The sequence below is a fragment of the Salibacterium qingdaonense genome, from assembly GCF_900114715.1.
GTDB lineage: Bacteria > Bacillota > Bacilli > Bacillales > Marinococcaceae > Salibacterium > Salibacterium qingdaonense.
Genome location: NZ_FOTY01000013.1, coordinates 1 through 57,671 on the forward strand (window position 1 = coordinate 1; position 57,671 = coordinate 57,671).

Sequence of the window (57,671 nt, forward strand, 5' to 3'; positions counted from 1 at the left end):
TTTTGGTCAACTTCATCATAACGGAATAACGATGGCTTTAGCTATACCTTTAACTATGCCTTTAGCTGTTGCATTTAATTTTACAATCAAGCAAAATTTATGTAAGAGAGATAATCCTCCAAAAAGCTTGACAAATAGATAGTGTAACCGCATTCAAATACAATGTCTCTTTTTGAATCGTCTAATAATTTTAAAAAAGGGATTGACCGAAAGCTTTAACCGGCGTATTATAAATGTCAAACACGTAATTGACACGGATAATTTTCAGAATAACCATGCATTTACGTTACCGTTTAATATTGAAGAAACATCAGAGGTGATCGGGCATGGGGGAACAATGGATTTATCTGGACGGAGAATTTGTTGAAAAAGAAAATGCGAAAATTTCCGTTTTTGATCATGGTTTTCTCTATGGTGACGGTGTGTTTGAAGGTATCCGTGTCTATAACGGCAATGTCTACAAACTTGATGAACACCTTGTCCGCCTTTATAATTCCGCAAAGTCGATAATGCTTGACATTCCGTACACGAAACAGGACCTTACAGACATTATTGTGGAGACGCTGAAAAAGAACGATCTTCGCGATGCCTATATCCGTCTTGTCGTTTCACGCGGCGTCGGGAACCTTGGACTGGATCCGGCATCGTGTGCGCGCCCGCAGCTTGTCGTCATTGCGGAAAAACTCGCTATTTACCCGAAAGAGTTTTATGAAAAGGGTCTGGATATCGTCACCGTTGCAACAAGAAGAAACCGCCCGGATGTATTGAGCCCTAAAGTAAAATCGTTGAATTATCTAAATAATATTCTTGTGAAGATTGAAGCTGGTCTAGCCGGTGTGAACGAAGCGTTGATGCTGAATAATGAAGGATATGTAGCGGAAGGCTCCGCAGACAACATTTTTATTCTGCGTGAAGGAGTGCTGTATACCCCTCCCGGCTACGTGGGAGCTCTTGAAGGAATAACCCGCCAGGCCATTGTTGAACTTGCCGGTGAAATGGGTTATGATTTAAGAGAGGAACCTTTCACACGGCACGATGTATACACGGCCGATGAAGTATTTCTTACCGGAACAGCTGCTGAAGTCATTGCTGTCATTAAGGTGGACGGCCGCATTATCGGCGACGGGAAGCCGGGTCCTGAAACACAACGGATTCTGGAAGCATTCCGTGGGAAAGTGGAAAAGGACGGCGTGAAGATTGAAGCGTCCCGTTCAGAAATGGAAATAAGCTGAAACAGCCCGGGGACAATCCCTGCTGCATATACGATAACAACTAAATGATGGAATACGCTGAAGAGGACCATTAGTCTACAGTCCGGCCTTTACAGAGATCCGTGGAAGCTGAGAAACGGAACTGCCGCTGTAGATGAACTCCCCTCTGAGTGCCTGTGTGAAAGCTTTAATGCCGGTAATACAGGCCGGGTGCAGCAACGTACACTTCACCCGTTATCATAACAGGCAGAACATGGCAGTCGTTCTGCCGCCAAGGCGGTTTTAACCGCAAAAAAGGGTGGTACCGTGGAAAGAAGTCTTTTCGCCCCTTTAACTGGAGTCATTCCAGTTGAAGGGCGGAAAGACTTTTTTATTTCAAATGTTTTAAGGACTAAACAAAACCAGGTATAAGGAGGAAGCAGAGATGGGACCAGAGACAGAAGAAATGCAGGGCCGTGAGCTCAAAGATGAAAACCAGGAAATGACGGGAGCGAGCATGCTTATTCAGGCGCTTGCCCGTGAGAATGTCGATGTCATCTTCGGCTATCCGGGCGGTGCCAATTTAACCACGTACGATGAGATTTACAGAACAGGAATGCATCATGTGCTTGCCCGTCATGAGCAGGGGGCGGTACATGCAGCGGAAGGGTATGCCAGAGTTTCCGGAAACCCCGGAGTCTGTGTCGTCACCTCAGGTCCCGGGGCAACCAACGTTGTCACAGGCATAGCCGATGCCATGATTGACTCGCTTCCTCTCGTTGTTATTACCGGCCAGGTGGCAACCAATGCAATCGGCACGGACGCTTTTCAGGAGGCGGACGTTATCGGAGTGACGATGCCGATTACGAAACACAATTTTCAGGCACGGGAAGTAGAGGACCTTCCGCGTATGATTAAGGAAGCCTTTCACATTGCTTCTACCGGCCGGCCTGGTCCTGTGTTAATCGATCTGCCAAAAGATATTGCGGCAGCTTCCGGTTTTTTCAACTACAATCAACCGGTAGAACTTCCTGGATATCAACCGACTGTCATTCCCAACAAGCTTCAAATCAAGAAGCTTGCCGATGCGGTAAGTGAAGCAGATAGACCGGTTGTTCTGACCGGCGCCGGTGTGCTTCATGCACACGGGTCAGATGAACTCTATGACTATATAACGAAACAGCAGCTCCCTGTTGCCAGCACACTGCTTGGTCTCGGTGCTTTCCCGGGAACCCACGAACTGTCTCTTGGTATGGTCGGCATGCACGGTACCTACACCGCAAACATGGCTTTGCATGAATCCGATCTTTTAATCAGTATCGGTGCACGCTTTGATGACAGGGTGACGGGGGCACTTAAGCACTTCGCGCCGAATGCCAAGGTCGCCCATATTGATATCGATCCGGCCGAAATCGGCAAAAACATCGAAACACAGATTCCTGTAGTAGGGGATGCAAAAGAAGCACTGCGGATGCTCAATGAATATAACGGCACCCCCGGTGAATTTTCGGAATGGAAACAACAGCTCCAGGCATGGCAGGAAGAATACCCGCTCTGGTATCACGAAGAGAAAGATTTTCTTAAGCCACAGCATCTCATGGAAATGATTTATGAAGAAACAAAAGGAGAGGCTGTTGTCACGACAGACGTCGGACAGCATCAGATGTGGGCTGCCCAGTACTATAAATTTGACCGGCCCGACTGCTGGGTAACTTCCGGCGGGCTGGGTACCATGGGTTTTGGCTTTCCCGCAGCTATCGGTGCTCAGTTTGCCGCACCGGACCGGCAGGTTGTAGCCGTGCTTGGCGATGCCGGATTCCAGATGACGGCACAGGAAATGTCCATTCTGCAGGAATTGAACCTGCCGGTAAAAATCATTCTCGTGAACAATGCTTCCCTCGGCATGGTCCGCCAGTGGCAGGAATTATTCTATGAACAACGCTATTCGAACTCTGTTTTCCCGATTCAGCCGGACTTTGTAAAGATGGCGGAAGCCTATAACATCAAAGGCTGGAAAATAGAGAACCCGGGTGACATGCAGGAGGTGCTGCGTGAAGCGCTTGCCCATTCCGGCCCGGTGCTGATGGACTGCCGGGTGGAAAAAGAAGAAAATGTCTATCCGATGATCGCGCCCGGAAAAGGCCATCATGAAATGGAGGGGATTAAACCGTGAAACGAACCATCATTGCAACAGTAAATAACAATTCAGGCGTAATGAACCGGATCACAGGGCTGTTTGCCCGGAGGCAGTTCAATATTGAAAGCATCACCGTCGGCATGACGGAAAATCCTGAAATTTCGCGCATGACGTTTGTGGTAAACGTTGATAACGAGCGTGGACTTGACCAGGTGATCAAACAGCTCAACAAACAGGTGGATGTACTCAAAGTGCGGGATATTACCGATGATTCGATTATTGCAAGAGAGCTGGCGCTTATAAAAGTTGTCGCCGCTCCGCAGCATCGAGGAGAAATATCAGCACTTGCCGAGCCGTTTCGGGCAACTGTGGTGGATGTGGGCCGTGAGAGCATTACACTCCAGGTAACAGGAGATCAGCAGAAAGTGGAAGCCTTAATAGACCTTTTGAAACCATATGGAATTAAAGAACTGGCCCGTACCGGCATCACCGCTTTCAAACGCGGAGCGGTAAAAAGTGATTTTGAAACGCCGAAACATTCTATCTTAAATTAATCTACAATTTTACTACAGAAAAAGGAGAGATTTGATTATGGCTAAAGCACTTTATAACGGAGATATTAACGAGGGAATTCTGCAGGACAAAACGGTAGCGGTAGTCGGATACGGCTCCCAGGGTCATGCCCACGCAAAAAACATGAGGGAAAGCGGCGTTCACGTTATTATTGGACTTCGTAAAGGCAAGTCCTGGACAAAAGCAGAAGAAGACGGTTTTGAAGTATATACTGTTAATGAAGCAGCCCGCAAGGCTGATGTCATTATGATTCTGCTTCCGGATGAGCATCAGACGGCCACCTACGAAAATGAAATCAAACCTGAGCTCAACTCTGGGAAAGCCATCGCGTTTGCGCACGGTTTTAACATTCACTTCAGCCAGATTGTTCCTCCGGAAGATATTGACGTGTTCATGATCGCACCGAAAGGACCGGGACACATCGTCCGCCGTGTATTTGAAGATGGTGCAGGCGTTCCTTCCCTTATCGCGGTATATCAGGATGCCACCGGCCAGGCAAAAGACATCGCTCTCGCCTATGCCAAGCAGATTGGAGCAGGACGTGCCGGAATTATGGAAACAACGTTCCAGGAAGAAACAGAAACCGACTTGTTTGGAGAGCAGGCTGTTTTATGCGGAGGTACGTCCGCCCTTGTTAAAGCCGGATTTGAAACGTTAGTGGAAGCAGGTTATCAGCCGGAGGTCGCCTACTTTGAGTGTCTCCACGAAATGAAACTAATTGTGGATCTCATGTATGAAGGCGGCCTGGAAGGCATGCGCTACTCCATTTCAGACACAGCTCAGTGGGGAGATTTCCAGGCAGGGCCGCGCATCATTACGGATGAAACAAGACAAACCATGCGTAATATACTCTCCGACATCCAAACCGGCCGCTTTGCAAAAGGCTGGATTCTCGAAAATCAAGCCAATCGCCCGGAATTTAATGCAACCAATGCGCGGGAAAACAGACATCAAATTGAAGAAGTCGGCCGTGAACTGCGTGAAATGATGCCGTTTGTCGGCAAAAAATAGAAAGGAGTGGTGGCAAGTGCGGAAGGTCAATGTTTTTGATACAACGCTTCGTGACGGAGAACAGGCCCCGGGTGTGAATTTTAATTTTGATGAAAAGATGCAGATTGCCTCCCAGCTGGAACGCCTCGGTGTCGATATTATCGAGGCCGGGTTCCCGGCCTCATCCAACGGTTCGTTTGAATCGGTGAAAAATATCGCTGATACGGTAAAGGGAAGTTCTGTCACAGGTCTTTCCCGCACCGTGACAAAAGATATCGATACAGCCTGGGAAGCGTTGAAAGGCGGCGAAGAGCCGAGACTGCACATCTTTATCGGCACGTCACCGATTCATATGGAGCATAAACTTCGTATGACACCGGAACAGGTAATAGAAAATTCTGTGGAAGCGGTGAAACATGCAAAGAAGAAATTCCCGCATGTGCAGTGGTCTGCAGAAGATGCCTGCCGCTCCGATCTTGACTTTCTCGTAAAGATCATTGAAAAAGTTATTGATGCCGGTGCTGAAGTGATTAACCTGCCGGACACCGTCGGGTATGTCACCCAGGATGAAATCCGCCGCCTTTTCCGCTATATCAAGGAAAATGTTCCTAACTCGGATAAAGCGATATTGTCCACGCACTGCCACGATGACCTCGGTATGGCAACAGCTAATTCCCTGGCTGCACTGGAAGCCGGAGCCGGACAGGTGGAGGGAACCATCAACGGCATCGGGGAACGTGCCGGCAATGCTTCACTCGAGGAAATTGCTGTAGCACTGAAGATCCGCAATGACTACTACAAGGCCGAAACCGGTCTGACTCTGAATGAAATCAAACGGACCAGCACCATGATCAGTAAACTGTCTGGTATGATGGTTCCCAGTAATAAAGCGGTCGTCGGGGACAACGCATTTGCTCATGAATCCGGCATTCATCAAGATGGTGTGCTGAAAAACAGTTCCACCTATGAAATCATCACACCTGACCTTGTCGGAGTGAATGCCAACCGAATGGTGCTCGGCAAATTGTCCGGTCTGCATGCGTTCAAGAATAAAATCGAATCACTCGGTTATCAGGCATCGGAAGAAGAACTCAAAAAAGTGTTTAAAGAATTTAAATCACTGGCAGACAAGAAAAGTGAAATAACGGATGAAGATATTATGGCACTGATGTCAGAAGAAAAAGCCGGAGAATCCGTCAGCTACTACGAGGTGCAGACACTGCAGGTGAATTACGGCACCACCAACATTCCAACGGCGACTGTAACGCTGAAAAATCCGGATGGTGAAACGATTCAGGATGCAGCAACAGGATCCGGCAGTGTGGAAGCTGTATACCAAACCATTGAACGAATGATCGGAGGACATGCGGATTTGAAAGATTACCGCATTCAATCCATTACCGGTGGACGTGATGCTCTTGCTGAAGTTTATGTACTGATGGATTATGAAGGAGAGGAAGTTTCCGGGCGCGGCACTGCAAATGATGTTCTGGAAGCTTCCGCCCGGGCTTATATCAATGCAATCAACCGTGCCCTCAACTATCAGGACGGACGTGATCTTCAGGCCGAAAAAGTAAATGTGTGACACCGGCCGGCAACGAAAGCTGTAAGGGAGAGAAGACGATGAAGAAAACAATTACCGTTCTTCCGGGAGATGGAATCGGCCTGGAAGTTGTAAAAGCTACCACCACTGTACTGGATAAAGTCGCAGCGCTTTACGGTCATGAATTTGAATATAAGTATGCCGATATCGGTGGAACAGCTATCGACAAACATGAAAACCCACTTCCACAGGAAACAGTTGACACATGTAAAAGCAGTGACGGCGTCCTGCTTGGAGCGGTAGGTGGTCCGAAATGGGAGAACCACTCTTCCGGATTGCGTCCCGAACAGGGACTTCTCGGTATCCGCAAAGCACTTCAGCTTTTTGCAAATCTTCGCCCCGTGACCGGTCATGAAAGTCTGACGGACGCTTCCAGTCTGAAAAAAGAAGTGGTTGATAATGTAGACCTCATGATTTTAAGGGAACTGACCGGTGGTATATATTTCGGCAGCCCGCAGGAACGCAGACAGGTGGACGGAGAAGAAGCAGCGCTTGATACGATGATTTATAAAAAATCCGAGATTGCGAGAATTGTCCGCCAGGGTTTTGAAATGGCACAGCTCCGACGCAATAAACTAACGTCGGTCGATAAAGCAAATGTGCTGGAATCGAGCCGGCTCTGGCGTGAAACGGTCGAAGAAATAAAAGGAGACTATCCGGATGTGGAAGTCGAGCACATGCTGGTCGATAATGCCGCCATGCAGATTATCCGTGAGCCTAAACAGTTTGATGTGATGGTAACCGGTAATATGTTTGGTGATATTTTAAGCGATGCCGCTTCGATGCTTACCGGCTCGCTCGGCATGCTGCCCTCAGCAAGTATCGGGGAACAGCCGCCTGGGCTTTATGAACCGGTTCACGGTTCTGCTCCTGATATTGAAGGACAGAACAAAGCCAATCCGCTCGCCATGATTTCCTCGGCGGCCATGATGCTGAAGTATTCATTTAAAATGACCGAAGAAGCTGACGCTCTGGATCAGGCAGTCTCTGACGTGCTGAGTGCAGGCCATCGTACAGGCGATATTGCGAAAGAAGGCGAAACCGCGCTGTCTACAGATGAAATGACAAATAAAGTAATTGAAGTAATGAAAAAATAACCGGGAAAACCGGGGGAGGTAAAGTGAGGGAAGCGGAATGAAACCAAAAACAATAATTGAAAAAATCTGGGAGGAGCATAAAGTACACTCAGAAGAAGGAAAACCGGATTTGATGTATGTTGACCTGCAGATGGTACACGAAGTGACATCTCCACAGGCATTTGAAGGGCTGCGTCTTTCAGGACGGAAAGTCCGCCGCCCGGATTTGACGTTTGCGACAATGGACCACAACGTACCGACGGAAAACAGATCTTCCATCACCGATGCTGTATCCAAAAAGCAGATGGAAACCCTGACAAATAACTGTAATGAATTCGGAGTGGAAATTGCGGATTTAAACAGCCCGAATAATGGTATTGTGCATATTATCGGGCCTGAACTGGGCCTTACCCAGCCGGGTAAAATTATTGTCTGCGGCGACAGCCATACGTCTACTCACGGCGCGTTCGGTGCGCTTGCTTTTGGTATCGGAACAAGTGAAGTGGAACACACGCTTGCCACCCAGACGCTGTGGCAGTCACCACCTAAAACAATGGAAGTACGCGTCAACGGACGTTTGAATCCGGGAGCAACGGCGAAGGATATTATTCTTGCTGTCATCGCTAAACACGGGGTGGATTTTGGTACAGGGCACGTACTGGAATACACCGGGGAAGCCATCCGTGGTTTAACGATGGAAGAACGCATGACCATCTGTAACATGTCCATTGAAGCAGGTGCAAGAGCCGGCTTAATCAGTCCGGACCAGGTAACGTTTGATTATCTGGAAGGACGCAGACACGTTCCTGAAGGCGAAGCGTTCAACGAAAAAGTGGAAGAATGGCAGGCGCTTGCCACTGACGAAGGCGCGGAATACGACGCTGTTGTGGAAATTGACAGTGAAGAGATTCAACCGATGGTGACATGGGGAACAAACCCGTCTCAAGGTGTCGGGATTCATGGCACCGTTCCTTCGCCGGAAGACGCGCAGACGGGCGCAGAACGCAAAGCCATTGAGCAGTCCCTTGAGTATATGGATCTGGAACCGGGCACGAAGATGACAGACATCCACATCCAGCATGTATTTCTTGGTTCCTGTACGAATGCCCGTATCAGCGACCTCCGCGCTGCTGCCAAAATCGCAGAAGGCCGGACCGTGGCAGATGGTGTGCGCGCTATGGTTGTTCCTGGATCGCAGCAGGTAAAAATGCAGGCGGAAGAAGAAGGGCTGGATAAAATCTTTAAAGATGCCGGTTTTGACTGGAGACAGTCCGGCTGCAGCATGTGTCTGAGTATGAATCCTGACTTTGTTCCGGAAGGGGAGCGCTGCGCGTCTACCTCCAACCGTAACTTTGAAGGACGCCAGGGTAAAGGCGCAAGAACACATCTTGTCAGCCCGGCTATGGCAGCAGCTGCCGCTATTGCCGGACGGTTTGTTGATATCCGGTATCTGGATGAAGCAGTAACGAACTAATAATCTATGAAGAAATGGGGGAACGAAAATGGAACCACTCGTGATACACACTGGGAATACGGCGGTTTTACCACGTGTCAATGTGGATACGGACCAGATTATTCCAAAACAGTTTTTAAAACGTGTTGAGCGCACCGGCTTCGGACAGTTTTTGTTTTTTGACTGGAGGTTTCTGGAAGACGGCAGCGACAACCCGGAATTTGAGCTGAACCAGCCTCACGCTGAAGGAGCGACTGTTCTGATTGCCGATCATAACTTCGGAAGCGGATCTTCCCGGGAACACGCTCCATGGGCACTTCAGGATTATGGATTCCGGGTTATCATTGCACCCAGTTTTGCTGACATTTTCTACAGTAACTGCTTCAAAAACGGTATTCTGCCGATACGTCTGGAAGAAGAAAAAGTGTATCGATTGATGGAAAAAGGGAAGAATCAAAAATATGACGTGATGGTCGATCTTCCAAACCAAAAAATCACCGATGAACAAGGTTTTGAAGAAACGTTTGAAATCGATAATTACTATAAAGAAATGCTCGTTAACGGTTGGGATGAGATTAGCATTACACTGCAATATGAAGATAAGATCGATAAGTTTGAGAAAAGCATGAACGTATAAACAGAACTCTTTCATTAACGAAAATATTCGTATATGCTAAGTACCGGGATAAAACAGAAAGGCAGCCTGCGTAAAGGCTGCCTTATTTTTCCATGACCATCACGGACAGGAAAGGGGGAGTGCACCATGAAAGAAAAAAAGGAACCGGAGCACAATATTATTTCTTTTCCAGGCTCGGCGGACCGATTATCGACAAACGGACTGGAAGAACTGAAAAAAGGAAACAAAGAGAAAGCAGTCAGTTTCTTTTCCGAAGCCCTGCAGCATGACTCTTTTCACGAAGAGGCGTCGTATGGTCTTCTTCTCGGACTTGCAGAAACCGGGAGACTAACAGAAGGAATCAAACTGGCAGAGCAGTTGATGGAGGGGAACAATCACAACTATTTCGAGGTGCTCCAGGTGTATGTATCGCTGCTTGCGCAGGCAGGTGAATATCAAAAAGTGATAACAATCCTTGAAGGTGTTCAGGAAGAACATCGTTTTCCAGTAAAGATGGCAGAGCAGCTGTTTGAACTGCTTGAGTTGTCACGCACCATGGCAGAAACAACGGTGGAGTCTGACGTGGAAGAAGCACCCCCGGACCGCGACTGGAACCGCGAACTGAAGTCAGGTGGTTCGGAATATAAATTATCCATTCTTCAGGAAATGAAAGAATATCCCTTTACTTCCGTGGTACCGTCCGTGAAGGTACTCCTCACCGATCCGGAAATATCTCCTCTTTTAAAAAGCATGCTTTTGTTTTTACTGAAGGATTTTCATATGGACCGGGAAGTCGATATTACGAAACTTGAGCGCACGGGCACGTTTATTCCTGCTTCTCTCCCTTCCCTGGAAGAGAGCTCTGTGTACATAAAAGCAAGCAGCATTCTTCATGAAGTGCTGGGTCACGAGGAACCGGTCCTGCTTGAACATAGTATGGAACTGCTGAAGGAACTGCTGCTGTTTTATTATCCTTTTCCACCGCCGCTGCTGACAGCCGGACTGGCCGCGGTGGTTCATGCAGAAGCTGCAGGACGGATCGGATACTCCGTCAAAGCGGAGGATACAGCGTCCCGTTACAATATTTCCAGCGAAACTTTTTGTGAAGTGAAAGAAGAATATGATACATTAAAAACCGGAATATCACATATATAAAGGCAGCTTTATTCCGGTGAGAGCCGAGTAGTCCTTTATAAACAGAAATCCGTATTCGAACAGGCTTCCTTATGCCGTTTTTTCATTGAAATGAATATTTGATATGTTATAATAAGGAGGTTGTGAATACGGAGATAACCTATGAAACTTGGAGGGAAAGATAAATGAGCGCTGAGAATGCCAATTGGGAAAAACAAGAAGGGAACCAGGGCGTCCTGACAATCGAAGTCGATTCGGAAAAATTTGAAGAAGCACTCGATCAGGCGTTCCAAAAAGTAAGAAAACAGGTGGATATTCCTGGTTTCCGTAAAGGGAAAGTGCCGCGCAAGCTGTTTGAACAGCGTTTCGGTGTAGAATCTCTTTACCAGGATGCGGTGGACATTGTACTGCCGGATGCTTATTCCGAAGCCGTCCAGGAAACGCAGATTGAACCGGTCGATCAGCCGGATATTGATATTGAAGAAATTGAAAGAGGAAAAAATCTCGTCTTCAAAGCAACTGTTACCGTAAAACCGGAAGTAGAGCTGGGTCAGTATAAAGAGCTGGAAGTGGAAGAATTCGACACGTCCGTTTCGGAAGAAGACGTACAGGCAGAACTCGACAAACTCAAGGAACAGCAGGCAGAGCTTGTTGTTGTTGAGGACGGTGAAGTGCAGGACGGAGATACCGTTGTCATGGACTTCAAAGGGTATGTAGACGGTGAAGCGTTTGAAGGCGGCGAAGCGGAGAATTATTCGCTCGAAATCGGATCCGGTCAGTTTATTCCCGGGTTTGAAGAACAGATTACCGGCATGACTCCCGGTGAAGAAAGAGATATCACGATCACCTTCCCAGAAGAGTATCATTCAGAGGAACTCTCCGGAAAAGAAGCTGTGTTTTCCGTGAAGCTTCATGATATTAAACGCAAAGAACTTCCTGAGATGGATGACGAATTCGCTAAAGATGTGGATGAAGACGTCGAGACATTTGATGAGCTGAAGAAAAAGCAGGAAGACAAGCTGAAGCATGATAAAGAGCATGAAAAAGAACATCATGAACGTGATACGGTCGTTGAAAAAGCGGCGGAAAATGCTTCTGCTGATATTCCGGACGCGATGATTTCTTCAGAATCAGACCGCATGATGCAGGAATTCGACCAACGCCTGCAGTCACAGGGCATGTCTCTTGATATGTATTATCAAGTAGCAGGCACGGACGAAGAAGGCATGAAAGAACAGTTCAAAGGCGAAGCGGAAAAACGGGTGAAAATGAACCTCACTCTTGAAGCTGTGGCAGAAGCGGAAAACGTCGAAGCTGACGACGATGACGTGGAAAAAGAACTGGACAAAATGGCCGGCACGTATCAGCGGGATAAAGAAGAAATCCGGCAGCTTCTCGCTATGCAGGGCGGTACGGATGCGTTGAAAGACGATCTCAAGATTCAGAAGGCGATTGACTTTCTCGTAGAAAACAGCAAGACCGTACCGAAGTCCGAAGAAAATGAAAGCGAAGCAGAAGAGAACGAATAAAGGAAGTTAAACCCTAAAAGCGTGAATGAAGCTTTTAGGGTTTTTCATAACACAAAAATAAAAACCGGAGGCCGTCCAGTCAGAAAAAAGTCTGGTACATCATTATTTTTGTGAAAAAAGAAGGAATGCTGTACTTCATGGTTGAATATATATGAGGAAAGTGTCTATGATATAAGAGGCGTTTCTACATAAGATGCGGCAGAATATTCGTTTTTCCAGCCGTATTGTTTCAAGTCGGACCAGTGTGTATGATACAATGCAGATCATAATCATATACTATGGTCATTATGTACTCGAAGAAAATGTTCGGTATAACATGGAAATCATTTAAATGATTGTACTGAAACGGAAAAGTTCGTGTACAATATCCATGTAAGGGGTGAGAAAATGTTTAAGTTCAACGAAGAGAAAGGACAACTGAAATGTTCTTTCTGTGGAAAGACACAGGACCAGGTGAGAAAATTAGTCGCTGGACCCGGCGTTTATATATGCGATGAATGCATCGAGCTGTGTACGGAAATTGTAGAAGAAGAACTTGGCACAGAAGAGGAAGTGGAACTCGAAGAACTTCCGAAACCAAATGAGATCAATGTGACGCTTGACGATTATGTCATCGGTCAGGAAAAAGCGAAACGTTCTCTGGCTGTAGCGGTCTACAACCACTATAAAAGGGTGAACTCTGCATCGGCGAAACAGCAGGGTGATGTAGAACTTGCCAAAAGTAACATCTGTATGATCGGACCTACCGGCAGCGGAAAAACGTTGATGGCACAGACGCTTGCAAGAATACTGAACGTCCCGTTTGCAATGGCGGATGCTACATCGCTGACTGAAGCCGGATATGTTGGAGAAGACGTGGAAAATATTCTGCTGAAACTTCTTCAGGCAGCCGATTATGATGTGGAGAAAGCTGAAAAAGGGATTATTTATATTGATGAGATCGATAAAGTAGCTCGTAAATCGGAGAACCCATCCATTACAAGAGACGTTTCCGGTGAAGGGGTGCAGCAGGCCCTTCTGAAAATTCTTGAAGGGACAACGGCAAGCGTTCCTCCACAGGGCGGCCGTAAACATCCTCATCAGGAGTTCATACAGATTGACACATCGAACGTACTCTTTATCTGCGGCGGTGCATTCGACGGGATAGATCAGATTGTTCAGGAACGCCTTGGTAAACAGGTGATTGGTTTCGGTTCTGAATCGGAAAAAGCCGACATGGATAAAGATGAATATATGAGCCGTATTCTCCCGGAAGATCTTCTCCGCTATGGTTTGATTCCGGAATTTATTGGACGCCTTCCGGTTATCTCGAGTCTATCTGAACTTGACGAAGATGCGCTTGTGGATATCCTCACGCAGCCGAAAAATGCCCTTGTGAAGCAGTACCAGAAGCTTCTCGAAATGGATGACGTGGAACTGGAATTCACAGATGAAGCTCTACGTGCAATTTCCCGCGAAGCTATCGAGCGGAAAACCGGAGCCCGTGGTCTTCGTTCCATTATTGAAGGTATCATGCTTGACATCATGTATGATCTTCCGAATAAAGAAGATATCGCTGTTTGTACCATCACAGCAGAAGCCGTAACTGATGACGTATCACCGGTTCTCAAGACACATGATGGCAAAGAAGTTTATCTGGAAAGTAAAGCACCTAGAGAAAGCGCCTGAAATTAAGGCAGAACGGTCCAGCCGAAGCTCGGCTGGACCGTTCACTTTTATCGGCCTCCGTCACGTGGAAAAATAGGAAAGTCTCCAAGCCGCACACTTCCTGAAAAGATCACCACCGCTTTGCATGTTCGATCGCGAACAGCGGCATACTAAAACCGGGAAGACGGCAAGGAGGCTTAAAACAAATGAATCTGATGATGGGAATACTTATTGTTCAAATGATATTCGGGGTCATTGTGGGACTTTATTTTTGGAATCTGCTCAGGCAGCAGCGTGCAGGTAAAACAGCGATTCAAAAGGATTCTAAAAAAGAAATCGAACAGCTCAGCAGGATGCGCTCTGTTTCGTTATCCCAGCCGCTGACAGAAAAAGCCCGCCCTGCAGCATTGACCGATATCATCGGACAGGAAGAAGGGATCAAAGCGCTCAAAGCAGCGCTGTGTGGAGAGAACCCGCAGCATGTTCTATTGTACGGCCCGCCCGGCATTGGCAAAACGGCAGCGGCCAGGCTCGTACTTGAAGCCGCTAAATGTAATCCAGCTTCTCCGTTTAAGAGAAATGCCGCGTTTGTGGAAATAGACGGAGCAACCTCCCGTTTTGATGAACGAGGTATTGCCGACCCTTTACTTGGCTCGGTGCATGACCCGATTTATCAAGGTGCAGGTGCGATGGGTCAGGCCGGGGTACCCCAGCCTAAGCAGGGGGCAGTTACAAAGGCCCACGGCGGTATGTTATTTATCGACGAAATAGGTGAACTGCACAGCATACAGCTGAATAAACTGCTGAAAGTACTTGAAGACCGTAAAGTGTATCTGGAAAGTGCGTATTACAGTGAAAACAATCCACAGATTCCAACGTACATCCATGATATCTTTAACAACGGACTTCCTGCGGACTTTCGTCTTGTGGGAGCCACGACAAGGCAGCCGCATGAGCTGCCTGCCGCGTTACGATCCCGCTGCATGGAAATATACTTCCGGCCGCTGGATGACTCTGAGGTTCGGGAGATTGCATTTCAGGCCGGGGAAAAGAGCGGGGTTCAGCTTACGGAAGAAGCATTGTATTTAATATCCCGCTTTGCAAGTAACGGCCGGGAAGCAGTTCATATCGTTCAAATTGCGGCAGGAGCGGCAAAGGAAGACGAACGCTCCCTCCTGGGTCCAAATGATATAGAGTGGGTTCTTCAGGCAGGCCGGCTGGAGCCAAAACCCGGCCGGTCTATGCAGCATCAGCGCTTTGTTGGAAAAGTGAACGGGCTTGCCGTAACGGCGGCTGGATCCGGTATGATCCTTGACATTGAATCAGCAGCCAAAAAAGGCACCTACCCGGGTAATGTCACAGTAACCGGAATCATGGAAGAAGAAAATCACGCAACGCCTGTTTATTCCACCCGGCGGAAAAGCCTGGCTAAAAGTTCAGTGGAAAATGTGGTGACGGTGCTCCAGACGATGCATCTGCCGGTCAAAGAATATGATATTCACGTTAATTTTCCCGGCGGACTTCCAGTTGATGGTCCCTCAGCAGGATCTGCTATTCTCCTTGCTGTTTACTCAGCGGTAAAGCAGATAAAAGTAATGCCGCTCACAGCTGTAACCGGAGAGATTGGAGTTCGGGGCGATATAAAACCTGTCGGGGGAGTGCCGGAAAAAATTGACGCAGCATTTAAGGCAGGGGCAAAGGTTGTGTTTATTCCCCGGGAAAATGACCGTTCCTCCTTTCACGAGCAGAAAGAAGGTACAGTCATTCCCGTGGCAAGGGTGGAAGAACTGCTGAAAAAAGCACTACTGCCCGAAGAAGAGGCGGAAGGAACCACTCCCGGGTTCATTATACCGTCCGGTGACACCTCGGTTTCCTACCATGAGACCGAGGAACCTGGAATTAGACAAATGAATGAAAAATAGGATAGAATAAAACCATCATGCAGTAGAAAAGAAAAAGCGCACGATGCTGTGCTGTTTTATAGAGAAACAGACCCGCGACAAAGCAAGATGAAAAGAAGCGGGTCTTTTTTTAAAAGAGAAGAGAATGTTTTTTCTTTCCGGAAATTCCGGCGGGACAGAAAATATAAAAATTGCAGCGTTACAAGGTCGGGGTTTATCTCTCAGCTGTTCAGAGCAGCTGATTGCCCTGTGCGCCCGGACCGGAACCTGCCGCGGCTTCCCAGGATGCTTGCGCTTTTCTTATTTTACATATCTACAGTGATGGAAATGAACTGAAAAAATGGAGGTATTGCCGGTGGAACAAGAAAACCGAAAGATTCCGCTGCTACCGCTGCGGGGACTTCTTGTATTTCCGACGATGGTACTGCATCTGGATGTCGGCCGTGAAAAATCGGTGCAGGCTCTGGAACAGGCAATGGTTGATGACAGCGAAATCATGCTGACCAGCCAGATCGATTTATCCGTTGATGAGCCGAGTGAACAGGATATGTATCATATTGGTACACATGCGAAAGTGAAACAGATGCTGAAGCTGCCAAATGGAACAATCCGCGTACTCGTAGAGGGTCTGGCACGAGCGGAAATCAGCCGCTTTTTAGAGCGGGAAGACTATTTTGAAGTGGAAATGAAAAGGCTTGAAAACGAAGAAAACGACTATGACTCTGAAGAACTGGCTTTAATGCGCAACGTGATAGAGCAGTTTGAGCAATACGTGTCGATCTCCAAGAAGGTATCCAATGAAACACTGCAGTCCGTACAGGATATCGCAGAACCGGCGAGGCTGGCGGATGTCGTTTCTTCCCATCTGCCCCTGAAAATCGCAGAGAAACAGAAGCTTCTTGAAACAGTGCCGGTACATGACCGCCTGATGAAAATCCTGGAAACGCTCAATAACGAAAAAGAGGTGCTCGGTCTTGAAAAGAAAATCGGGCAGCGCGTAAAAAAATCCATGGAAAAGACGCAGAAAGAGTACTATCTCCGGGAGCAGATGAAAGCTATTCAGAAAGAACTCGGCGATAAAGATGGGAAGACAGAGGAAGTAGAGGAACTGAAACAAAAAATAGAAGAGGCCGGCATGCCGGAGAATGTGAAAGAAAAAGCTTATAAAGAAATGGACCGCTACGAAAAGATGCCTTCTTCTTCGGCGGAAAGTTCGGTTATCCGTAATTATATCGAATGGCTCACTGTCATTCCGTGGACGGAGGAAACCGAAGACCGCCTGGATATCAACCATGCCCAGCGTATTCTCGATGAAGATCACCACGGTCTCGATCAGGTGAAAGAGCGCGTTCTTGAATACCTGGCCGTTCAGGAAATGACGCAGTCTCTGAAAGGGCCGATACTATGTCTCACCGGTCCGCCCGGGGTCGGCAAGACATCGCTTGCACGTTCTGTCGCCCGCGCGCTCGAACGGAATTTCGTACGGATGTCGCTTGGCGGCGTGCGGGATGAAGCGGAAATCCGCGGACACCGGCGCACCTATGTAGGAGCGATGCCGGGAAGAATTATTCAAGGCATGAAAAAAGCCGGTTCGACCAACCCGGTCTTTCTGCTCGATGAAATCGATAAAATGGCCAGCGATTTCCGCGGCGATCCTTCTGCGGCCATGCTCGAGGTGTTGGACCCGGAGCAGAATAATTCGTTCAGCGATCATTTCATTGAAGAGCCGTATGACTTATCCCAAGTGATGTTCATCACAACCGCCAACAACGTGTCAACAATTCCCGAACCGCTTCTTGACAGGATGGAATTTATTTCGATTGCCGGCTATACGGAAGTGGAGAAGCTGGGAATTGCCAAAAATCATCTTCTTCCGAAGCAGACGGCAGAGCATGGATTGTCGAAAGGAAAAATTCAGTTTAAGGAAGACGCGCTTCTGAAAATTATCCGTTATTATACGAGAGAGGCAGGAGTGCGGAGTCTGGAACGGGAAGTTGCCAACGTCTGCCGGAAAGCAGTGAAACGTATCATTTCCGGAGAGCGTAAACGAGTCATCGTTACAGTGAACACGATAGAAGATATGCTTGGACAGCCGAAATACAGATACGGCAAAGCGGAGGAAACCGATCAGGTCGGTGCAGCCACAGGTCTTGCCTATACGACAGCCGGAGGAAACACACTATCCATTGAAGTGTCGCTGGCACAGGGCAAAGGAGAGCTGACTCTGACAGGCAAACTTGGAGACGTAATGAAAGAATCAGCCCAGGCTGCGTTCAGTTACATCCGGTCGCGTTCTGAAGAGTTGAAGATTGATGAGGATTTCCACGAGAAATACGATATCCACATTCATGTACCCGCAGGGGCGACTCCAAAAGACGGGCCTTCTGCCGGTATTACAATGGCAACGGCTCTGATTTCGGCGCTGACAAAAAGGCCGGTTAAAAAAGAAGTAGGTATGACAGGGGAAATCACCCTGCGTGGACGGGTGCTGCCAATCGGCGGTCTGAAAGAAAAAGCAATGAGCGCACACCGTGCAGGGCTGGAGACTATTATCATACCGGAAGAAAACAAAAAAGATATTGAAGATGTACCGGAGAGTGTAAGAAAAGGTCTTACCTTTATTGTGGTTTCACATTTGGATGAAGTATTGGCATATGCATTGGGGGAGGCAAATGAAAGTAAATGAAGCGGAACTCTTGATTAGTGCTGTCCGGCAGGATCAGTATCCAAAGAATAGTCTGCCCGAGATTGCTCTGGCGGGACGCTCCAACGTCGGGAAATCATCATTTATTAACACACTGGTTACACGCAAAAACCTGGCTCGTACGTCAAATAAGCCGGGGAAAACGCAGACACTGAATTTTTATGACCTTGAGGGCAGGATGATGTTTGTGGATGTACCAGGCTACGGCTATGCCAAAGTTTCCAAATCGGAGCGGGCAGCATGGGGGAAAATGATGGAGACGTACTTTTCCTCCAGAGAAAACCTGCGCGGAGTGGCGGTGATTATCGACTCGAGACACTCGCCGAGTGCGCTGGACATTCAGATGTACAAGTATCTTAAAGAGTTTGAACTGCCTGTTCTTGTCATTGCGACAAAAGCTGATAAAGTATCAAAAAACAAACGGCCGAAACATGTCAAACACATTAGAGAAACCCTGGAGCTGGAGAAAACAGATGATATTATTTTGTTTTCAGCAGAAACCGGACAAGGGAAAGAAGATGCCTGGAAATCAATCCAGGCTATGGTGTAGATACGTCTCCTTTCTATTTTCGCACAATGACCATATAAAGGCCGAAGCCAAGAAGCAGTAAGGGACCGAACATCTCTACAATATAGGATGCATGCGGTCCCGCAGTCTGTTTGAGTACAGAACTGTACAGAAAGCCGGCGCCGAGAATGGAGAGCAGAATCCCCGTAAACCATCCGGAATTTCTCGTTTTCAGCGAGTCGGCAAGAAAAGCGGCCCCGAAGTATAGAAAGTACATGCCGGTGTGGTCCGGCCAGAATGCGGTAAACTCCAGGAGATAAAAGTGGATTCCAAATAATGACAGAATCACTCCCGGAAGGAAGGAAAGCGGGATACGCCCGCTGATGCTTTCCAAAAGAAAAGCGGTCCCCGAAACCAGAAGCAGTACCGGCCAGGCTGTCCACAGTCCGCCGGCGGTAAGCTCCCAGTTTTCGACAATAAGCATCAGGGCAAGTCCGGAAACAATGATACCATAAAAGATGCTCTGCTTTTTCATATGTATCCTCCATCAAGTCATTAGAATGATGTCGATTATTTATGATATCATATAACAATACAATCTACAGCCGGGTTCCGCCCGGCTCTGTTTGAGAATTTAAAAGTCAGGAGCTGTTCACATTTCATTATTCATGTGGGATCCGGGCATGATATAATGAATGAGTGCAGACAAGTATACGTGTAAATTAGACGCTGAATAAAAGAGAGAGATATCGTGTTGCAATCGGGGGTGAAGGAAACATGCATATTATCGTTGCCGGCTTTGATTATAAAACGACCCCTGTCGAAATCAGAGAACAGCTGGCGTTTCAGGAAGAATCGCTGCCGGATGCGCTGCAGAAACTTAGAAACATGAAAAGCATATTGGAATGTACCATTATTTCGACATGCAACCGCACGGAGATTTATGTTGTTGCCGATCAACTGCATACCGGACGGCATTTCATTAAGAAATTTCTATATGAATGGTTCGGTCTTCCTATAGATGAGTATGGGGCTCATCTGAATATCCGGGAAAATGATACGGCGATACAGCACCTTTTCCGGGTAAGCACAGGGCTGGACTCTATGGTTCTTGGGGAGACACAGATTCTGGGGCAGGTGAAAGACGGCTTTTTTCTCGCGCAGAATGAGGGAGCTACCGGAACTGTACTGAATGAACTGTTCCGGCAGGCTGTCACGTTTGCGAAGAAATCACACAACGAGACAGAGATTAATGACAATGCTGTTTCCGTCAGCTACGCCGCTGTTGAACTCGGGAAAAAGATTCTCGGCGATTTCCGGGACAAGCATGTTATGGTGCTTGGGGCCGGTGAGATGAGCGAATTGACAGCCAAACACCTTTATGAAGGCGGAGCAGCTGAGGTGACAGTATTAAACCGGACGTATGCCAAAGCTGCTGAACTGGCGGAACGGTTTTTCGGCACGGCCGGCAGTATGGAAGAACTGCAGCGCTGTATGGAAAAAGCGGATATTGTTATTTCATCCACAGGCTCCAGTGATTATGTTATAGATAAGACATGGATGGAGAGTGTACTGAAACAGCGCCGCGGACGTCCTCTTTTCATGGTGGATATTGCCGTTCCACGTGACTTTGATCCCGCTCTGGAAAAGCTGGATAACGTCTTCCTTTATGATATTGATGATCTACAGGGTATCGTGGCGGCAAACATGGAAGAAAGAAAGACGGAAGCAGAAAAAATAGAAGCAGGTATTCAGGACGAGCTCGCTTCTTTCAAAGAGTGGGTGCACACGCTTGGTGTGGTACCTGTCATTTCCGCGCTTAGAACAAAAGCGTTGTCTATCCAGTCTGAAACGATGGACAGCCTGGAGCGCAAACTTCCGGATTTATCGGAGCGTGACAAAAAGGTTCTGCGTAAGCATACGAAGAGCATAGTCAATCAGATGCTCCGTGATCCCATTACAAGAGCGAAAGAAATGGCCGGAGAACCTGATGCAGATGAGTCGCTTGCGTTATTTACCGAGATATTCGGGCTGGATGAGGAAGTGGAAGCGGCCAGAGAGGCCGAAGAGAAGCAGTTAAAAGTGGAAGAAGCGGAACAGGAATGGGGCCGTAAAAAACGTCAGACCTCCCCTTATGCTTATGCTAAGGACATCAGCTTCCACTCCTAGGAGAGGAGTTGTCACGAATGGTTGCTTCTGCGGGTATTATTTATGCTTTAACGATTGTGCTGTACAGTCTGAGTGTGCTCGGATATTTTATTGATTTTCTGCAGAACAACCGGAAGGTGAACCGGATCGCCTTCTGGTTGCTTTCTATCGTTTGGATGCTTCAGACACTGTTTTTTGTTATTCGAGCGCTTCAGTATGACAGACTGCCCATCATTACACCGTTTGAAGGGCTGTTTTTTTATGCCTGGCTTCTCGTGAGTCTGTCTCTGATTATTAATTGGTTTTTCCGAGTCGACTTTCTGGTATTTTTCACTAATGTCGTAGGTTTTGTCATGATGGCTTTCAGCCTGTTTACGCCGGGCGGCGATGTGCCGTCGGATTTAAATGAGCTCCTCATTTCCGAGCTCTTGATTGTTCATGTGACTTTAATTATGGTAGGTTACGCCGCCTTTACGATAGCCTTTGTTTTTGCGGCACTGTATGTTTTCCAGCATCATCTGCTGAAGCAAAAACGCTGGGGAAAGCGGCTGCTGCGCCTCGATAATCTTCCGAAAATGGAACGTTTTATTTTCTGGATGACAACGTTCGGGGTTCCTTTTATGCTGCTGGGCTTTATTCTTGGGTTCGTATGGGCTTCGATTCAGCTCTCTCAGCTGCCTTGGCTTGATGCCAAAGTGATAGGGTCGGCTGTCGTGCTGGCTGTGTACAGCGCTTATCTCTATCTATGGGCCGTCAGGCATCGTAGAGGTTATAACATGGCGCTGTTTAATATAGCGGGTTTTATGTTTGTGTTGATTAACTATTTTCTATCAAGCGAACTTACTGATTTTCATTTCTGGTATTTTTAAAATACAGGGGACAATGTTTAGATGTATTCCTTCTGGTGCAGGATGGAAAAGATATTCGTCCCGGCAGCTGGTTTTAATGGATGGAGGTATATGATGCGTACGATTGTACTTGGAACGAGAAAAAGCAATCTGGCCATGAAACAGACCGAATGGGTCATTGATGAATTGAATCAACGCGGTCTTCCCTATCATTTTGATACAAAGAAGATCGTAACAAAAGGGGATAAAATACTTGATGTAACACTTTCTAAAGTGGGAGGTAAAGGGCTTTTCATCAAGGAAATTGAAGAAGCTCTCACCAATAAAGAGATTGATATAGCCGTCCACAGCATGAAAGATCTTCCCGGTGAAGTGGAAGAAGGTTTTACCCTGGGAGCTATTACAAACAGAGTCGATCCGCGGGATGTGTTGATTTCAGCAGACAATGTGCTTCTGGATGATCTGCCTGCCGGAGCTGTAGTTGGAACGAGCAGCCTCCGTCGTTCTTCACAGATACTGGCAAGACGGCCGGATATAGAAGTGCAGTGGATCCGCGGCAATATAGAGACCCGCCTCCGCAAACTGAGGGAAGAAGATTTTGATGCCATCGTTTTGGCTGCGGCCGGCCTTACCCGTATGGGATGGGATGAAAAAATTGTAACAGAATATCTGGATCCTGATATTTGTCTTCCCGCGGTGGGACAAGGTGCCCTTGGGTTGGAATGCAGGGAAGATGACAAAGAAGTTCTTGATGTGCTGGCGGAACTGAATGATGAGATTATCTCAAGACGTGTAACGGCCGAACGTGCATTTTTGCAGACCGTCGAGGGCGGATGCCAGGTACCAATAGGCGGCTACGCCATGCTTGAATCGAATGGAGATATCAGTCTCACGGCCATGATTGGGTCTCCGGACGGGGAAACAATACTTAAAACTTCCCGGAGAGGGTCTGAACCGGAAACGGTTGGGAAACTGGCTGCGGAGGAACTGCTGCAGCAGGGAGGTAAAGAAATTCTCGACAAAGTGAAAAGTGAGCTGGATCAAACATGACACAGGCCCTTGCCGGCAGAAGTGTTTTAGTAACGAGGCCTCCCGGTCAGAGTGATGTGATGAAGCGTTTGATTGAAGCAGAGGGAGGTACCGCTCTTGTTCTGCCGATGATTGAAACAATCCGTACAGAAGACTGGGATGTTTTGAAAAAACGTGCCGCGCAGAAAACGTGGGACTGGGTTATTTTCACAAGCGCCAACGCCGCCGCTTACTTTTCGGAACTGCTGTCGGAAGCTGCCATTACCGTTGCGAAAACATGCCGGACGGCAGCTGTAGGGCAGAAAACAGCGGAATCCCTGCGTAGAAGAGGATGGCCTGATCCTGTCCTTCCGGAGGTTAATGACGGAGACGGCCTGGCCGAAACGCTGCGCAGCCAAGTGAAACCGGGAGATACGGTTCTTTTTCCAAAAAGTGCACGAGCCCGCTCTGTTATTGTAGATATGCTTCAGGAAGCAGGGGCGGATGTGTATGAGCTCCCGCTTTACACAAGCGTTCCTGCGTTTAAAAACCAGGACAAGCTGGTGTCATGGGTATACGAGGGACGGATGGATTATGTAACATTTACAAGTCCTTCGGCCGTTAAAGCCTTTGTTCATTTTCTGAGAAACGTTCCGGAGAAAGACTGGAAACAACTGGACACGGTAAGCATTGGATCGATCACGGATAAAGAAGCAGCAAGGCAGGGCTTTGTCTCCCGTAGAACGGCGGATCCATCCACGGTCGAGGGCGTTGTACGAACATTAACAGTGTTTAAAAGGAGGATGACGTGATGAATGAGCTGACATTTCACCGGCACCGCCGGCTGCGGCGCACCCCGGGCATACGGAAAATGGTACGGGAAACGGTACTGCAGAAAGAAGATCTCATTTTTCCTATTTTTGTACTCGAAGGCCGCGATATAAAGAACGAAGTACCTTCGATGCCGGGGGTGTACCAGGTGTCTCTGGACCATCTCGGAGAGGAGATGGACCGGTTGGAGTCTTCCGGTGTTCCTGCCGTCATTGTGTTTGGCATTCCGGAGCACAAAGATGAGAACGGCACCCAGGCGTATGCCGAGGGAGGCATCGTGCAAAAAGCAATCCGGCAGATCAAACAAAATCATCCGGAGCTTACGGTTATTGCCGATACCTGTCTCTGCCAGTACACGGACCACGGACACTGTGGTATTATTGAACAGGGTACGATCGTAAACGATACGTCACTGGATCTGCTCACCAGGACCGCTGTAAGCCAGGCGGACGCAGGTGCTGACATTATTGCCCCGTCCAACATGATGGACGGCTTCACAGCAGCTATACGCCGCGGCCTGGATGAAGCGGGTCACACAAACATTCCGGTCATGTCCTATTCTGTCAAATTCGCTTCTGCATTTTACGGTCCATTCCGGGATGCAGCGCACAGTTCTCCTTCTTTTGGCGACCGGAAAACGTATCAGATGGATCCGCCGAACCGGCTGGAAGCTCTGCGGGAAGCAGCATCAGATGTAGAGGAAGGGGCGGATTTTCTCATTGTGAAACCGGCGCTTTCCTACCTTGACGTTGTGCATGAAGTGAAAAAGGAAACAGCTAAACCGGTTGTGGCATATAACGTATCCGGCGAATATGCCATGATAAAAGCTGCTGCTGCCAATGGCTGGATTGATGAAAAAGAAGTTGTCATGGAAAAACTGATGAGCATGAAAAGAGCCGGTGCTGATCTCATTGTCACCTACTTTGCGATAGACGCCGCGGCCTGGATAGATCAGGAATAATATCAAAAATCACAGGGAGCTGTCTTTCATCGCAGCTCCTTTTTTATAACGAACAAAGAAGAAGACAGGACAGGCCTTTGGTTTATTTGATAAGCTGGAAGGGGAAGATGAAAAGACATAGTAAAGGAGTGTTTGAAGTGAAAACGTTTGATAAGTCCCAGGCGGCGTTTGATGAAGCAGAACCGCTTATGCCGGGCGGGGTAAGCAGCCCGGTTCGTACGTATAACTCCGTCGGTCATCCGCCTGTTTATATTGAAGAAGGAAAAGGCTCCAAAGTATGGGACCTTGATGGTAATGAATTTATTGATTATGTTCTATCCTGGGGGCCGTTGATCCGCGGCCATGCTGATGATCATGTGGTCGAACAGTTGAAAAAAGCTACCGAAAAAGGCACCAGCTTCGGCACCTCTCATCAAATGGAAACAAAACTGGCTGAACTCATTATTGACCGGGTCCCTTCGATTGATGTCGTGCGGATGGTAAACTCCGGCACGGAAGCGACCATGAGTGCGCTCCGCCTTGCCCGCGGTTTTACAGGACGTGATAAAATCGTCAAAATGGAAGGTTGTTACCACGGTCACGGGGATTCCCTTCTTATTAAGGCAGGATCCGGTGTGGCAACGCTCGGCCTTCCGGACAGCCCAGGCGTACCATCTGGTACTGCTTCCAACACGCTGACAGTACCTTATAACGATCTGGAAAGTTTAAAACTCGCGTTTGAGAAATACGGAGAAGAGATTGCCGCCGTAATTATGGAGCCGGTCACTGGAAACATGGGTGTTGTCCTCCCTGAAGAAGGATTTCTGCAGGGTGTCCGCGATATTACGAATGAAAACGGAAGCCTCCTTATTTTTGATGAAGTGATGACCGGCTTTCGTGTCGGTTATAACAGTGCGCAGGGTGAGTTCGGCGTCACACCGGATTTGACCTGTCTCGGAAAAACAATCGGCGGTGGACTTCCGGTCGGTGCTTACGGTGGACGTCAAGATATTATGGCAAAAATCGCCCCGGACGGTTCGATTTATCAGGCCGGCACGTTGTCGGGCAATCCTCTTGCCATGACAGCGGGCTATGAGACACTCAGCCAGCTTACTCCGGCAGACTATGAGCGGTTCCGCAAGCTCGGAGACCAGCTCGCTGATGGACTGGAAGCAGCCGCCTCCAAGCACGGGATACCGCATCATGTAAACCGCGCCGGTGCCATGACGACGCTTTTCTTCACAGAAGAAAAAGTAACAGACTTTGCTTCCGCAAAAACATCAGATCTTCATATGTTCGCCGCTTATTTCCGGGAAATGATGCAGCAGGGCATATCTCTGCCGCCTTCGCAGTTTGAAGGAATCTTTTTATCCACGTCTCACAGCGAAGAAGACATTGAGAAAACGATTGATGCCGCAGAAAAGACGTTTTCTAAAATAAAGGCATAAAAAAAGAGCAGTACCGGGGATTACATCTCCGGGCTGCTCTTTTTTTGTGGAGGCGGGGAAGCAAAGGCGAGTACTGCGGCTGTGACAGGAAGAATGGTCATCATCCAGAGAATCTCGTTGTACTGTCCGAAATAGTCAAAAGCCATGCCGAAAGGAAGCGGGCCCAGTGCTGATCCTATGACAACAGCGGTTGTTGCAAAGCTCTTTAGTTTGCCGATATGATTAAGACCGAAATATTCCGGCCATATCATGTTATTGCAGATTTTTGTCATACCGTCAAAAACGCCCCATAACACAATGAAAATGATAACGCTCCAAACGGTTTGAGCATATACAAGAAGGACCAGTGTTAAAGAGCTCAAAAGAAAACTGAACGAGTAAACCATATGCAGTTTTATCCGTTCAACGACAAAACCTGCCGCAAGGGTGAACAAAAACGCTGTGATCGGCATTAAACTGAGTAGAAACGCAATGATCGGCCGCTCAATACCCTTTTCTCCTAAAATGGAAAACAAGTGAATCGTAATACCTGTATTCACCAAAGAGGGAACGACTGCACAAAACAGCGCAAACCAAAACGATTTCGTACGGATGGCGGCGTCAACCGACCAGGAGGATTCGTCCCGCTCTTTCGCTGATGCAGCTGCTGCTTCCTCCATATTACCGTTTTGGCCGTCATTATCAGGAAGCAGACCGACATCTTCCGGACGGTTCCGGATGAAAATAAACGCCGCAGGAACAAAAACGATAAGAAGTATGGTTCCCCAGAACATCCATGCGAATCTCCAACCTCCCAACTCGATGAGAAAGAAATGAACAGGCGGCATGGTGGCACCGCTGGCGAGAACACCGAGGGTCATAAAACTGAATGCACGTCCCCTCTGCCTTGAAAACCACTGGGGGACCAAAGTGTTTGGCACTAATGTCATCGACCCCTGCCCGAAAAGACGAAGCATAAAAAAGCCGATAAACATCATCACCGGTCCTATGACTGCACTGTTCCAAAAGCATGCTGCCCCAAGAAGTGTTCCGACAAGAACAGTTGTATATCGCTGCCCTTTTTTATCAATCAGGCGTCCTGTCAAAAACAGCAGAAGTCCGGCGGTAAGAGTAGCCCCTGAATAAAGACTGGAAATCATCGTGCGGTTTCCTTCAAACTCTTCAATGTAAATATCCATAAATACAGAAATGGAATACGTCTGTCCCGGCCCTGAAAAGAAGGCCCCCAGAGCCGCCATAGCCACAATCAGCCAGCCGTAAAAAAACGGCGGATGAAGGGGCAGTTTATCTTTCCCGATCCCGCGCGCCGTCTGATTATCAGAAAAATTCATCTTATCCCTAATCCCCTTTTCCTTATGTCCCTGGTCACAAATGGGCGAGAATCAATCGGTAAATATACGAATACATTCTATCAATCTGCCATATGAAACACAATGCAGCGGAATTGCTGTTCATAGTTTTTGTGGACACGGCATATAGTGAAAGGGATAACGAATGAAGGTTGAAGCTTTCATGATAGAGACAACCTTGCGCATACCTGATACAAAGGAGGGCTTAACGTATGACAGAAGCACACTCTTCGGAGCTGACGTTCAGTCTGGAAGAATCGGTGTGGCTGAATCAAGGCGAAAAGATCAAGGAACTGGTGTCACTGGGGTTGGATCCGGATATTAGAATTGAAGAAAAATATGATTATGTCGACATTAAAGGCGGGCTGTACTTGAAAGGGGAATATTATCCCGAAACAGAAAATCAGGAGAACGCGGAAGAGAGAGAGCCTGCTCCTCGTTACATTGAAAGAAATAATCGGAGAGAAGATGGAATCGGCGAACTGAAGCACTTTTTCCCAGTGGATGTGACGGTGCCGTTGAACCGGATTCATCATCTTGATGATGTGTATGTAACGATTGACAGCTTTGACTATGATCTTCCGGAACCAGGCTGCATTCAATTAACAGCGGATGTAAGTATTTCGGGGGTACAGGAACGCGTGCATCAGCAAGAGACGGGGGAAGTAGAGGAACCGGCTGCTGTTGAGCCCCTCCCGGTGTGGGAAATGGAAGATGTAATCCGGCCGGAGAGTGAAGAAGAGAGAGAACAGGACAGTTATGAAGAAGACAGCAAAGAGACAGAGTTGTTGGCAGATACGCAGCAAAGGGAAGAAGAGATGGATACAGAGGAAGATACATCTGACATCGTCACGTCTTTTCATACACGTGAAACAGAAGAAGACCCTCTCACGGCACATTCAAAAAGAGACGATGACCTGCCGGAGGAGCTGGAAGCTGAAGACGACAGCGGTACGGATGAAACGGGGGAACCAGGGGACCGGGATGATAATGCCTTGTATTTAACGAAAATGATGACGAGTGGAGAAGAAGATTTCTCCCGGCTTAAGATGTGCATTATCCAGGAAAATGAATCAATCGAACAAATTGCCCAGCGGTACCAGACAACGGCGGGACACCTGCTTCGATTTAACCGGCTGAATCATGAACATGTAGAGGAAGGGCAGATACTATATATCCCCGCCCCCGTTTCCACGTCCGGACCGGACAGCAGCTGATACCGGCTTCATACACGGTCATCCGTACGTTCAGCGGGTGACCGTGCAGCAAAGGTACGCACCGGTCAGCAAAAAGAGAAGCATCACGTCAAACGTGGTCGGAAAGATCAATGTACGGATTACTTGAAAAATAATCAGAATTAACAGTATCTGCATGACAGCAAGTTTCCACTTCCACCACCATCTCCGCTTCGGCCTGTGATGGTGGTGCTTTTTTTTATGTTTTCGGGGAGGGGGACACGGCGGGCCTGGATAAGGGGGATAACCCATGACAATCCTCCTTTCTGCAGGATGGATACTTTTCTCTCCTCTTATGCATATGCAGGTCCTCTATAAATGTTGCCGTTTGAAGAAGGTTCCTCTTCATGAAGGAATGCGCCTTGACGAGAGTGTCTTTTCCCCGTAAAATATGACTATACTTACTATAGAAACTGCGAACAACAGGGAGGAGTACGGATTATTCCACCTGAAACAGAGAGAAAAACCCGAGGCTGAAAGGTTTTTTGAGGAAGGATATCCGGAAGGTCGCCCTGGAGCTGCTTTTCTGAAACGGCAGTAGGAAAAGCCGGAGCCCCCGTTATCCAGATGAAGCGCACAGCCGAAACAGCTGTGAATAAAGGTGGTACCGCGAAACTCTTCGTCCTTTGAACAGGGTGAAGGGATTTTTTTATGCCGGAAACAAAAATTACAAGGAGGAAATGTGATGACGGAACAACATACAAAGATGCCGACCAAATATGACCCGCGTGACACGGAAACGAAGTGGTATCCATATTGGACGGAGCAATCCTATTTTGAAGCAGAAGGATCGGGGAAGAAAGAGCCGTTTACCATAGTCATTCCGCCGCCGAACGTAACCGGCAGGCTTCATCTCGGCCATGCCTGGGATACAACGCTGCAGGATATTCTATCCCGTCTGAAGCGGATGCAGGGGTATGACACGCTCTGGCTGCCGGGAATGGATCATGCTGGTATTGCCACCCAGGCGAAGGTGGAAGGAAGACTGAAAGAAGAAGGTATGGACCGCCATGAACTCGGCCGCGAGCGTTTCCTGGAAAAAACGTGGGAATGGAAGGAAGAATACGCTGAGTTTATTCGGCAGCAGTGGGCGAAACTTGGTCTTTCCCTGGACTATTCCAGAGAGCGGTTTACGCTGGATGAAGGATTGTCCACAGCGGTTCGTGAAGTTTTTGTTTCCCTTTACAATAAAGGTTTGATTTACCGGGGACAGTATATTATTAACTGGGATCCGGACACCCAGACTGCCCTTTCCGACATTGAGGTTGATTACAAAGACGTACAGGGTCACTTTTACCATATGAAATATCCGCTGAAAGATGGAAGCGGTCATATTGAAGTCGCGACGACAAGACCGGAAACGATGCTTGGAGACACCGCTGTCGCCGTGCATCCGGAGGATGAGCGTTACAACCATCTCATCGGACAGACTGTTGTTCTGCCGGTCATCGGTCGTGAGATAGAGATCATCGCCGATGAGTATGTGGATATGGAGTTTGGTTCGGGTGCAGTGAAAATCACTCCGGCTCATGATCCGAACGACTTTGAAATGGGGAACCGGCATAATCTTGAACGCATTCTGGTGATGGATGAATCAGGCACGATGAATAAGAACGCGGCCCGCTATCAGGGTCTTGATCGTTTTGAATGCCGCACACAGCTCGTGAAAGATCTGCAGGAAGACGGTGTACTGTTTGAGATTGAAGCTCACGAGCATTCTGTCGGTCACTCCGAGCGCAGCGGCGCCGTGGTGGAACCGTACCTTTCCACGCAGTGGTTTGTGAAAATGAAACCACTGGCAGAACAGGCGGTGAACCTTCAGAATCAGGAGGAAAAAGTACACTTCGTCCCGGACCGGTTTGAAAAAACGTACCTGCACTGGCTTGAAAATATCCGCGATTGGTGTATTTCACGCCAGCTCTGGTGGGGCCACCGGATACCGGCTTGGTACCATAAAGAAACGAAAGAGATGCATGTCGGTCATACGGCACCGTCCAACCCGGAAGAATGGGAGCAGGACGAAGATGTCCTTGATACGTGGTTCAGCTCCGCGTTGTGGCCGTTTTCGACGATGGGCTGGCCGGACAGGGAAGACTCGGATTTTCAGCTTTTTTACCCAACCAATGTGCTTGTTACCGGTTATGATATCATCTTTTTCTGGGTCTCCCGCATGATCTTTCAAGGTTTGGAATTCACCGGGCAGCGACCATTTAAAGATGTTCTCATCCACGGACTCGTCCGTGACGCCGAAGGCCGGAAGATGAGCAAATCGCTCGGCAACGGAGTCGATCCGATGGACGTGATCGACCAATACGGTGCCGATGCACTGCGCTTCTTCCTTGCAACAGGAACGACACCGGGTAATGATCTTCGTTTTCACTGGGAAAAGATCGAAGCAAACTGGAACTTTGCCAACAAGATCTGGAACGCGTCCCGGTTTGCGCTTATGAATATGGGAAATCTCGCTTATGAAGATATGGATCTGAATGGAGACAAAACGATTGCCGACCGCTGGATTCTTACGCGTCTGGAGGAAACTATCCGTGATGTAACACGCCTCATGGACAACTATGAATTCGGTGAAGTTGGACGTCTATTATATAACTTTATATGGGATGACGTGTGCGATTGGTACATTGAGATGGCTAAACTTCCTCTGTACGGGGATGATGAGGCGGCAAGACATACAACACGCTCGGTTCTTGCTCACGTACTCGAACAGACGATGCGGCTGCTGCATCCTATCATGCCGTTCATTACAGAAGAAATCTGGCAGCATCTCCCGCACGATGGTTCATCCATCACAGTGGCAAAGTGGCCGGCAGCCGATGAATCACGGATGGATCCGGAATCGGTGGAGGACGTGGATCTGCTGAAACACGTCATTCGTTCTGTCCGCAATACGCGCGCTGAAATGAACGTCGCTCCGAGTAAGGAAATCGATCTGCAGATGAAACCGCAGAATGACGACGTACAGAAACGCCTGGAACGCGGGCGCACGTATCTTAAACGCTTCTCAAACTCCGGGCAGCTGACGATTGATCCTGCTTTGAAGGTTCCGGAAAAGTCTGTCTCCCACGTTTTAAGTGGAGCGGAGCTTTATATGCCGCTTGCCGGACTGATTGATCTCGAGGAGGAAATCGCCCGTCTGGAAAAAGAGAAGGAGAAGCTGGATAAAGAAGTCGAACGCGTCCAAAAGAAACTGGAGAACGAAGGCTTTATCCAGAAAGCCCCGGAAAATGTCGTTGCCGAAGAACGGGAAAAAGAAAAAGATTACATGGAAAAACGAGAGAAAGTAACAGCCCGGATTCAGGAATTAAAAGCATAATAGATAGAAATCGAGAGGGATGCAGTCATGCAGACGTACAAAGAAGCCCTCAGCTGGCTTTCGGAGTTGAGCGCCCACGGCATCAGGCCCGGTCTGGACCGGGTCCGAATGATGCTTGAGGGGCTCGGCAATCCGGAGCGGCGGCTGAAGAGTATCCATGTTGGAGGAACGAACGGAAAAGGGTCGACGACCGCTTTTCTGAAAGAACCTATGAAAGAAGCCGGTCTGGTATGCGGCACGTTCACTTCCCCGTATGTACATGAATTCAGGGAACGTATCGCAGTGAACGGAGAGCCTGTATCGGAGGAAGATTTTCTGAAAAGCGCCCAAGCGGTGCGGCCGGTCGTGGAAAGCGTCGCAAAAACACCCTTTGGACCACCGACGGAATTTGAAGTACTGACGGTCATCGCGGCTCATTATTTCGCTTCCTCTGCCTTTCCCGATGTGGTTGTCTGGGAAGTCGGTCTCGGCGGAAGACTGGATTCAACGAATGCCGTTCATCCTATGATCAGCATCATTACCAACGTGGGGCATGACCACCAGGCGATTCTCGGAGATACCATTGAAGAGATTGCACGGGAGAAAGCAGGAATTATCAAGTCGGGCGTACCGGTTGTGACATGTGACACGAATCCGGAAGTGACAGAGATCTTCGAGGAAGCGGCTGAAGACGCGCGGACGAGACTGTACCGACTGGACCGTGATTTTCATGTCACACATGCAGAGCCAGAGTCTTCTGGATGGACGTTCTCTTTTCAGTCCATTTTAAACCATATCCCCGATTTGAAGATTTCGATGCTCGGCCGCCATCAAACAAAAAATGCGGCAGCAGCCTTGATGGCATTTCGGTATTTGATGCTGTATTATGCCCTGCCGGTGGACGAGGACCATATACGGCGCGGACTTCAGAAAGCGTCCTGGATCGGCCGTATGGATTACCGGGAAACAACACCGCCGCTCCTTCTCGACGGCGCTCATAATAAAGAAGGAATGGAAAGTCTGGTCGAGGCACTTGAGGACCATTTTCCTGAACGTCCCATTCATCTGATTGTTGGCATGACGAAAGAGAAGGATCCGGCTGTCCTTTTGGAACCACTGAAAACACTGCCCATTCAATCAGCGGCAGTCGTTGGTTTTGACTTTTTCCGGGCCGCATCGGCGGAAGAAACAGCTGCCCAAAGCCCTATTCCTGATACAAAAGCCCTGTCTGACTGGAAAGCAGCCTGGGAAAAAATGAAGCAGACCGCTTCACCGGGGGATATTATTGTAGCTGCAGGCTCTCTGTATTTTATTTCAGAAGTGGCAGCGGAAGAGAAAAAATAGAATAGTTTCAAAAAAACTGTGTCCAGGGCGGCACAGTTTTTTTGAATATCCTTCTTTTGCATGATAGGCGGGAGAAAGAAATGGTGTCTTGGATCCATTTGTGAGGAATTTTATTCCATTGACCCGAGCGGTTGGACATGCCATGATACGAAAGAAGAACGAAATCAGCAGAAAAAAAGAAGGAGGATGGGTCTATGGTCTTTGCTGCTATGGCGGCCGCAGCGGTTATCTGTTTTATTGTGCTCGGAAAACTACCGGCATCATGGAATCGGGGAACACAGGCACAACTTGTACTTTCGGCTTTATTAACCGCCGCACTCATATATCTGTTACATCAATTATATTCGTTCCCGGCAGCCGCCGTCGTTTTTCTCGTATTTATGCTGTTATTTTCTTTTCTTATTGGAAAACAAATACAGTATGCAGAAGAAGCTGCAGTAGAAGAGGAACAGTTTCCTTTCCTGAGAGAAGAAGACCTTGTGGGAAAAAGCCTGGAACCAAAGGCGCAGGAACCGTTTGAGAGAGAAGGCCGCAGGGAAAGGACGAATACAGACCAGGCCACAAGCGCACCAGAAGAAAACAAGCAGCCATTTCCTGAACCAGGGAGTGTGGGCTCCGTTACGGAACAGGAACTGATGGAGGAAGAAGAACACTTTTTTCAACGGAGAGCTTTCATGATTGAAGAAGAACCGCAGGAAGAATCAGAAGAAGAGACAACGGATACCCCGCTTTTTGTGCAGGAGGATGTATCGGATAAGGAAGTCAGCACATCCAACAAGGTAGAAGATGGTTCCTGGTCGGATAAACGGTCACGGCTGCTTGATGAGCTTGATGAACAGACCGCAGATAACCTGGAGAAACGGGTGGAGGACCGCCGATGAAACGAAATAGATACATAGAGAAATCGATGCTTCTGTTCACCTGTTTAACAGGCGTTATTCTGTTTTTTTCCATTGGAGGGGCAGCTGCGTATGAACACGTCTGGCCGGAAGAGGATACGCTTCCCGACGAAGCAGAAGCAGGCGGCGTGGATATCGGTGGGATGAAAAGATCCGAAGCTGAAGAAACCGTGTCCGATGCATGGGAGAACTGGCAGGAGCGTTCCGGCGTGGCTCTTCAGCTTTTTGATGAAGAAGTCATAATAGAGGGAGAACGTTTCAAGGCCGAAGTGGCGGAAACGGTGGAACAGGCGTTCACGGATCAGAATGTTTTGCTTCAGGTATCATGGGCGGACGAGGGAAACGTACTGCCGGAGTTTTTGGACCGCTTTACCTATGAAAACCTGCGGGAGCGGGTCGATATGAGAGCGTTAAATGAACAGGTCACAACAATGGGGAACATCACCAGGCAAAAGAAAGCATCGCAGGATATCGGTTCTTTCTTTATCGAAGAGATGCCACTGGAAACCACAACATTCAATAATGTGACACTGACACCTGATAATTCCGGATCGGCACTGGAAGACTGGGCGGATGCGCTAAACGGTTACGAAATGGAAGGCGGCTCCGTTTTCTCCCTTTTAAACGCTCTGAAGGAAGGCGGAAGTACCGTGTATAATGCACCGGAACTTGATGCGCTGGCCTCCGGTGTATTCCAGGTACTGGCAGCGGCCAATTTTGAAATGTCGGAGCGTCACATCAATGAAGAACTGCCTTCTTATGCCGCACCCGGCGAAGACGCTCACATAGAGGTTCCGGACCGTGATCTCAAATTCTACAATCCAAATATCTACTCGTACCAGTGGAACGCTTCCTGGAATGGATCGGAGCTCTCTCTTTCTCTGAGCGGACCTGAGTTCCTTCATTCCTATGAATTAGAACAAAGAAAAGAAGAGACCCTTAATCCGCGTACGGTGGTGCGTGTGGACGAAAACCGGACAACCGGAGGGCGCCGGACGCTCCGTGAAGGAGAAAACGGATATTACGCGGAAGCGGTTCGGGTAGTAACGGATGTAGATGGGGACGTGTTACAGGAAACGCTGCTTGGCCGGGATTACTACCCTCCGGAACAGCGAATCGTGGAGGAGAGCCTCCAGACCTCTGCCGAAAACAGCAGCACTCCACCTGATATTGAACCTCCGGAAAGCAGTGAAGACACCGGCAGTGATGATCCGGTGGGAGCACCGGGAGAAAAAAACGAAGACAGTGGTGCTCCGGACCGTGCTGATTCGTCCCAGCCGGAAAATTCCGGTGAAACAGCAGAAAACGGAACCGGCGGTGAAGAGGCGCCGGATGCAGAGAGCGGAGAAGATTTTAACGAACGGATGGAACAAGACAATCAACCGATCAAAGGATATGAGTAAAAAGGGGCGGTCTGTATGGCGGAAAAGCGGAAGCGGCTGGGAGATTTACTGCTTGAAGCAGCGTTAATCACCGAAGCCGAGCTGAATGAGACACTGCAGGAAAAAAGAACAGACCAAAAGCTCGGTGATGCGCTGCTTGAGCGGAAATACATTACGGAACAGCAGCTGATTGAAACACTGGAATACCAGCTCGGCATTCCAAGAATCAGCCTTTATAATTATCCAGTGGAGGAAGACGCCGTAAAGCTTGTGTCAAAAGAATTCGCTGAAAGACACGCCGTTCTTCCTCTGAAGAGAGAAGGAAACCGTCTTCGTGCTGCGATGGCCGATCCTATGGACTATTTTGCGATGGACGAACTGCGTGTATCGACCGGTCTTCAGATTGAACCGGTGATTACTACACGCCGCGAAATCATGACAGCGGTGCATAAACATTATCATATCCAGGAATCACTCGATGCTTTTGAAGAGCAGAATGTACCGGAGGAGATTGCAGATACAGCAGAACAGGGGGAAGCCCCGGTCATTCGTATCGTCAATCAAATGATACTGTACGGCCTGCAGCAGCAGGCCAGTGATATTCATATCGATCCACAGGAAAGCAAAGTACTTGTCCGCTACAGGGTGGACGGGGTGCTGAAAACAGAACGCGCGTTTCCAAAAAACATGCAGAACGTGCTGACAGCCAGGGTGAAAATCATGGCGGATTTAAACATCACCGAATCACGACTGCCTCAGGACGGCCGTGTGAAGACGACGATTGATATGCACCCTGTGGATCTTAGGATATCACTTCTGCCCACTATATTCGGAGAAAAGATTGTCATGCGGATTATGGATATGAGCAGTTCACTAAACGATATCGAGCAGCTGGGTTTAAACAAAGTGAATTTCACCCGCTTCAAAAACATGATTGAACGGCCGGCGGGGATGGTTCTTTTAACAGGGCCGGCCGGTTCAGGAAAAACGTCCACCCTGTATGCCGCCCTTCATCACCTGAATACGGAGGGGGTGAATATCATCACGGTGGAAGATCCGGTCGAATATCAGCTCGAGGGCATCAATCAGGTGCAGGTGAACAGCGGTATTGGTCTGACTTTTGCTGCCGGACTGCGCTCCATCCTGCGGCAGGATCCAAACATCGTCATGGTCGGAGAAATCAGGGACGCAGAGACTGCAGAGATAGCCATACGCGCGTCGCTGACCGGACACCTCGTCTTTACAACACTTCATACAAACAGTGCTGTCGCTGCGGTACCGCGGTTAATCGATATGGGCGTGGAACCGTACATGGTTGCGTCCTCATTGACAGGGGTTAACGCCCAGCGTCTCGTCCGTACGATCTGTCCGGACTGCAGAGAACCGTATGAACCGAACGAAATGGAAAAAGAACTGTTCGAAAAGCGCGGGCTTTCTGCAGGACCGGTATATATAGGCAGAGGCTGTTCTTCCTGTAATCAAACAGGCTACCGCGGCCGGGCGGCGATTCACGAACTGCTGGAAATGGATGATACGATGCGGAATATGCTGATGAACTACAAAACGGCTGCCGATCTGCGTACGTATGCGATGCAGGAAGGCATGATTTTTCTGATGGACGATGGGCTGCTTAAGGTAAAAAAAGGCTGGACAACCGTAGAGGAAGTGCTGCGGGTCGCTGTGGATGAATAGAAAGGGGAATGGGAATTGGCAGCATTGGATGCGCTATTGACAGAAGCGTTCGAACAAGGAGCATCTGATATTCACCTGACAGTCGGAGTGCCTCCGATTTTCAGAATCAACGGGGAACTTCACCGCAAAGGCGAAGATTCCCTCCGTCCGGCGGACACCGAAGATATGGCCCGGTCGGTTATGCTTGATCCGGTGTGGAACAAATTCCAGAAAAAAGGCGAGGTTGATTTTTCGTACGGCATACGGGGGGTCTCCCGGTTTCGTATCAATGCCTATTTTCAGCGGTCATGCATCAGTATGGCTATCCGGATTGTGCCGACGCGGATACCCGAACTCCACGAATTGCAGCTGCCCTCTGCCTTGGAATCGATTGCGCTTAAGCCGCAGGGGCTTGTACTTGTCACCGGACCGACCGGAAGCGGAAAATCCACAACACTTGCCTCTATGATCGATTATATTAACCGGGCGGTCAAACGCCACATTATTACGCTCGAAGACCCGATTGAGTATCTGCATAAACACGGTCTGTCTTTAGTGGATCAGCGGGAGATAGGGTTTGACACGCAGAACTTTGCAAGCGGCCTGCGCTCTTGTCTCCGCCAGGATCCTGACATCATCCTTGTCGGAGAAATGAGGGATCTGGAGACCATTTCAACCGCCATCACCGCTGCGGAAACGGGGCATCTCGTTTTTGGTACACTGCACACCACAAGCGCACCGGCTACCATTGACAGGATCATTGATGTGTTTCCGTCGGATCAGCAGGACCAGGTCCGTATTCAGCTCGCGACGGTGCTATCGGCCGTTATCAGTCAGCGTCTTTTCCGTAACGGTGACGATACGGGGCGGCGGGCAGCCACGGAAATTCTAAGGAATAACGGGGCCGTTCAGAATCTGATACGAAATGAAAAAATCCATCAGCTCCAGAGTGTGATGCAGACGAGCAGAGCTGAAGGCATGCATACGATGGAAATGAGCATACAATCCCTGCTGCAGGACAATGCTGTGTCTTTTGAAGAGGCATCACCTTTTCTGCAGAATAGCGATGCGAACCGCATATAGTGTCGTATTATCGTAAAAACACAGTCTGCTCCGGGTATTTTCAAGAAGAGGCGGGAGGACATCATGCCGTATTATCACTACAAAGGACGGAATAAAAAAGGCCGGATCGTCAGTGGAAGACAAAAAGGCTCTGATGAAAAAGAAGCAAAGGAGAGGCTGCAAGCTAAGGGAATTACGGCTAAAGAATTCACAGAGCTTGAAGGGTTTCTCTACCGTGATATATCGCTTGGGAGCGGTGTATCCGCCAAAGAGTTTGTGCTGTTTCTCCGCCAGTTTTCCACGCTGCTCCAGGCCGGAATTTCCGTCGTGGAGTCAACGAATATCCTGGCACAGCAGCTCTCGGGAAAACAGTTCCGCCGGATCTTATCGGAGATGGAGAATGAACTGCGCACCGGCCGTTCGTTTTCCCATGCGGCCTCGCAGCATCCTTCGATTTTCTCTCCTCTCTTTATTAACATGATGAAAGCCGGGGAAGCCGGGGGCAATCTTGACGATATGCTCGATAAAATGGCTTCCTACTACGAGAAACGGTACGAAACCCGTCGCAAAGTGATGAACGCACTCATTTATCCGGCCGTGATCGGTACCGTAGCGGCGGCAGTGGTCCTGTTTTTACTTCTTTATATCGTACCGACGTTCGCGGAGATGTATAACTCGTTTGAAGCGGATCTGCCTTTGATCACGGTCTTTGTCCTGAGGACCGGCGAACTCGTTCAAAGCATTTGGTGGCTCTTGCCTGCCGCTGCGGCCGCCGTGTTTTTTTCATGGAACGCACTTCGGAAGAGAAACCGGACCTTTTTGTACTATTCGGACTATGCGCTGCTGAAAATCCCTGTGTTCGGCACGCTTTTGCAGAAAGCAGAAATCGCACGCATGACCCGGACGCTCGGGTCGTTGTTTCAGAGTTCGGTACCGATTATTCAATCGGTTGCGATCGTGGAGGGAACGACGGGGAATGCTGTGATCACCGCTACCCTTAAAGAAGTACGCGGCGCGCTGGAGCGGGGGGAATCGATGGCAGGCCCCCTCGAAAAGATGTGGGTTTTCCCGCCGATGGTTACCCAGATGACAGCTGTAGGCGAAAAATCAGGGTCCCTTGACGCCATGCTCGACCGTATCGCGGACTATTACGAAGCAGAAGTGGATGCCGCCGCCGACCAGATCAAATCGCTTGTCGAACCCATTATGATTCTTATACTCGCGGTTGTGGTCGGCATTATTGTCGCCTCCATCGCGATTCCGATGTTCGACATTTTCGGACAGGTTCAGTAATAGAAAAAAATTCGTGACAAAAGAGCTATCGTTCACTATAATGAAAAAGAGCATAAAGAAACGGAAGCGAAGAACGATGATCTGTATGTGGGCACTTGGATCATCCGAAGCTGTTAGTGCAACCGGCCATTTTCAGTCCGAAAAAATGTTTCGGAGCTGGTGGCCTTTTTTTATGTTATACACAGGATCGAACAGGGTATTTTGTTTTAGGTACTTATACTTATATTCAGGAGGAATGCATCGTGAACAAAATGACAAACATGCTGAAAAATCAACGCGGACTGACACTCATCGAACTGCTCGCCGTCGTCGTCATCCTCGGAATCATCGCCGCCATCGCTGTCCCAAGCATCGGAGGCATCATCGACAACACCAAAAGAGACGCCCACATTGCCAATGCGGAACAGATGGTAAGTTCCACACGTCTTGCGATGGCATCTAATGTTTCGGGTTCAGAAAATAGTAGCAACACTTACTCATTAGAACAATTAAGAAGCAACGGATTCATTGAGAATATGGACAGTCCAAGCGATGGATCGTATAGCTCATCATCGGAGGTTGAAGTAGATGATAGTAGTGATCCAACTACCTACACTGTAACCCTTGAAGCTGAAAATGGTGGTACTTTCATTGATGAAATAACAATTGAAGCTCTTAGAGGAAATGGTGAAGATGAAGGAAGAGAGACAGTAACTCTCAATCCTGAGGACCCAAGTTCAGAGTAGTAAAATAAAGATGTACATGTTTACTATGATATAAAAATAAAATCATGAAAGCAGGAGCTGTATGAAAAGATGCGGCTCCTTTTTCATGAAAGAGAACATAACTACCGGAAGCGGGCGGAAGGCTGTGACTCCAGCGGGAAGAAGCTGAGGGGGCCCGCGGCAATGAAGATACGGTGAGAGCCGGCGCGTACCCACGTTGCCCTTGTGCTCTGGATTGAAAGCATCCGCCTGCAGCGTATGCCCAGAGTATGCCGCCGAGACACTTTTGGGCTGTTCCAGGACGGTCTTCTAACGTTGAAACAATGCCGCTTTGGTGCTCTAAACCACAAAATCCAGGTGGGAAACGGGGAAAGTGAAGGTTAGACGGGATCTAAGGGTTACATTTGGGGCAGGCGGGAGAAGAAGTGAATCTTAGAGCAGGGCTGAGCGTCACTTTCGGCTTCTTCGACATCCATTGTGCACCTTAGAGCCGGCATCGAAGCATAATCGACGCAGATTCGAAACATATCGCTTCTTAAGCGCTTGCCGCAGCGCTCTTATTTTCAAACATTTCTACCTCTGCTGTCCGGTGTGTGGTAAAATGGACGCAGGATTGTGAAAAAGGTCGGAGAGTGGAGAAATAATGGACTACGTTTGGCTCGTTTACATAAGCATCGCAGGGCTGGTGCTCGGTTCGTTTTTCAATGTGGTTGGCACGAGAATTCCGCAGGGGGCGTCGATAGTCCGGCCGCGGTCGCACTGTCCGTCCTGCGGTACTACGCTGCAGGCGCCGGATCTTTTTCCGGTGTTTTCCTATCTCTTTTTAAAAGGAAGGTGCCGGTACTGCCGCACCAGGATACCGGCGTTTTATCCGGTGATGGAAGCTGTTTCCGGCATTCTTTTTGCCGCGGCCTGGCTGCGTTGGGGCGCGGCATGGGAAACAGCGGCGGCACTGCTCTTGCTGTCGCTTCTTTTGATTATTACGGTGAGCGACTGGACGTCGATGCTCATTCCGGATAAGATTCTTCTGTTTTTTCTGCCGTTCATCGCGGTTCTCCGATGGAGTACAGTACCGCTCCACTCGTGGTGGGACCCTCTTGCGGGAGCGGCGCTCGGTTTTTCACTGCTTCTTTTGATTGCGGTCGTCAGTAAAGGCGGCATGGGAGGAGGCGACATCAAGCTGTTCGCGCTGCTCGGGTTCTTTTTCGGCTGGCAGCAGCTGCTTCTTGCCTTTTTCCTGTCCGTTGCCGCCGGCGCTGTTCTCGGGGGCTTCGGTCTTCTGACCGGGGCGGTGAAACGGGGGGTTCCGATGCCGTTTGGACCTTTTATTGCAGCCGGCAGTGTTCTTACGCTTTTTTTCGGAGAGGGTCTTTTAGCATGGTATACCGGATTTCTGTAACATCGAATCTGCGGGGAGGACCCGGTTTTTAACTGGAGGAACTTTTTTATGACGTTGTTTCAACGTAAGAAAGACAAGCGTAACGCGCTTATCATCAAAGATCACGTCATCCGGTACATAAGAGCCCGGAAGCCGGATCTGGATGACGTCGAAGTCATGGAAGAGCGTTATCTTCCGCCGGGAGTCATCCAGGAAGGCCGGGTGAAGGATGAGGAAACGCTCCGACAGATTCTAAAGGAGTGCGCCGATCTTTGGGACCTTCAAAGGAAGCCGGTGCAGTATTGTGTGCCGGATGCTTTTGTCGTAGCGAGAGAAGTTTCGCTTCCGGAAGAGGTCGGTAAAGACGAAATCAGTGCTTACCTGTACATGGAAGTCGGGGACAGCATCGCGGTACCGTTTGATGATCCGGTGTTCGATTACGTATACGTACCAAAGAGCCATGATGTCATTTTGCTCGTTGCCCCGCGGGGACCAGTGGAAACATATGCCGGACTGCTTGAATCCCTCAACTGCCGCCCGAATGCCGCAGATATTTCGTCCCTTTGTTTTTACAGGGCGCTCGAGATGTCTGAGGCAGTGGATCAGAACGCTCATACGCTGATCGTGCTTGTTGATCTCTATGCCGTCAACATCAGCATTTTTCACGAGGGCAGACCGCTTTTTATCAGCAGGATGTCTTTGGAGGCGGGAGAAGAGGACTGGTCGATACAGACGGGGCGTTTTCGTTCCTATCAACCAGTCTGGAACGGAAATCCAAAGACGCTGCAGCAGCAGGCAGTTACAGCGGCAGAAGAAGTGGAGCGGATCATGAACTTCTACCGGTATTCCATGAAACGCGGCGAAAAAGGGGTTGATGGTATTTTCACAGGAGGAGACCATCCCTTTCTGGAACGGTGGACCGACACGCTCGCCGGGCGTCTGGATATTCCGGTGAAAAAGGCCGGTGCCGCCAGGATTACGGCGGGGCAGGAAGAGGTTCCGATGCGTTATTACGAGAATGCGGGACTTGTTCTTAAACAAAACATACGATAAAGCAGCACAGTACAGACAGGGAGGGGCCGGTTATGTCAGCAGATATCAACCTGCTTCCGGAAAAAGAAAAACGTGATGTCACGTGGATCATGCTGGCAGGCGTCCTGCTCGTTTTGTTCCTCGCTTTGTTCCTGTTTTTTCAGATTGCTGAAAACAGGCAGCGGCAGGAGATAACGGAATTGAATTCGAGGCAGCAGGAGCTCACCGAAGCTCTGGAAGAAGAAACGGACAGCGAAGGGAAAGAAGCGCAGATTCAGGCCCACCGGAGTACGCTGGATGAACTGAAAAACACGGTGGTCCCAGCTTCACCGGTGATCCGTGCCGTGGCGCGTGCGCTGCCGTCCGATGGTTATATTCAGGCCTTTGATTATGCTTATCCTTCCACGCTGACGGTGACAGTGGAATTAAATGAAGTGAATCAGTCTGCGGATATGCAGTATGCGCTTGGGGAAGCCGCTGTTTTTGAAGATGTCACGATGGAGGCGCTGAACGCTTACAGTCCCTCAGGCGGAAATACAGAAACGACGCAGACGCCGGATAATCAGCTCCCCCGGTATGAAGCAGTGTACGAAATGAGTGTGACCGGCATTGCGGTCCGGGAGGATGGTGAAGCTGTTGCGGATTGATATGGAAAAGCGGCACTGGATCATGACTGTCTGTGCCCTGTTTCTCCTGCTCGTGTTTGCCGTGTTTCAGTATAATAACGGCTTACGGCCGCTCACAACGGAACAGGAGCGGCTGCAGGAGAATATCCAGACGGCAGAAGCGCAGCTGGAGGACCAAACTTCCGGTACAGACTCCGGTCAATATGATGAGTCGGTTCTTTTCCGAGGTCTGCAGCAGCTGCCCCTCAAGCCGCGGATAGAAGAATTTCTACTGGTTCTCGATCAGGCGGAAGAACGGTCGGGAAGTTACATTATGAGCGCAGAACAGCTCGACCCCGGCAGCGCACCTGCAAATGAAACAGAGACGGATCAGGATCAGGAGCAGGAGACAGCTGGCAGCACAGAACAGCCGGAAACCGAAAGCGGCGGTGCGGTGGAAGAAGAACAGAATCAGAACCTGGAACAAGCATCTTCGTCCATGTATGAGGAGACCGATACAGAGGTGCTTACGTATCACGTGCGCGTTCGTACACCGGAGTATGCCAACTTGATTCAGTTTGTAGAAGCAGTCGGCAATAGCAGCAGAGTCCTTAACATGGATTCCATCTCGTTTCAGGGACGGGAGGAAATAGTACGGGAAGATCAGGAAAGACAGCCGCTTGTCATTGATCTTACTGTTACCATTTTTTATTATGCAGGGAACTCACAGACACTTGAGGGCCTTCCGCCATCATCTACACTTGAAGAACCGGATGGAAATGACAATCCTATCCGCTGATCCGATGTTCAGTGACATTCTTTTCAGGAACGGGACGACAAGTCTCCCGTTCTTTTTTATTGCCGGTATGCTACAGTTATGGCACTCCCGGCACACAGACTTTCACCGGGAAATATAATGATGCCCGGCACAGGGTGAGAAGGAGGATGTCATGAAAAAGGACAAGCCTGGTTTTTCTCTGAAGATCAACGGAACAAACGTAAATGAAACAAAAAATACCGAGCCGCCGCGTGAAGAATCAACTCCTGAGATCCGGGACTGGAAGGCTCGGAGACACATGGAAGAGGCTGCTGCAGCAGTCGGTACAAAACAGAGAAAGCGTCCACGTCTTCCTCTTGGAACCAATCGCAAAAAGCGAAACCCCCGCCGGCCGGCTGCGAATAAAATATTTCAGCCTCCCATGTATTTTATTTCATTGACAGCAGGTGCTGCTGTGCTCGGATTAATTTTCGGCGTCATGCTGCTTCAATTTGTATCTGCCGGAGACTCTTCAACCGGTGCAGAACCGAAAGCGGATCCTCCTGGAATTACAGCCGATTTCAATGATTCTTTAACAGCTTACTTTATTCAGGCCGGCGCTTTCACAAAGAAGAGCAAAGGGATCGAAATGCAGCAGTCCCTTACCAGTGAAGGGTACCCCGGGATTTTGACGTATGACGGGGAATACTATTATTTATTTACAGGTGTCCACCTGCAGCAAAAAAAGTCAGATGAGCGTGTATCATTTTTTGAGGATAAAGGGATACAAGTTTTTCAAAAGACAAGAACGATCCGTGATCCCGAACCACTGGAAGGAAAGAAAGAATATCAGAAACAGCTGATCAGGGTGAAAGAACTGCTGGAGCAAGCGGTGGATAGAGAAAATGGTTCAACTGGAGAAGGTACTGTACGTGAAGCGTTCTCAGATTTTCTTTCTGAAGCATCATTACCGGAGGGCGGTACTAATACCAAACTGAAGGAATCGATTCAGGGTATGGAAACCGAGTGGCCGGAAAAAGGGGAAACTTCTGCTGCTTTCCAGGAAGCATTCATCGAAACGGTACTGTATTATGAACAGGCTGTTTATGAGTTTAACGGAACCGAAGCAGAAGAAGAAAAATCATAAAAAGGAGGAAAATATTTCTTGATGTTTTCCCGGTTGTTTGGTACACTTTTTTAACCACTGATATAATGCACTTAATATTGCATAAAAAAGGTGGTACTCCCTTCATGTCTTCTCTTATCCTTGCATCAAAGTCCCCACGCAGAAGTGAACTATTACAGAAGGCGGGCTATACATTTACCGTCCGCCAGGCCGAAGGGCCGGAAACGCTTCCCGGCGGATCAGCGCCGGAAGAAGCGGTGCAGCAGCTTGCCCGCCGGAAAGCCGAAGAAGTACTGGAACATTATCCGGATTCCGTCGTACTTGCTGCTGACACCATGATTTCTCTGGACGGCCGCATTCTCGGTAAACCTGTATCCAAAGAAGACGCCCGGCGTACACTGGAGGCGCTTTCTGGAAGAACTCACGAGGTTTATACCGGGGCAGCGGTTTTTACAAAACGCAGGAAGTCTGTGTTTTTCGTGAAAACCGAGGTTCGTTTCTGCCCGCTGGATACAGACTTGATTCAATCCTATCTTGCTACAGCTGAACCATATGACAAAGCTGGTTCCTACGCTGTGCAGGGACAGGGATCTTTGTTTGTGGAAGCAGTTCAAGGAGATTTTTACAATGTCATGGGTCTTCCTGTATCCCGTCTCAGCAGAGAACTGAGATTGTTTCACATTGTCCCGTCCTTTCCCCCCACTTATTGAATAAAAAAGGAGAGCGAGCTTTGCATTCATCCTCAGTTATGATCAAAGATGTCCCTTTTTCTGAACGCCCCCGTGAGAAAATGGCCAAATTCGGAGCGGAACAGCTTTCTAATCAGGAACTCCTCGCTGTTTTGATCCGAAGCGGTACCAAAGAGGAATCTGTTCTTCAGTTATCCCAGCGTGTCTTGTATGACTTTGACGGGCTGCTCATGCTCAAAGAGGCAACTGTTGAAGAATTACAGACCATCAAAGGTATTGGTCTGGCAAAAGCGCTTGAACTGCGGGCAGCTATTGAGCTCGGACGGCGCATCTATACGTATCATGAAGAAGAACGCTGGGTGATCCGGTCACCAGAAGACGTATCCGGTCTCGTGATGGAAGAGATGCGCTTTTTGACGCAGGAACATTTTGTTATTCTGTGTCTGAACACGAAAAACCAGGTGATTCACAGACAGACGCTGTTTATCGGAAGTTTGAATTCGAGCATTGTTCATCCCCGTGAAGTTTTTAAGGAAGCGCTGCGCCGGTCTGCAGCTGCTGTGATCTGCATTCACAATCATCCTTCAGGCGATCCAGATCCAAGCCGGGAAGACATTGATGTAACAAAACGGCTGATTGAAGCCGGCCAAATTCTTGGTATTGATGTGCTGGATCATATCATTATCGGTGACCGCCGCTTTACAAGCCTGAAAGAAAAAGGTTGTGTGTAGCGGATGTCTTTTGACTCTTGTTGAACCAAAATCTATCTTATACACTATAGAATGCTTGAAGTTATTGTGATGAGCCGTGTAAAATTTGTGAAAGAAAATGGAAAGTCTATGTTTTTCATGATGTTTTCAGTATAATGACATATAGCGGCACAGCTTCAGCACGGCCGCTTGTATAATGATAAATGAACCGCCGGGGACGTGCTCTGGTGTTACGGGATACAGCTTGTGAAGGATGAAGGGAGATACATAGATGTTTGGAGGCTTTTCAAAAGATCTTGGAATTGACTTGGGAACGGCGAACACCCTTGTATATGTTAAAGGTAAAGGAGTTGTCGTGAGGGAGCCGTCTGTTGTCGCTATGCGGACCGATACCAATACGATAGAAGCAGTCGGCAACGATGCCAAAAATATGATCGGCCGGACTCCCGGTAATATTGTGGCGGTCCGCCCGATGAAAGACGGTGTTATCGCCGATTTTGACACGACTGCCACCATGATGAAATATTTTATTCAGCAGGCGCAGCGCAGCCGCTCTATTTTCACCAGGAAGCCCAATGTCATGGTCTGTGTTCCGTCCGGAATTACTGCCGTAGAAAAACGGGCGGTGGAAGACGCAACAAAACAAGCAGGGGCAAGAGAAGCTTATACGATTGAAGAACCATTTGCTTCGGCTATCGGAGCCGATCTTCCGGTCTGGGAACCGACCGGAAGCATGATCGTCGACATTGGCGGAGGAACAACGGAAGTAGCGATTATTTCACTCGGGGGAATTGTGACAAGCCAATCCATCCGGGTTGCCGGCGATGAAATGGATGAGTCCATTATCCAATACATTAAGAAAACGTATAACTTGATGATTGGAGAGCGAACGGCGGAAACCTTGAAGATGGAAATCGGGTCTGCCGGATCGTTCGAAGGCATAGACAATCTTGATATACGCGGAAGAGATCTTGTTTCCGGACTTCCGAAAACGATATCGGTCTCCGCCGAAGAAATCTCCACGTCTTTGGCTGATACTGTTCACGCGATTGTAGAGACTGTCAAAAGCACGCTGGAACAGACGCCGCCCGAACTCTCCGCTGATATTATGGATAGAGGGATTGTGCTGACCGGGGGCGGGGCCATACTCCGTAATATGGACAAAGTTCTCAGTGACGAAACGAATATGCCTGTGCTGGTCGCCGAGGAACCGCTCGACTGTGTCGCGCTCGGTACGGGAAGAGCGCTTGAAAATCTGCATCTTTTCCGGTCGAAGGCGGGAATAACCGCTAGATCCAGCCGGGAAACCTTATAAGAAGGTGAACCGGTATGCCGCACTTTTTTTCCAACAAACGACTCATTCTGCTCATGGTCAGTATCATCGTGCTTGTATCCTTAATCGGTTTTTCGACGAGGAACAATGAAACGATAACCTGGCCGGAGAAATTTCTAAGGGATACGACTGGTGTGGTTCAATCATTGGTAAGCAGACCCGCTCATATGACAGCGGGTTTCTTTGGGAATGTGGCGGACATATTTAACGTTTATGAAGAAAACCAGATGCTGAAATCCCGTATGGAGGAATTTGCCTCTCTTTCAGCTGAACTGGAAACGGTCAAACAGGAAAATGCCACCTTGAGAGAAATGATTGATTCAGAAAGCAGTCTGAATGATTATACGACACGTACCGCGCTTGTCATCCACCGTAGTCCCGACAAGTGGACGGATATGATAGGAATCAATAAGGGCAGTCAAAACGGTGTATCAAAGAACATGGCCGTAGTAACATCGGAAGGACTTATAGGGAAAGTGAAGACGACTTCGGAGTTTACTTCCTCTGTCCAGCTTCTTTCGGACGACAGCCGCACCAATCGTGTTTCGGCTATGGTTGCCACAGACGGCGAACCTGTGTATGCTTTTATCGAAGGCTGGAATGAGGAAGAAGAAGGGCTGATGCTTCGTAAAATCCAGTCAGATGCTGAAATAAAAGAAGGGCAGCAGGTCATAACGTCAGGACTTGGCGGCCTATTTCCGAGAGGGCTTGCCATAGGGACCATCACTTCCCTTGAGCCTGATGAATTCGGGTTGAGTTATAATGCACTCGTTGAACCTGCTGCGGATTATTACAACCTCGAACAGGTCAATGTCATTGAACGGACGAGTGAAACATTGGATGATACGATTCAACAGAATACAAACGAAGAAAATGAAGAAGACGAAGAAGAACCGGTGGAAGTAGAGGATCCCGATGCTGGTGGAGGAGGCTCATCATGATACGATTTGCGCTTCCTTTCTTTATTTTTCTGTTGTTTCTGATGGAAGGTACGTTGTTTCAGATTTTCGTCCCACCTTCGCCGGACCGGGAATTTTATCTTGTGCCCAGATTCGTACTGATTGCTGTAGTGTTGACTTCCATCTACCGGGGCGCAGGAAGCGGTGTACTGATCGGCGCGGGGTTCGGTCTGCTGTATGACATTGTCTACACCGATATTATTGGGATTTATATGTTTAGTATGGGCTTTACGGCCTATATCAGTGCTTTCACATACCGCTCGGTCCGTACTAGTTTCCTGTGGCCCGTTTTAATCATCATTTCAGCGATATTTGTACTGGAGTGGATGACATATGGCCTTCATTACATTATTGGAGGAACGGACCTTTTGTTTGAAGAGTTTTTCATGATGAGGGCCCTCCCCTCCCTGATTATGAATGGAATAACGGCGCTGCTGCTTATTTATCCGTTCCAGCGTCTGTTCACCAGAATAAGGGAAACAGAAGAATTGCAGCACTGGTAAATAAATCTCAATGTTTGAGAAGGAAAAAACGGCAGTGATGTGGAAGGAATAATAATCGAGCCATGAATGAAAGAATGTTCATGGTTTGTGTTTCAGAGGTGGAGCATATGAAATCAGGACCCCCGAAAAACCTTGTTACCATTAAAGGAACAAAAGACGGTCTGACAATCATGATGGATGACCGCTGCTCGTTTGATGAGTTAAAAACAGAGCTGCAGGAAAAGATCGAAAAAGATAAACAGGTGTTCGGTCATGGTCCCGAAGTGGAGGTAACGGTAGACACCGGATACCGTTATGTAGGGACCAGTGAACAGGAAGAGATTATAAGTCTCCTGAAAGAGGCGGAATCGATAAGAATAAAAGAATTCCGCTCGGAGGTAATCAGCCGGGAAGAAGCAGAGCGTCTGCGGGAAGAGGAATCCTTGACTTCGATTACCCGCATCGTTCGTTCCGGACAGGTGATTTCTGTCCGTGGAGACGTACTGCTTCTTGGGGACGTTAATCCCGGCGGGGCGGTGGAAGCAACCGGAAATGTATATATACTGGGAACCTTGAAGGGCACCGCCCGTGCTGGACTGGAAGGCAACACGGGAGCTGTCGTATGTGCCTCGGTCATGGAGCCTACCCAGATTTCGGTATCAGACGTATTGTTTTACGCCCCCGATCGTTATGAAAAAAAACAACGGCAGAGACCTATGTTTGATGAACCCGTCTTTGCTTACATAGAAGCGCCGGATAATCAAATATCATTTGAAAAAACCAGACTGTTAACACAATTTCAAAACAAGTTATAAGCAGCACGCGTGCATGTCTGGAAGGAGGAATTGCAGTGGGAGAGGCAATTGTAATTACATCCGGTAAAGGCGGTGTCGGGAAGACAACGACATCGGCTAATATTGGCACAGCCTTGGCTCTGCAGGGAAAACATATATGTTTAATCGATACGGATATCGGTCTGCGCAACCTGGATGTTGTCATGGGGCTTGAGAACCGTATTATTTATGATCTTGTTGATGCAGCAGAAGGAAGGTGCCGGGTACAGCAGGCTTTAATCAGGGATAAGAGGTTTGACTGCCTTCATTTACTGCCGGCAGCGCAGACAAAGGACAAAAGTGCATTGAATCCTGAGCAGATGAAACAGATCGTGGAAGAACTCAAGCCGGACTATGATTATATTATTATTGACTGCCCGGCCGGGATAGAACAGGGATACAAAAACGCTGTTTCCGGTGCGGACCAGGCCGTGGTTGTTACTACTCCGGATACTTCTGCGGTAAGGGACGCCGACCGGATTATCGGACTTCTTGAGCAGGAACAGACAGGTTCGCCGAAACTTGTCATCAACAGAGTCCGCAGTCATATGTCCAGCCGGGGGGAGATGCTTGATGTGGACGATGTTGTATCCACTCTGGCTGTAGATCTGCTTGGTATGATTGTGGATGATGAAGAAGTCATCAAGGCAGGTCATCAAGGGGAACCGATTGCGATGAACCCCAAAAGCCGGGCATCCATCGGGTACCGTAACATTGCAAGGCGCATTCTCGGCGAGTCGGTTCCTTTAATGTCCATTGAAGAGAAGAAAGGTTTCTTTTCCAGACTCAAAGGAATGCTTGGGTTAAAAGCTTAAACACAGGGGGCTGTATCAAAGGATACAGCTCCCTTTTTGTAATAAAGAAAATGTAATCACGGGCAGGAGCGGAAGGCGGCGGCGCCATTTCAGCAGTTCGCCGGCTAAAACCGGTCACGTCCTGTGACGGGCGCCGGTCCTGGAACATCCTGTTCGTTGAAGCATCAGCCGTAGATCCCTATCATCGAGTTGTGGGTGGACACTATCATTGAAAAATAAGAAGGTAGTATCCATGGATCTCTCTTTTGTGGACACTGGGTTACTATCATCAGGATTTAGTGTCTACCGGTAAAAATCAATGGAAACTAATAGCCGGTGGAAAAGTTCCAGTGTCCGCGACTATTACCTTCATGGAAACTATGTATGCTGTTAGGCGGCTTAGTATCCACGGAGTTGCTGCGGTACGGAACCATCGCAGCCCCGCTCCAGATGCCGGTTCTTTTTTATCTGTCATGCTCCATGAACAGATTTACTTCTTTCCTGCATCCATGCTATAGTAAAATCAAAACTATTCCAATCCAATCAGGATACCGATGCCGCTTATTTCCCTACCCTTTATTACTGGTATCTATTATCGATTTTCCATAGGCTTTACTTCGTACTATCACGGACTATCCGGTTAAAAAAAGAGGAACCGGTCATAATGAAAAGAGACAGGTGAAGGAGGGAAAACAAAAATGAAAGCGGACTTCGATTATTTGTCGGCCGAAGAGAAAAGAAAAATCGAAGACCTCGAAGAAAAAGTCCAGCATACGGAAAATGATCAATTATTAAAGCGATATACCACAGAGATGACCATCCTCTATGAAAAAGCAAGGGTTCGTAAAGATACAAAGCAGTCCTGAAAAAGCACGGATGCCTTATATAAAGCCCCGCACGCAGACATCGTGCGGGGCTTTTAAGATGTGGTGGGAACGTACACACAGCAGCGTCGATAGGGCCTGGGCCGGACATCCCCGCATATCGTATTCAAGAGCATATGAATAGAGAGAATCCATATTGACATATAAGCATATTTTTATATAATGATATATATCACTACATAGGAAGACGAAGGAAAGGAGCAGATAGATGAAGACCATCCCGGAAGTGCCGATTGAAACAACTGCACCGGTTCTCAAGCTGCTTGGGGATAAGACGAGACTGACGATGACAGCGCTCTTATTGGAACGGGAGTGCTGTGTCTGTGAATTCACTGACATCTTTAACATGAGTCAGCCTTCCATCAGCCAGCATCTCCGGAAATTAAGAGATGCTGGGGTTGTCCTTGAAACAAGGCGCGGGCAGTGGGTGTTTTATGCTCTGAACACAGATCATGACATGTACCCGCTTATTGAAAGCATATTATACAGAATGCCCTCGCAAAAAGAAAAGCTGGACGAATTAGAGAAGAATGGGAACCATGTTGTTTGGTGTGATACGAGTCGTTAAGGAGTTTTTTGGAATATGAATGAGATTGTTACAGCTGTACTTATATTTTTGGTTACACTGGTTCTTGTCATCTGGCAGCCGAAAGGGCTGTCGATCGGCTGGTCTGCCATATTTGGTGCGGTGCTTGCCTTACTTGCCGGTGTGGTCTCTTTTCAGGATGTCGGAGATGTTGCAGGCATTGTCTGGAACGCGACGCTGACTTTTGTCGCTATTATCATTATTTCTTTAATACTGGATGAAATCGGGTTTTTCGAATGGGCTGCTCTTCACATGGCCCGGATTGCCAATGGAAGCGGCTTGAAAATGTTTGTGTATGTATCGCTTCTCGGAGCAGTTGTGGCAGCATTGTTTGCCAATGACGGCGCAGCGCTGATATTAACGCCGATTGTACTGGCGATGGTACGGGCCCTTCGGTTTGAAGAAGCAATGGTGCTCCCATTTGTTATGGCAAGTGGCTTCATTGCTGATACGACGAGTCTTCCGTTCATTGTGAGCAACCTGGTCAATATTGTATCCGCCGACTTTTTCGGTATCGGTTTCGCAGAGTACGCCTCGCGCATGATTGTGCCGAATCTGTTTGCCCTTACCGCAAGCATTATCGTGCTGTATCTGTACTTCCGAAAAAAAATCCCCAAATCCTATAACATGGAGGATCTGCGCCGCCCGGCTGATGCGATTCAGGATTTGAAAATGTTCCGCCTGTCGTGGCTGGTGCTTGCACTGCTCCTTACGGGTTATTTTGTCAGCGAATTTATTCCGTGGACGAATCCTGTGACGGGAGAAACCGAGGCGTTTCCGGTGTCGTTTGTTTCCGGCGTTATTGCGATTTTCTTTCTTCTTATGGCCCGGCGCAGCAAAGCGGTGGAGACGAAGTCTGTCATGAAAGGGGCCCCCTGGGAAATTGTGGTTTTCTCCCTCGGGATGTATGTGGTTGTGTACGGCCTGCGTAACGTCGGCCTGACTGATGCGCTTGCCTCCGGACTCCAGGCTGCGGCTGATCAGGGAATGTTTGCCGGCACGATGGTTACCGGATTTGCTGCAGCATTTTTATCCTCGATTATGAACAACATGCCGACCGTTATGATTAATGCGCTCGCTATTTCCGAGACAGAAACGATGGGAACACTCCGTGAAGCGCTGATTTATGCGAATGTAATCGGATCTGACCTTGGACCGAAAATTACACCGATCGGTTCGCTTGCTACCCTTCTCTGGCTCCATGTCCTTTGGACGAAAGGAGTCAAAATCAGCTGGGGCTATTATTTTAAAGTTGGTATAGTCATAACGATTCCGACACTGTTTATTACACTCACCGGTCTGTACATATGGCTGTTGATTATTAGTTAAAGGAGAATAAGAATGGCAAAAACAATGTATTTTCTCTGTACCGGCAATTCCTGCCGGAGCCAGATGGCGGAAGGATTCGGGAAAAAATATCTGCCGGACTGGAATGTTTACTCCGCCGGAATTGAAGCTCACGGTGTGAACCCAAAAGCAGTGGAAGTGATGAAGGAAACCGGGATCGATATGTCCGAGCATTCCTCGGACAAAATCGATATGGAACTCCTGCAACATGCCGATATGGTAGTGACGCTGTGCGGCCACGCCAACGACGTCTGCCCGGCCGTTCCACCGCACGTCAAACGGGAACACTGGGGTTTTGATGACCCGGCTCACGCGGAAGGGACCGAAGAAGAGAAATGGGCGGTATTTCAGCGCGTCCGTGACGAAATCGGGGAGTGTATCCGAAGGTTTGCCGTAGAAGAATAAAAAAGAGACAGGAACATAAGGCAATAATGATGGAGCAAAAAGGTTTCGATGATCGAATCAGGATCATCGAAACTTTTTTTGTCGGACGCAGCCGAATTTCTGTTATCCAGGGGATCCCATGCTTTTCCTATAATATCCTCCCGACTTTTTCATATAATGACGACAGAAGAAAAAAGAGAACAAGCTGTCTGATGGAAAAAGGGGGAGGAAGATGGACAGAAATATTCAGAAAGTACGCAGGCAGGTTCAGCAAAAACGACGCAGGAGAGCTGCTTCAAACGAGCGCGGACCGGCTTATGGATATTATCCGAGCCATAGTGATACACCTTATCATGAACCGGAGTTTTATGTATGGCAGAAACAGGAGAAACAACAGGAGCCGCGCAGGAAGCAAAGAGGAGTCTGGGTGCTGCAGAGCTTTCTGGCGGCGATGGTGTTCCTTTTAACCGGCATTCTGTTTCAGTCGGCCCATCCTGCGTTTCAGGGAGCAAAACAGTTTGTGGAAAGCTCCTTTCAGGAAGAATTCCCGTTTGCTTCGGTGACGGCCTGGTATGAAGAACGATTTGGTAGTCCGGTGGCATTCCTGCCGGATACGGGGGAGGAAACAAACACAGCTTCTTCAGATCCTTCACCGAAAGAAACAAACCAGGCCGCCGTTCCGGTATCGGGAACAGTAACAGAGAGTTTTTCGGAAAATGGAAAAGGATTGGTGTTGGAAACAGGCAGCGGCAGTGAGATAGAAGCGGTTAACGGAGGATTGGTGATTCACACGGGACCGCACGAAGATTGGGATCTTGCTGTTGGTGTGCAGCATTATGAGGGAGGAGAATCCTGGTATGGTCTTCTCGATAAGGTGGATGTGAAACTGTATGACCATGTGGCCGGAGGTGATGTGCTTGGGAAGGTGGAAGCCGGAGAGGGAAGCGGCAGGTATGCACTGGCGGTGAAACAGGATGGACGTTACGTCGACCCGATGGATGTGATTGCTGTTGATTAAACAGCTTCGTCTCCTACACATTCATCCGTTGTTCTGGGTGATGGCGGGAACAGCTGTATTGACGGGGTATTTCTATGATATTCTGCTTCTTTTCACGATCATCCTGATCCACGAACTTGGACATGCCGCCGCCGCTCTTCATTTCCAGTGGAGGATACGGAGAATATCGCTGCTTCCTTTCGGAGGAATGATGGAGACCGATGAATACGGAACCCGCCCACTCCGTGAAGAGACTGTGGTAGCACTATCCGGTCCTCTTGTGCATCTCCCGCTTGTCATTCTTTCTTACTCCCTTCAGGGCGCCGCTTTCTGGGGAAGCGCTGACCATGCCTTATTCATGCACTACAATATATCCATATTCTGTTTCAATATGCTGCCGATCCACCCGCTTGACGGCGGCAGATTGTTGTTCTGCCTCTATGCCGGACGTATTCCGTTTTATCAGGCGCAGCGAAATACAATGATAACATCCGGTGCTGTGCTTGCCGGATGCATCGTCCTTACCGCTCTTTACATTCCCATGCACGTACAGGCCTGGCTGATTGCCTCCTTTTTTGTAATGATACACATAAAAGAATGGAAGCAGCTTCCTTATCGTTTTTACCGGTTCTTAATCAGAAAAACAGAGGAACCACGTTCAGAGTATTGCGGTGAAAGTAATAATATATCCTGGCAGCGGCGGCCGGTAGATGCTGCGAAGCTGATTCACAGGCACGGAGAAGCTGCCTTTTATATTGTGGAAAATGGACAAACCTTATCTGAATCTTATATCCTTGAAACAATCACAAAAAAAAGAAGGGGTATGGAAACCCTGAAACATATTCTCGCAAGAAATGGAAAAAACGAAGAGAGGCACAATATTTATGATCGATATCTTTTTGAATACATCGACAACTGAACGAAGAGCGGCCTTGCAGGAAAATGGCAGGGTTACGGAAATTTTTGTAGAACGCCCCGATGAGAACCGGATTGCAGGCAATATTTATAAAGGACGTGTGAAAGATGTCCTGCCCGGCATGCAGGCAGCGTTTGTCGATATCGGGAGGGAGAAAAACGGGTTTTTGTACCGTGATGAACTGGCTGGGTATAAACAGAAAAAAGAACCGCTCGAAGAAAAGGAAAATCGGAGTATATCCGAGTTTATTACACAAGGCCAGACTGTGCTGGTGCAGGTGCTGAAAGAAGAGTTTGGAAAGAAAGGAGCCAAACTGACGGAAAACGTGTCCCTGTCCGGAAAGTATACCGTATACCTTCCAGAAGGCGGTTACACAGGTATCTCAAAAAAAATGCAGGAAGAGAACCGGGAAGGGTGGCGAAGCTGGGCGGCGGAACAGCTGAACGAGGAAGAAGGGGTGATCATACGAACGATTTGTGAGCAGCTCGACGTTGATATTGTTGCCGCAGATATCGATTACCTCCGCGAGGATTGGAAGGAGATTCTCTCCCTTGCCGATCAAACGCGTACTCCGGGTTTGGTTTTGAAGGACGGCGGTATCGTAGAACAGCTGCTGCGTGATTATTCCATGGACGATATTCATCAGATTACAGCTGATTACTTTCCCGTTGTCCAGCAGTTGAAACGGATGCTTCGCTTTGAGGAAAGAGACACAAAAAAGGTAGCCTATTATCAAGGAAGAGAAAATCTTTTTGCCGCAAAAGGAATTGAAAAAGAAGTAGAAAAAGCGTTAAAGCCCAATGTCTGGCTGAAAAACGGTGGATTTCTAGTCATAGAAAAAACAGAAGCTCTCACGGTGATTGATGTAAATACAGGCCGATACACCGGTGGAACGGATTTGATGGAAACAGTCCGTCGTACGAACCTTGAAGCTGCCGCCGAGATTGCCGTTCAATTAAGGTTGCGTGATATTTCGGGCATCGTCATTATTGATTTCATCGATATGAAAAAGGAATCCCATAAGGAAGAAGTAATAGGGGAATTAAAACAGGCTTTGAAAAAGGACAGAACGACAACAAATGTAACTGGTATGAGTACGCTTGGACTGGTGGAAATGACCCGCAAAAAAGTGAGAAGAGGCGTCGAAGATCTTCTTTTGGAACCATGCAGCGGCTGCCGCGGAACGGGGCGCCGTATCTCGGCGGAAACTCTTGCTTACCAGGCAGAACGTTATATCCATGAATGCCGCGGTATGGAATCCGAAGCTCTGGTTATCGAAATGCCGAAACGAGTACATGACTGGCTGCATGCAGAAGGTTCTTTCCTGCT

At 48.5% G+C, this 57,671-nt stretch carries 50 protein-coding genes, 1 riboswitch and 1 other annotated feature (1 of these 52 running past the window's edge); of the genes, 48 read left to right on the forward strand and 2 right to left on the reverse strand.

The window, feature by feature from the left end:
- Positions 1 to 326 precede the first annotated feature (326 nt).
- From ilvE to yihA, 14 genes are all read left to right on the forward strand, one after another.
- The gene (ilvE, locus tag BM058_RS10830) at positions 327 to 1,232 is read left to right on the forward strand and encodes a branched-chain-amino-acid transaminase (protein ID WP_090927065.1); all 906 of its coding nucleotides are present in this window, start codon (positions 327 to 329) and stop codon (positions 1,230 to 1,232) included.
- Positions 1,233 to 1,635: 403 nt separating this feature from the next.
- Positions 1,636 to 3,363 carry an acetolactate synthase large subunit gene (ilvB, locus tag BM058_RS10835; RefSeq protein WP_245736945.1) on the forward strand — a complete coding sequence of 576 codons (1,728 nt, stop codon included), beginning with the start codon at positions 1,636 to 1,638 and terminating at the stop codon, positions 3,361 to 3,363.
- Complete coding sequence (gene ilvN / locus BM058_RS10840) at positions 3,360 to 3,881, forward strand: acetolactate synthase small subunit (RefSeq protein ID WP_090927066.1); 522 nt, start codon at positions 3,360 to 3,362, stop codon at positions 3,879 to 3,881. The genes ilvB and ilvN overlap by 4 nt, the downstream gene beginning before the upstream one ends.
- Positions 3,882 to 3,918: 37 nt before the next feature.
- Positions 3,919 to 4,911, forward strand: coding sequence for a ketol-acid reductoisomerase (gene ilvC, locus BM058_RS10845; RefSeq protein ID WP_090927067.1), 993 nt, complete (start codon positions 3,919 to 3,921; stop codon positions 4,909 to 4,911).
- The gene (locus BM058_RS10850; protein WP_090927068.1) at positions 4,895 to 6,475 is read left to right on the forward strand and encodes a 2-isopropylmalate synthase; all 1,581 of its coding nucleotides are present in this window, start codon (positions 4,895 to 4,897) and stop codon (positions 6,473 to 6,475) included. The genes ilvC and BM058_RS10850 overlap by 17 nt, the downstream gene beginning before the upstream one ends.
- A 38-nt stretch (positions 6,476 to 6,513) precedes the next feature.
- On the forward strand, positions 6,514 to 7,590 hold the full coding sequence (gene leuB / locus BM058_RS10855) for a 3-isopropylmalate dehydrogenase (protein WP_090927069.1): 1,077 nt from the start codon (positions 6,514 to 6,516) through the stop codon (positions 7,588 to 7,590).
- A 37-nt stretch (positions 7,591 to 7,627) separates the two neighbouring features.
- Positions 7,628 to 9,043, forward strand: a complete 1,416-nt coding sequence (leuC, locus tag BM058_RS10860; RefSeq protein ID WP_090927070.1) for a 3-isopropylmalate dehydratase large subunit — start codon at positions 7,628 to 7,630, stop codon at positions 9,041 to 9,043.
- A 28-nt stretch (positions 9,044 to 9,071) separates the two neighbouring features.
- Entirely contained in the window at positions 9,072 to 9,659 is a 588-nt protein-coding gene (leuD, locus tag BM058_RS10865) for a 3-isopropylmalate dehydratase small subunit (protein WP_090927071.1), read from the forward strand.
- 126 nt (positions 9,660 to 9,785) lie between these two features.
- Positions 9,786 to 10,793 carry a tetratricopeptide repeat protein gene (locus tag BM058_RS10870; RefSeq protein WP_090927072.1) on the forward strand — a complete coding sequence of 336 codons (1,008 nt, stop codon included), beginning with the start codon at positions 9,786 to 9,788 and terminating at the stop codon, positions 10,791 to 10,793.
- Between the two features lie 164 nt (positions 10,794 to 10,957).
- Positions 10,958 to 12,301: a trigger factor gene (tig, locus tag BM058_RS10875; protein ID WP_090927073.1), complete on the forward strand. Its 1,344-nt coding sequence runs from the start codon at positions 10,958 to 10,960 to the stop codon at positions 12,299 to 12,301.
- Between the two features lie 387 nt (positions 12,302 to 12,688).
- Complete coding sequence (gene clpX / locus BM058_RS10880) at positions 12,689 to 13,969, forward strand: ATP-dependent protease ATP-binding subunit ClpX (RefSeq protein ID WP_090927074.1); 1,281 nt, start codon at positions 12,689 to 12,691, stop codon at positions 13,967 to 13,969.
- Positions 13,970 to 14,154: 185 nt separating this feature from the next.
- Positions 14,155 to 15,870 carry an ATP-dependent protease LonB gene (gene lonB, locus BM058_RS10885; protein WP_090927075.1) on the forward strand — a complete coding sequence of 572 codons (1,716 nt, stop codon included), beginning with the start codon at positions 14,155 to 14,157 and terminating at the stop codon, positions 15,868 to 15,870.
- A gap of 334 nt (positions 15,871 to 16,204) precedes the next feature.
- A complete protein-coding gene (lon, locus tag BM058_RS10890; protein ID WP_245736947.1) occupies positions 16,205 to 18,535 on the forward strand; it encodes an endopeptidase La in 2,331 nt (776 codons plus the stop codon).
- Positions 18,522 to 19,103, forward strand: a complete 582-nt coding sequence (gene yihA / locus BM058_RS10895) for a ribosome biogenesis GTP-binding protein YihA/YsxC (RefSeq protein ID WP_090927077.1) — start codon at positions 18,522 to 18,524, stop codon at positions 19,101 to 19,103. The genes lon and yihA overlap by 14 nt, the downstream gene beginning before the upstream one ends.
- 13 nt (positions 19,104 to 19,116) lie before the next feature.
- Here the strand turns inward: yihA and BM058_RS10900 are convergent, their stop codons facing one another.
- Positions 19,117 to 19,596 (reverse strand): hypothetical protein, encoded by a 480-nt coding sequence (locus tag BM058_RS10900; RefSeq protein WP_090927078.1) that lies wholly within the window; start codon positions 19,594 to 19,596, stop codon positions 19,117 to 19,119.
- A 242-nt stretch (positions 19,597 to 19,838) separates the two neighbouring features.
- Between BM058_RS10900 and hemA the strand changes: the two genes are divergently transcribed.
- From hemA to hemL, 6 genes are all read left to right on the forward strand, one after another.
- On the forward strand, positions 19,839 to 21,230 hold the full coding sequence (gene hemA / locus BM058_RS10905; protein WP_090927079.1) for a glutamyl-tRNA reductase: 1,392 nt from the start codon (positions 19,839 to 19,841) through the stop codon (positions 21,228 to 21,230).
- Between the two features lie 17 nt (positions 21,231 to 21,247).
- A complete protein-coding gene (locus BM058_RS10910; protein ID WP_090927080.1) occupies positions 21,248 to 22,078 on the forward strand; it encodes a cytochrome C assembly family protein in 831 nt (276 codons plus the stop codon).
- Positions 22,079 to 22,171: 93 nt separating this feature from the next.
- Entirely contained in the window at positions 22,172 to 23,107 is a 936-nt protein-coding gene (gene hemC / locus BM058_RS10915) for a hydroxymethylbilane synthase (RefSeq protein WP_090927081.1), read from the forward strand.
- Entirely contained in the window at positions 23,104 to 23,877 is a 774-nt protein-coding gene (locus tag BM058_RS10920; protein WP_090927082.1) for a uroporphyrinogen-III synthase, read from the forward strand. The genes hemC and BM058_RS10920 overlap by 4 nt, the downstream gene beginning before the upstream one ends.
- Positions 23,877 to 24,857: a porphobilinogen synthase gene (gene hemB / locus BM058_RS10925; RefSeq protein WP_090927083.1), complete on the forward strand. Its 981-nt coding sequence runs from the start codon at positions 23,877 to 23,879 to the stop codon at positions 24,855 to 24,857. Before BM058_RS10920 ends, hemB begins: the two co-directional genes overlap by 1 nt.
- Positions 24,858 to 24,964: 107 nt before the next feature.
- A complete protein-coding gene (gene hemL, locus BM058_RS10930; protein WP_407690178.1) occupies positions 24,965 to 26,284 on the forward strand; it encodes a glutamate-1-semialdehyde 2,1-aminomutase in 1,320 nt (439 codons plus the stop codon).
- A gap of 20 nt (positions 26,285 to 26,304) precedes the next feature.
- On the opposite strand, the gene BM058_RS10935 is transcribed toward hemL, so the two are convergent.
- On the reverse strand, positions 26,305 to 27,615 hold the full coding sequence (locus tag BM058_RS10935; protein WP_090927084.1) for an MFS transporter: 1,311 nt from the start codon (positions 27,613 to 27,615) through the stop codon (positions 26,305 to 26,307).
- A gap of 230 nt (positions 27,616 to 27,845) precedes the next feature.
- Between BM058_RS10935 and spoVID the strand changes: the two genes are divergently transcribed.
- The 28 genes from spoVID to BM058_RS11075 all read left to right on the forward strand — a co-directional run.
- The gene (spoVID, locus tag BM058_RS10940) at positions 27,846 to 28,850 is read left to right on the forward strand and encodes a stage VI sporulation protein D (RefSeq protein WP_090927085.1); all 1,005 of its coding nucleotides are present in this window, start codon (positions 27,846 to 27,848) and stop codon (positions 28,848 to 28,850) included.
- A 427-nt stretch (positions 28,851 to 29,277) separates the two neighbouring features.
- Positions 29,278 to 29,498, forward strand: a binding site (T-box leader).
- Positions 29,499 to 29,553: 55 nt separating this feature from the next.
- The gene (locus tag BM058_RS10950; RefSeq protein WP_090927087.1) at positions 29,554 to 32,196 is read left to right on the forward strand and encodes a valine--tRNA ligase; all 2,643 of its coding nucleotides are present in this window, start codon (positions 29,554 to 29,556) and stop codon (positions 32,194 to 32,196) included.
- A 27-nt stretch (positions 32,197 to 32,223) separates the two neighbouring features.
- Positions 32,224 to 33,519, forward strand: a complete 1,296-nt coding sequence (locus BM058_RS10955; protein WP_090927088.1) for a bifunctional folylpolyglutamate synthase/dihydrofolate synthase — start codon at positions 32,224 to 32,226, stop codon at positions 33,517 to 33,519.
- Between the two features lie 194 nt (positions 33,520 to 33,713).
- Complete coding sequence (locus BM058_RS10960) at positions 33,714 to 34,400, forward strand: hypothetical protein (RefSeq protein WP_090927089.1); 687 nt, start codon at positions 33,714 to 33,716, stop codon at positions 34,398 to 34,400.
- Positions 34,397 to 35,821 (forward strand): VanW family protein, encoded by a 1,425-nt coding sequence (locus tag BM058_RS10965; protein ID WP_090927090.1) that lies wholly within the window; start codon positions 34,397 to 34,399, stop codon positions 35,819 to 35,821. The genes BM058_RS10960 and BM058_RS10965 overlap by 4 nt, the downstream gene beginning before the upstream one ends.
- Before the next feature lie 15 nt (positions 35,822 to 35,836).
- The gene (locus BM058_RS10970; protein WP_090927091.1) at positions 35,837 to 37,492 is read left to right on the forward strand and encodes a GspE/PulE family protein; all 1,656 of its coding nucleotides are present in this window, start codon (positions 35,837 to 35,839) and stop codon (positions 37,490 to 37,492) included.
- A 15-nt stretch (positions 37,493 to 37,507) separates the two neighbouring features.
- A complete protein-coding gene (locus tag BM058_RS10975) occupies positions 37,508 to 38,554 on the forward strand; it encodes a type IV pilus twitching motility protein PilT (RefSeq protein ID WP_090927092.1) in 1,047 nt (348 codons plus the stop codon).
- A gap of 63 nt (positions 38,555 to 38,617) precedes the next feature.
- Complete coding sequence (locus BM058_RS10980; RefSeq protein ID WP_090927093.1) at positions 38,618 to 39,826, forward strand: type II secretion system F family protein; 1,209 nt, start codon at positions 38,618 to 38,620, stop codon at positions 39,824 to 39,826.
- Between the two features lie 53 nt (positions 39,827 to 39,879).
- A riboswitch (cyclic di-GMP riboswitch) is annotated at positions 39,880 to 39,963 on the forward strand.
- Between the two features lie 114 nt (positions 39,964 to 40,077).
- A complete protein-coding gene (locus tag BM058_RS10985; protein WP_090927133.1) occupies positions 40,078 to 40,551 on the forward strand; it encodes a prepilin-type N-terminal cleavage/methylation domain-containing protein in 474 nt (157 codons plus the stop codon).
- Positions 40,552 to 41,173: 622 nt separating this feature from the next.
- Positions 41,174 to 41,929, forward strand: coding sequence for a prepilin peptidase (locus tag BM058_RS10990; RefSeq protein WP_090927094.1), 756 nt, complete (start codon positions 41,174 to 41,176; stop codon positions 41,927 to 41,929).
- Positions 41,930 to 41,977: 48 nt separating this feature from the next.
- On the forward strand, positions 41,978 to 42,961 hold the full coding sequence (gene pilM, locus BM058_RS10995) for a type IV pilus biogenesis protein PilM (protein WP_090927095.1): 984 nt from the start codon (positions 41,978 to 41,980) through the stop codon (positions 42,959 to 42,961).
- 32 nt (positions 42,962 to 42,993) lie between these two features.
- Entirely contained in the window at positions 42,994 to 43,587 is a 594-nt protein-coding gene (locus tag BM058_RS11000) for a hypothetical protein (protein WP_090927096.1), read from the forward strand.
- The gene (locus BM058_RS11005; protein WP_177195523.1) at positions 43,565 to 44,344 is read left to right on the forward strand and encodes a hypothetical protein; all 780 of its coding nucleotides are present in this window, start codon (positions 43,565 to 43,567) and stop codon (positions 44,342 to 44,344) included. Before BM058_RS11000 ends, BM058_RS11005 begins: the two co-directional genes overlap by 23 nt.
- A 151-nt stretch (positions 44,345 to 44,495) precedes the next feature.
- The gene (locus BM058_RS11010; RefSeq protein WP_090927098.1) at positions 44,496 to 45,449 is read left to right on the forward strand and encodes a hypothetical protein; all 954 of its coding nucleotides are present in this window, start codon (positions 44,496 to 44,498) and stop codon (positions 45,447 to 45,449) included.
- A 104-nt stretch (positions 45,450 to 45,553) separates the two neighbouring features.
- On the forward strand, positions 45,554 to 46,138 hold the full coding sequence (locus BM058_RS11015) for a Maf family protein (RefSeq protein ID WP_090927099.1): 585 nt from the start codon (positions 45,554 to 45,556) through the stop codon (positions 46,136 to 46,138).
- Positions 46,139 to 46,176: 38 nt separating this feature from the next.
- On the forward strand, positions 46,177 to 46,848 hold the full coding sequence (radC, locus tag BM058_RS11020) for a RadC family protein (protein ID WP_090927134.1): 672 nt from the start codon (positions 46,177 to 46,179) through the stop codon (positions 46,846 to 46,848).
- Between the two features lie 250 nt (positions 46,849 to 47,098).
- Positions 47,099 to 48,142 carry a rod shape-determining protein gene (locus BM058_RS11025; RefSeq protein ID WP_090927100.1) on the forward strand — a complete coding sequence of 348 codons (1,044 nt, stop codon included), beginning with the start codon at positions 47,099 to 47,101 and terminating at the stop codon, positions 48,140 to 48,142.
- 14 nt (positions 48,143 to 48,156) lie between these two features.
- Entirely contained in the window at positions 48,157 to 49,101 is a 945-nt protein-coding gene (gene mreC, locus BM058_RS11030; protein ID WP_090927101.1) for a rod shape-determining protein MreC, read from the forward strand.
- The gene (mreD, locus tag BM058_RS11035; protein WP_090927102.1) at positions 49,098 to 49,622 is read left to right on the forward strand and encodes a rod shape-determining protein MreD; all 525 of its coding nucleotides are present in this window, start codon (positions 49,098 to 49,100) and stop codon (positions 49,620 to 49,622) included. Before mreC ends, mreD begins: the two co-directional genes overlap by 4 nt.
- Before the next feature lie 107 nt (positions 49,623 to 49,729).
- Positions 49,730 to 50,416 carry a septum site-determining protein MinC gene (minC, locus tag BM058_RS11040; protein ID WP_177195524.1) on the forward strand — a complete coding sequence of 229 codons (687 nt, stop codon included), beginning with the start codon at positions 49,730 to 49,732 and terminating at the stop codon, positions 50,414 to 50,416.
- A 35-nt stretch (positions 50,417 to 50,451) separates the two neighbouring features.
- Positions 50,452 to 51,249, forward strand: a complete 798-nt coding sequence (gene minD / locus BM058_RS11045) for a septum site-determining protein MinD (protein ID WP_090927104.1) — start codon at positions 50,452 to 50,454, stop codon at positions 51,247 to 51,249.
- Positions 51,250 to 51,926: 677 nt separating this feature from the next.
- Positions 51,927 to 52,094: a hypothetical protein gene (locus BM058_RS18275; protein WP_177195525.1), complete on the forward strand. Its 168-nt coding sequence runs from the start codon at positions 51,927 to 51,929 to the stop codon at positions 52,092 to 52,094.
- A 226-nt stretch (positions 52,095 to 52,320) separates the two neighbouring features.
- A complete protein-coding gene (locus tag BM058_RS11050; protein ID WP_090927105.1) occupies positions 52,321 to 52,680 on the forward strand; it encodes an ArsR/SmtB family transcription factor in 360 nt (119 codons plus the stop codon).
- Positions 52,681 to 52,695: 15 nt separating this feature from the next.
- On the forward strand, positions 52,696 to 54,027 hold the full coding sequence (locus BM058_RS11055) for an arsenic transporter (protein WP_090927106.1): 1,332 nt from the start codon (positions 52,696 to 52,698) through the stop codon (positions 54,025 to 54,027).
- A gap of 12 nt (positions 54,028 to 54,039) precedes the next feature.
- Positions 54,040 to 54,450: an arsenate reductase (thioredoxin) gene (arsC, locus tag BM058_RS11060; protein WP_090927107.1), complete on the forward strand. Its 411-nt coding sequence runs from the start codon at positions 54,040 to 54,042 to the stop codon at positions 54,448 to 54,450.
- A gap of 211 nt (positions 54,451 to 54,661) precedes the next feature.
- Complete coding sequence (locus BM058_RS11065) at positions 54,662 to 55,447, forward strand: peptidoglycan DD-metalloendopeptidase family protein (RefSeq protein ID WP_090927108.1); 786 nt, start codon at positions 54,662 to 54,664, stop codon at positions 55,445 to 55,447.
- A complete protein-coding gene (locus BM058_RS11070) occupies positions 55,440 to 56,345 on the forward strand; it encodes a M50 family metallopeptidase (protein WP_090927109.1) in 906 nt (301 codons plus the stop codon). The genes BM058_RS11065 and BM058_RS11070 overlap by 8 nt, the downstream gene beginning before the upstream one ends.
- Positions 56,311 to 57,671 carry the 5' portion of an Rne/Rng family ribonuclease gene (locus BM058_RS11075; protein ID WP_177195526.1) on the forward strand. Its footprint extends 148 nt past the window's final position, so the window shows 1,361 of its 1,509 coding nt (coding positions 1–1,361); the start codon lies at positions 56,311 to 56,313; its stop codon lies beyond the right edge, outside the window. The genes BM058_RS11070 and BM058_RS11075 overlap by 35 nt, the downstream gene beginning before the upstream one ends.

What these genes read in the sequence shown, in the direction of transcription:
- yihA (WP_090927077.1), top strand. Translation starts at nt 18,522, where the DNA reads ATGAAAGTAAATGAAGCGGAACTCTTGATTAGTGCTGTCCGGCAGGAT.
- ilvE (WP_090927065.1), top strand. Translation starts at nt 327, where the DNA reads ATGGGGGAACAATGGATTTATCTGGACGGAGAATTTGTTGAAAAAGAA.
- BM058_RS10910 (WP_090927080.1), top strand. Translation starts at nt 21,248, where the DNA reads ATGGTTGCTTCTGCGGGTATTATTTATGCTTTAACGATTGTGCTGTAC.
- BM058_RS11050 (WP_090927105.1), top strand. Translation starts at nt 52,321, where the DNA reads ATGAAGACCATCCCGGAAGTGCCGATTGAAACAACTGCACCGGTTCTC.
- BM058_RS10870 (WP_090927072.1), top strand. Translation starts at nt 9,786, where the DNA reads ATGAAAGAAAAAAAGGAACCGGAGCACAATATTATTTCTTTTCCAGGC.
- BM058_RS11005 (WP_177195523.1), top strand. Translation starts at nt 43,565, where the DNA reads ATGGTGAAGCTGTTGCGGATTGATATGGAAAAGCGGCACTGGATCATG.
- hemA (WP_090927079.1), top strand. Translation starts at nt 19,839, where the DNA reads ATGCATATTATCGTTGCCGGCTTTGATTATAAAACGACCCCTGTCGAA.
- minC (WP_177195524.1), top strand. Translation starts at nt 49,730, where the DNA reads ATGAAATCAGGACCCCCGAAAAACCTTGTTACCATTAAAGGAACAAAA.
- BM058_RS10970 (WP_090927091.1), top strand. Translation starts at nt 35,837, where the DNA reads ATGGCGGAAAAGCGGAAGCGGCTGGGAGATTTACTGCTTGAAGCAGCG.
- hemC (WP_090927081.1), top strand. Translation starts at nt 22,172, where the DNA reads ATGCGTACGATTGTACTTGGAACGAGAAAAAGCAATCTGGCCATGAAA.
- leuC (WP_090927070.1), top strand. Translation starts at nt 7,628, where the DNA reads ATGAAACCAAAAACAATAATTGAAAAAATCTGGGAGGAGCATAAAGTA.
- BM058_RS18275 (WP_177195525.1), top strand. Translation starts at nt 51,927, where the DNA reads ATGAAAGCGGACTTCGATTATTTGTCGGCCGAAGAGAAAAGAAAAATC.
- ilvC (WP_090927067.1), top strand. Translation starts at nt 3,919, where the DNA reads ATGGCTAAAGCACTTTATAACGGAGATATTAACGAGGGAATTCTGCAG.
- mreC (WP_090927101.1), top strand. Translation starts at nt 48,157, where the DNA reads ATGCCGCACTTTTTTTCCAACAAACGACTCATTCTGCTCATGGTCAGT.
- pilM (WP_090927095.1), top strand. Translation starts at nt 41,978, where the DNA reads ATGACGTTGTTTCAACGTAAGAAAGACAAGCGTAACGCGCTTATCATC.
- BM058_RS10965 (WP_090927090.1), top strand. Translation starts at nt 34,397, where the DNA reads ATGAAACGAAATAGATACATAGAGAAATCGATGCTTCTGTTCACCTGT.
- BM058_RS11065 (WP_090927108.1), top strand. Translation starts at nt 54,662, where the DNA reads ATGGACAGAAATATTCAGAAAGTACGCAGGCAGGTTCAGCAAAAACGA.
- leuB (WP_090927069.1), top strand. Translation starts at nt 6,514, where the DNA reads ATGAAGAAAACAATTACCGTTCTTCCGGGAGATGGAATCGGCCTGGAA.
- BM058_RS11025 (WP_090927100.1), top strand. Translation starts at nt 47,099, where the DNA reads ATGTTTGGAGGCTTTTCAAAAGATCTTGGAATTGACTTGGGAACGGCG.
- mreD (WP_090927102.1), top strand. Translation starts at nt 49,098, where the DNA reads ATGATACGATTTGCGCTTCCTTTCTTTATTTTTCTGTTGTTTCTGATG.
- BM058_RS10950 (WP_090927087.1), top strand. Translation starts at nt 29,554, where the DNA reads ATGACGGAACAACATACAAAGATGCCGACCAAATATGACCCGCGTGAC.
- lonB (WP_090927075.1), top strand. Translation starts at nt 14,155, where the DNA reads ATGAATCTGATGATGGGAATACTTATTGTTCAAATGATATTCGGGGTC.
- BM058_RS10985 (WP_090927133.1), top strand. Translation starts at nt 40,078, where the DNA reads ATGACAAACATGCTGAAAAATCAACGCGGACTGACACTCATCGAACTG.
- leuD (WP_090927071.1), top strand. Translation starts at nt 9,072, where the DNA reads ATGGAACCACTCGTGATACACACTGGGAATACGGCGGTTTTACCACGT.
- BM058_RS10990 (WP_090927094.1), top strand. Translation starts at nt 41,174, where the DNA reads ATGGACTACGTTTGGCTCGTTTACATAAGCATCGCAGGGCTGGTGCTC.
- BM058_RS10980 (WP_090927093.1), top strand. Translation starts at nt 38,618, where the DNA reads ATGCCGTATTATCACTACAAAGGACGGAATAAAAAAGGCCGGATCGTC.
- clpX (WP_090927074.1), top strand. Translation starts at nt 12,689, where the DNA reads ATGTTTAAGTTCAACGAAGAGAAAGGACAACTGAAATGTTCTTTCTGT.
- BM058_RS10960 (WP_090927089.1), top strand. Translation starts at nt 33,714, where the DNA reads ATGGTCTTTGCTGCTATGGCGGCCGCAGCGGTTATCTGTTTTATTGTG.
- hemL (WP_407690178.1), top strand. Translation starts at nt 24,965, where the DNA reads ATGAAAAGACATAGTAAAGGAGTGTTTGAAGTGAAAACGTTTGATAAG.
- BM058_RS11000 (WP_090927096.1), top strand. Translation starts at nt 42,994, where the DNA reads ATGTCAGCAGATATCAACCTGCTTCCGGAAAAAGAAAAACGTGATGTC.
- ilvB (WP_245736945.1), top strand. Translation starts at nt 1,636, where the DNA reads ATGGGACCAGAGACAGAAGAAATGCAGGGCCGTGAGCTCAAAGATGAA.
- hemB (WP_090927083.1), top strand. Translation starts at nt 23,877, where the DNA reads ATGAATGAGCTGACATTTCACCGGCACCGCCGGCTGCGGCGCACCCCG.
- BM058_RS10900 (WP_090927078.1), bottom strand. Translation starts at nt 19,596, where the DNA reads ATGAAAAAGCAGAGCATCTTTTATGGTATCATTGTTTCCGGACTTGCC.
- BM058_RS11010 (WP_090927098.1), top strand. Translation starts at nt 44,496, where the DNA reads ATGAAAAAGGACAAGCCTGGTTTTTCTCTGAAGATCAACGGAACAAAC.
- tig (WP_090927073.1), top strand. Translation starts at nt 10,958, where the DNA reads ATGAGCGCTGAGAATGCCAATTGGGAAAAACAAGAAGGGAACCAGGGC.
- BM058_RS10955 (WP_090927088.1), top strand. Translation starts at nt 32,224, where the DNA reads ATGCAGACGTACAAAGAAGCCCTCAGCTGGCTTTCGGAGTTGAGCGCC.
- BM058_RS10935 (WP_090927084.1), bottom strand. Translation starts at nt 27,615, where the DNA reads ATGAATTTTTCTGATAATCAGACGGCGCGCGGGATCGGGAAAGATAAA.
- BM058_RS11055 (WP_090927106.1), top strand. Translation starts at nt 52,696, where the DNA reads ATGAATGAGATTGTTACAGCTGTACTTATATTTTTGGTTACACTGGTT.
- spoVID (WP_090927085.1), top strand. Translation starts at nt 27,846, where the DNA reads ATGACAGAAGCACACTCTTCGGAGCTGACGTTCAGTCTGGAAGAATCG.
- BM058_RS10920 (WP_090927082.1), top strand. Translation starts at nt 23,104, where the DNA reads ATGACACAGGCCCTTGCCGGCAGAAGTGTTTTAGTAACGAGGCCTCCC.
- BM058_RS11015 (WP_090927099.1), top strand. Translation starts at nt 45,554, where the DNA reads ATGTCTTCTCTTATCCTTGCATCAAAGTCCCCACGCAGAAGTGAACTA.
- arsC (WP_090927107.1), top strand. Translation starts at nt 54,040, where the DNA reads ATGGCAAAAACAATGTATTTTCTCTGTACCGGCAATTCCTGCCGGAGC.
- radC (WP_090927134.1), top strand. Translation starts at nt 46,177, where the DNA reads ATGATCAAAGATGTCCCTTTTTCTGAACGCCCCCGTGAGAAAATGGCC.